Annotated in this window: 47 protein-coding genes, 2 rRNA genes and 1 pseudogene (1 of these 50 only partly in view); 36 read left to right on the top strand and 14 right to left on the bottom strand. The window is 41.2% G+C overall.

The genetic code is table 11. The features are described from left to right. Nucleotides 1-269: 269 nt before the first annotated feature. The 3 genes from rrf (PSH50_RS04940) to glsB all read left to right on the top strand — a co-directional run bounded on the left by rrf (PSH50_RS04940) (nucleotide 270) and on the right by glsB (nucleotide 1873). Nucleotides 270-384: ribosomal RNA gene (gene rrf, locus PSH50_RS04940) — 5S ribosomal RNA — on the top strand. A 63-nt stretch (nucleotides 385-447) separates the two neighbouring features. Further along, nucleotides 448-562: ribosomal RNA gene (rrf, locus tag PSH50_RS04935) — 5S ribosomal RNA — on the top strand. Between the two features lie 387 nt (nucleotides 563-949). Beyond that, entirely contained in the window at nucleotides 950-1873 is a 924-nt protein-coding gene (gene glsB, locus PSH50_RS04930) for a glutaminase B (RefSeq protein WP_004588579.1), read from the top strand. A 34-nt stretch (nucleotides 1874-1907) separates the two neighbouring features. Here the strand turns inward: glsB and PSH50_RS04925 are convergent, their stop codons facing one another. Then, entirely contained in the window at nucleotides 1908-3212 is a 1305-nt protein-coding gene (locus PSH50_RS04925) for an inosine/guanosine kinase (protein ID WP_004588578.1), read from the bottom strand. Between the two features lie 178 nt (nucleotides 3213-3390). On the opposite strand from PSH50_RS04925, the gene tadA reads away from it, so the two are divergent. Further along, entirely contained in the window at nucleotides 3391-3894 is a 504-nt protein-coding gene (gene tadA / locus PSH50_RS04920; protein ID WP_273586268.1) for a tRNA adenosine(34) deaminase TadA, read from the top strand. On the opposite strand, the gene PSH50_RS04915 is transcribed toward tadA, so the two are convergent. Both PSH50_RS04915 and mltF read right to left on the bottom strand, forming a co-directional pair. Then, nucleotides 3891-4055: a hypothetical protein gene (locus tag PSH50_RS04915; protein ID WP_164488074.1), complete on the bottom strand. Its 165-nt coding sequence runs from the start codon at nucleotides 4053-4055 to the stop codon at nucleotides 3891-3893. The two genes, tadA and PSH50_RS04915, sit on opposite strands and share 4 nt — an antisense overlap. Before the next feature lie 245 nt (nucleotides 4056-4300). Then, nucleotides 4301-5815 carry a membrane-bound lytic murein transglycosylase MltF gene (gene mltF, locus PSH50_RS04910; RefSeq protein WP_273586267.1) on the bottom strand — a complete coding sequence of 505 codons (1515 nt, stop codon included), beginning with the start codon at nucleotides 5813-5815 and terminating at the stop codon, nucleotides 4301-4303. A gap of 211 nt (nucleotides 5816-6026) precedes the next feature. Here mltF and purL point away from each other — a divergent pair, with 211 nt between their 5' ends. The 4 genes from purL (at nucleotide 6027) to PSH50_RS04890 (ending at nucleotide 13044) form a co-directional block, all read left to right on the top strand. Beyond that, nucleotides 6027-9917 carry a phosphoribosylformylglycinamidine synthase gene (gene purL, locus PSH50_RS04905; protein ID WP_273586266.1) on the top strand — a complete coding sequence of 1297 codons (3891 nt, stop codon included), beginning with the start codon at nucleotides 6027-6029 and terminating at the stop codon, nucleotides 9915-9917. Between the two features lie 133 nt (nucleotides 9918-10050). Continuing rightward, on the top strand, nucleotides 10051-12504 hold the full coding sequence (locus tag PSH50_RS04900) for a YdbH domain-containing protein (protein ID WP_273586265.1): 2454 nt from the start codon (nucleotides 10051-10053) through the stop codon (nucleotides 12502-12504). Nucleotides 12505-12506: 2 nt separating this feature from the next. Then, complete coding sequence (locus PSH50_RS04895; RefSeq protein WP_004588572.1) at nucleotides 12507-12704, top strand: YnbE family lipoprotein; 198 nt, start codon at nucleotides 12507-12509, stop codon at nucleotides 12702-12704. 10 nt (nucleotides 12705-12714) lie between these two features. Next, a complete protein-coding gene (locus PSH50_RS04890; protein WP_004588571.1) occupies nucleotides 12715-13044 on the top strand; it encodes a YdbL family protein in 330 nt (109 codons plus the stop codon). A 37-nt stretch (nucleotides 13045-13081) separates the two neighbouring features. On the opposite strand, the gene PSH50_RS04885 is transcribed toward PSH50_RS04890, so the two are convergent. Together PSH50_RS04885 and waaA are read right to left on the bottom strand one after the other, a co-directional pair. Further along, the gene (locus PSH50_RS04885; protein WP_273586264.1) at nucleotides 13082-13630 is read right to left on the bottom strand and encodes a DUF1415 domain-containing protein; all 549 of its coding nucleotides are present in this window, start codon (nucleotides 13628-13630) and stop codon (nucleotides 13082-13084) included. Next, nucleotides 13627-14910: a lipid IV(A) 3-deoxy-D-manno-octulosonic acid transferase gene (gene waaA / locus PSH50_RS04880; protein WP_273586263.1), complete on the bottom strand. Its 1284-nt coding sequence runs from the start codon at nucleotides 14908-14910 to the stop codon at nucleotides 13627-13629. Before waaA ends, PSH50_RS04885 begins: the two co-directional genes overlap by 4 nt. A gap of 182 nt (nucleotides 14911-15092) precedes the next feature. Here waaA and PSH50_RS04875 point away from each other — a divergent pair, with 182 nt between their 5' ends. Further along, nucleotides 15093-15683: an SIS domain-containing protein gene (locus PSH50_RS04875; RefSeq protein ID WP_004588568.1), complete on the top strand. Its 591-nt coding sequence runs from the start codon at nucleotides 15093-15095 to the stop codon at nucleotides 15681-15683. Further along, nucleotides 15683-17122 (top strand): bifunctional D-glycero-beta-D-manno-heptose-7-phosphate kinase/D-glycero-beta-D-manno-heptose 1-phosphate adenylyltransferase HldE, encoded by a 1440-nt coding sequence (hldE, locus tag PSH50_RS04870; protein ID WP_029773562.1) that lies wholly within the window; start codon nucleotides 15683-15685, stop codon nucleotides 17120-17122. The genes PSH50_RS04875 and hldE overlap by 1 nt, the downstream gene beginning before the upstream one ends. A gap of 99 nt (nucleotides 17123-17221) precedes the next feature. Here the strand turns inward: hldE and PSH50_RS04865 are convergent, their stop codons facing one another. Continuing rightward, a complete protein-coding gene (locus PSH50_RS04865; RefSeq protein ID WP_273586269.1) occupies nucleotides 17222-18727 on the bottom strand; it encodes a capsule assembly Wzi family protein in 1506 nt (501 codons plus the stop codon). Nucleotides 18728-18938: 211 nt separating this feature from the next. On the opposite strand from PSH50_RS04865, the gene PSH50_RS04860 reads away from it, so the two are divergent. Continuing rightward, entirely contained in the window at nucleotides 18939-20012 is a 1074-nt protein-coding gene (locus tag PSH50_RS04860) for a glycosyltransferase family 1 protein (protein WP_273586262.1), read from the top strand. After that, nucleotides 20009-21091 carry a glycosyltransferase gene (locus PSH50_RS04855; protein ID WP_273586261.1) on the top strand — a complete coding sequence of 361 codons (1083 nt, stop codon included), beginning with the start codon at nucleotides 20009-20011 and terminating at the stop codon, nucleotides 21089-21091. Before PSH50_RS04860 ends, PSH50_RS04855 begins: the two co-directional genes overlap by 4 nt. Here PSH50_RS04855 and PSH50_RS04850 read toward each other — a convergent pair. Beyond that, entirely contained in the window at nucleotides 21074-21802 is a 729-nt protein-coding gene (locus PSH50_RS04850) for a 3-deoxy-D-manno-octulosonic acid kinase (RefSeq protein WP_273586260.1), read from the bottom strand. The two genes, PSH50_RS04855 and PSH50_RS04850, sit on opposite strands and share 18 nt — an antisense overlap. Nucleotides 21803-21926: 124 nt before the next feature. Here PSH50_RS04850 and PSH50_RS04845 point away from each other — a divergent pair, with 124 nt between their 5' ends. From PSH50_RS04845 to glpG, 6 genes are all read left to right on the top strand, one after another. Continuing rightward, nucleotides 21927-22988, top strand: coding sequence for a glycosyltransferase family 9 protein (locus tag PSH50_RS04845; RefSeq protein ID WP_273586259.1), 1062 nt, complete (start codon nucleotides 21927-21929; stop codon nucleotides 22986-22988). After that, nucleotides 22985-23548, top strand: a complete 564-nt coding sequence (gene gmhB / locus PSH50_RS04840; protein WP_273586258.1) for a D-glycero-beta-D-manno-heptose 1,7-bisphosphate 7-phosphatase — start codon at nucleotides 22985-22987, stop codon at nucleotides 23546-23548. Before PSH50_RS04845 ends, gmhB begins: the two co-directional genes overlap by 4 nt. 168 nt (nucleotides 23549-23716) lie before the next feature. Next, entirely contained in the window at nucleotides 23717-24913 is a 1197-nt protein-coding gene (locus tag PSH50_RS04835; protein WP_024034359.1) for a glycine C-acetyltransferase, read from the top strand. 49 nt (nucleotides 24914-24962) lie between these two features. Beyond that, nucleotides 24963-25988, top strand: a complete 1026-nt coding sequence (gene tdh / locus PSH50_RS04830) for an L-threonine 3-dehydrogenase (protein ID WP_004588559.1) — start codon at nucleotides 24963-24965, stop codon at nucleotides 25986-25988. Nucleotides 25989-26052: 64 nt separating this feature from the next. Next, nucleotides 26053-26370 carry a thiosulfate sulfurtransferase GlpE gene (gene glpE, locus PSH50_RS04825; protein WP_004588558.1) on the top strand — a complete coding sequence of 106 codons (318 nt, stop codon included), beginning with the start codon at nucleotides 26053-26055 and terminating at the stop codon, nucleotides 26368-26370. Beyond that, nucleotides 26367-27188 carry a rhomboid family intramembrane serine protease GlpG gene (gene glpG, locus PSH50_RS04820; RefSeq protein ID WP_273586257.1) on the top strand — a complete coding sequence of 274 codons (822 nt, stop codon included), beginning with the start codon at nucleotides 26367-26369 and terminating at the stop codon, nucleotides 27186-27188. Before glpE ends, glpG begins: the two co-directional genes overlap by 4 nt. Nucleotides 27189-27190: 2 nt before the next feature. Here glpG and PSH50_RS04815 read toward each other — a convergent pair whose 3' ends face one another. Next, the gene (locus tag PSH50_RS04815) at nucleotides 27191-27589 is read right to left on the bottom strand and encodes a flagellar basal body-associated protein FliL (RefSeq protein ID WP_024034357.1); all 399 of its coding nucleotides are present in this window, start codon (nucleotides 27587-27589) and stop codon (nucleotides 27191-27193) included. Nucleotides 27590-27743: 154 nt separating this feature from the next. Here PSH50_RS04815 and PSH50_RS04810 point away from each other — a divergent pair, with 154 nt between their 5' ends. Beyond that, nucleotides 27744-28283: a chorismate lyase gene (locus tag PSH50_RS04810; protein WP_029773569.1), complete on the top strand. Its 540-nt coding sequence runs from the start codon at nucleotides 27744-27746 to the stop codon at nucleotides 28281-28283. Next, entirely contained in the window at nucleotides 28280-29158 is an 879-nt protein-coding gene (gene ubiA, locus PSH50_RS04805) for a 4-hydroxybenzoate octaprenyltransferase (protein WP_273586256.1), read from the top strand. Before PSH50_RS04810 ends, ubiA begins: the two co-directional genes overlap by 4 nt. Before the next feature lie 63 nt (nucleotides 29159-29221). On the opposite strand, the gene PSH50_RS04800 is transcribed toward ubiA, so the two are convergent. The 3 genes from PSH50_RS04800 to PSH50_RS04790 all read right to left on the bottom strand — a co-directional run bounded on the left by PSH50_RS04800 (nucleotide 29222) and on the right by PSH50_RS04790 (nucleotide 31856). Then, nucleotides 29222-29842, bottom strand: coding sequence for a 2OG-Fe(II) oxygenase (locus PSH50_RS04800; protein WP_138611054.1), 621 nt, complete (start codon nucleotides 29840-29842; stop codon nucleotides 29222-29224). A 245-nt stretch (nucleotides 29843-30087) separates the two neighbouring features. Beyond that, nucleotides 30088-30972, bottom strand: coding sequence for a LysR family transcriptional regulator (locus tag PSH50_RS04795; RefSeq protein ID WP_004588552.1), 885 nt, complete (start codon nucleotides 30970-30972; stop codon nucleotides 30088-30090). Nucleotides 30973-31418: 446 nt separating this feature from the next. Then, nucleotides 31419-31856, bottom strand: coding sequence for a DUF2721 domain-containing protein (locus PSH50_RS04790; protein WP_096740037.1), 438 nt, complete (start codon nucleotides 31854-31856; stop codon nucleotides 31419-31421). Between the two features lie 83 nt (nucleotides 31857-31939). Between PSH50_RS04790 and PSH50_RS04785 the strand changes: the two genes are divergently transcribed. The 3 genes from PSH50_RS04785 to tsaD all read left to right on the top strand — a co-directional run bounded on the left by PSH50_RS04785 (nucleotide 31940) and on the right by tsaD (nucleotide 34056). Then, nucleotides 31940-32299, top strand: coding sequence for a DUF2007 domain-containing protein (locus PSH50_RS04785; protein WP_024034351.1), 360 nt, complete (start codon nucleotides 31940-31942; stop codon nucleotides 32297-32299). Then, nucleotides 32283-32873, top strand: a complete 591-nt coding sequence (locus PSH50_RS04780) for a YjaG family protein (RefSeq protein ID WP_004588549.1) — start codon at nucleotides 32283-32285, stop codon at nucleotides 32871-32873. The genes PSH50_RS04785 and PSH50_RS04780 overlap by 17 nt, the downstream gene beginning before the upstream one ends. A 169-nt stretch (nucleotides 32874-33042) precedes the next feature. After that, entirely contained in the window at nucleotides 33043-34056 is a 1014-nt protein-coding gene (gene tsaD, locus PSH50_RS04775; protein ID WP_273586255.1) for a tRNA (adenosine(37)-N6)-threonylcarbamoyltransferase complex transferase subunit TsaD, read from the top strand. Nucleotides 34057-34065: 9 nt separating this feature from the next. On the opposite strand, the gene plsY is transcribed toward tsaD, so the two are convergent. Next, on the bottom strand, nucleotides 34066-34674 hold the full coding sequence (plsY, locus tag PSH50_RS04770; RefSeq protein ID WP_273586254.1) for a glycerol-3-phosphate 1-O-acyltransferase PlsY: 609 nt from the start codon (nucleotides 34672-34674) through the stop codon (nucleotides 34066-34068). Between the two features lie 230 nt (nucleotides 34675-34904). Here plsY and folB point away from each other — a divergent pair, with 230 nt between their 5' ends. The 8 genes from folB to PSH50_RS04730 all read left to right on the top strand — a co-directional run bounded on the left by folB (nucleotide 34905) and on the right by PSH50_RS04730 (nucleotide 41065). Then, nucleotides 34905-35264 (top strand): dihydroneopterin aldolase, encoded by a 360-nt coding sequence (gene folB, locus PSH50_RS04765; protein WP_004588546.1) that lies wholly within the window; start codon nucleotides 34905-34907, stop codon nucleotides 35262-35264. Continuing rightward, the gene (folK, locus tag PSH50_RS04760; protein WP_273586253.1) at nucleotides 35265-35753 is read left to right on the top strand and encodes a 2-amino-4-hydroxy-6-hydroxymethyldihydropteridine diphosphokinase; all 489 of its coding nucleotides are present in this window, start codon (nucleotides 35265-35267) and stop codon (nucleotides 35751-35753) included. Continuing rightward, nucleotides 35750-36550 carry an undecaprenyl-diphosphate phosphatase gene (locus tag PSH50_RS04755; RefSeq protein ID WP_004588544.1) on the top strand — a complete coding sequence of 267 codons (801 nt, stop codon included), beginning with the start codon at nucleotides 35750-35752 and terminating at the stop codon, nucleotides 36548-36550. The genes folK and PSH50_RS04755 overlap by 4 nt, the downstream gene beginning before the upstream one ends. Before the next feature lie 175 nt (nucleotides 36551-36725). Further along, complete coding sequence (mpl, locus tag PSH50_RS04750) at nucleotides 36726-38081, top strand: UDP-N-acetylmuramate:L-alanyl-gamma-D-glutamyl-meso-diaminopimelate ligase (protein ID WP_054983168.1); 1356 nt, start codon at nucleotides 36726-36728, stop codon at nucleotides 38079-38081. A gap of 1 nt (nucleotide 38082) precedes the next feature. Then, nucleotides 38083-38703 carry a flavin prenyltransferase UbiX gene (locus tag PSH50_RS04745; RefSeq protein WP_004588542.1) on the top strand — a complete coding sequence of 207 codons (621 nt, stop codon included), beginning with the start codon at nucleotides 38083-38085 and terminating at the stop codon, nucleotides 38701-38703. After that, nucleotides 38703-39632, top strand: coding sequence for an ABC transporter ATP-binding protein (locus PSH50_RS04740; RefSeq protein ID WP_004588541.1), 930 nt, complete (start codon nucleotides 38703-38705; stop codon nucleotides 39630-39632). The genes PSH50_RS04745 and PSH50_RS04740 overlap by 1 nt, the downstream gene beginning before the upstream one ends. After that, nucleotides 39633-40400, top strand: coding sequence for an ABC transporter permease (locus tag PSH50_RS04735; RefSeq protein ID WP_004588540.1), 768 nt, complete (start codon nucleotides 39633-39635; stop codon nucleotides 40398-40400). After that, nucleotides 40400-41065, top strand: a complete 666-nt coding sequence (locus PSH50_RS04730; protein WP_055252926.1) for a tRNA (guanosine(46)-N(7))-methyltransferase TrmB — start codon at nucleotides 40400-40402, stop codon at nucleotides 41063-41065. The genes PSH50_RS04735 and PSH50_RS04730 overlap by 1 nt, the downstream gene beginning before the upstream one ends. Here PSH50_RS04730 and PSH50_RS04725 read toward each other — a convergent pair. Beyond that, a pseudogene (locus PSH50_RS04725) lies at nucleotides 41065-42942 on the bottom strand (EAL domain-containing protein); the annotation flags it as partial. The gene PSH50_RS04730 and the pseudogene PSH50_RS04725 sit on opposite strands and share 1 nt — an antisense overlap. 276 nt (nucleotides 42943-43218) lie before the next feature. On the opposite strand from PSH50_RS04725, the gene panP reads away from it, so the two are divergent. Then, a complete protein-coding gene (panP, locus tag PSH50_RS04720) occupies nucleotides 43219-44847 on the top strand; it encodes a pyridoxal-dependent aspartate 1-decarboxylase PanP (RefSeq protein ID WP_273586252.1) in 1629 nt (542 codons plus the stop codon). 80 nt (nucleotides 44848-44927) lie between these two features. Here the strand turns inward: panP and argE are convergent, their stop codons facing one another. Continuing rightward, nucleotides 44928-46079, bottom strand: coding sequence for an acetylornithine deacetylase (argE, locus tag PSH50_RS04715; protein ID WP_273586251.1), 1152 nt, complete (start codon nucleotides 46077-46079; stop codon nucleotides 44928-44930). Nucleotides 46080-46297: 218 nt separating this feature from the next. Between argE and argC the strand changes: the two genes are divergently transcribed. The 4 genes in view from argC to PSH50_RS04695 are tightly spaced (at most 7 nt apart) and all read left to right on the top strand, a layout consistent with a single transcriptional unit that may run on beyond the window. Beyond that, nucleotides 46298-47308, top strand: coding sequence for an N-acetyl-gamma-glutamyl-phosphate reductase (gene argC, locus PSH50_RS04710; RefSeq protein ID WP_138578349.1), 1011 nt, complete (start codon nucleotides 46298-46300; stop codon nucleotides 47306-47308). After that, complete coding sequence (argB, locus tag PSH50_RS04705) at nucleotides 47308-48075, top strand: acetylglutamate kinase (protein ID WP_096042142.1); 768 nt, start codon at nucleotides 47308-47310, stop codon at nucleotides 48073-48075. Before argC ends, argB begins: the two co-directional genes overlap by 1 nt. 7 nt (nucleotides 48076-48082) lie before the next feature. Next, nucleotides 48083-49015, top strand: a complete 933-nt coding sequence (locus tag PSH50_RS04700; RefSeq protein ID WP_024034341.1) for an ornithine carbamoyltransferase — start codon at nucleotides 48083-48085, stop codon at nucleotides 49013-49015. Next, a protein-coding gene (locus PSH50_RS04695) for an argininosuccinate synthase (RefSeq protein WP_024034340.1) crosses the window boundary here: on the top strand, nucleotides 49012-49736 show its 5' portion. 478 nt of this gene lie beyond the right edge of the window; only the first 725 of its 1203 coding nucleotides appear in the window; the start codon lies at nucleotides 49012-49014; the stop codon falls past the right edge of the window. The genes PSH50_RS04700 and PSH50_RS04695 overlap by 4 nt, the downstream gene beginning before the upstream one ends.

Raw genomic sequence — 49736 nt, 5'->3', positions numbered from 1 at the left:
GCAAGATGTGGAAGTGGTGTGAGCCATTAAGCTAACTTGTACTAATTACCCGTGAGGCTTAACCATACAACGCCAAACGCGTTTTGTGACAGAAACAAGCGACAGAAGTTAATAGCTAAAGTAGATAGATACTTGAGACTTAAAAAATATTATCAGATATTTTCCAAATTTATGAGGTGATTCTTAGCGCGTAGCGTTAAAGTAAGGCACCTTGCGCAAAGAAAAAAGAAGCACTACGTGCTTGTCATTACTCCTTTGCACCTAATTTGCTTGGTAACCATAGCGTTTTGGACCCACCTGACCCCATGCCGAACTCAGTAGTGAAACGAAACAGCGCCGATGATAGTGTAGCATTTGCTATGTGAAAGTAGGACATTGCCAGGCTCCAAATTCAGTCGAAGGACTTAAAGCTTAATAAATAAAAATAAGAAAATTGAACAGAATTTTCTTGGTAACCATAGCGTTTTGGACCCACCTGACCCCATGCCGAACTCAGTAGTGAAACGAAACAGCGCCGATGATAGTGTAGCATTTGCTATGTGAAAGTAGGACATTGCCAGGATTCAAATTAAAGAAACCCGTTACAGCGATGTAACGGGTTTTTTGCTGTCTGGGGTTTAATAAAAAGCCAAGATCTCATGCTAACTCAGTCTTTGTAATGCCCGCCCTTGTAAATCCTTTGAGTCATAACATTAGTATCCTTATAGAAAGCTAAGCCATTATAGGCAAAGTCACGGCGCACATCGTGCTGAGTGTAATCAGTTTATAGCCCCGCAAAATGATTAAGGCTTATTGCGGATTAGTATTACTTTGATATAGAAAATATCACTTTGAAAATAAACATTAAGTTCATGCATATCTGCTATTTTATTCATGTAACATAGCTAGGCGTGCAGAAGTTGTGCGTGTTAAAATCAAATTTTTATAAATGCCAAAATAGAGGTGTCAATTGCCCACTGCTGACTACCAAACTGTACTAGATGAAATAGCACACGAAGTGCGCCCTTTGTTATCACAAGGTAAGGTTGCGGACTATATACCTGCACTTGCTGAGGTTTCTAGCGAGCAGTTTTCTATTGCTATTTATACCACTGATGGCGAAACCATTTGTGCAGGGGATTGCTCAAAACGTTTTACTATTCAGTCAGTTTCTAAAGTAATGACGCTTACAATGGCGCTACAGCGCTATGGCGATGAACTATGGCATCGGGTAGGTAAAGAGCCCTCAGGAACCGCGTTTAATTCTCTTACGCAGTTAGAGTTCGAAAAAGGTGTGCCACGTAACCCTTTCATTAATGCTGGTGCGATTGTGACGTGCGATGCTTTGTACAGTCGATTATCAGCACCTCGCCACTCAATGCTTGAAACGTTTAGGTTACTGGCAGGTAATAGTGCAATAGTGATTGATAAAAAAGTGGCCAATTCTGAGTATGAGTTTAGGCATAGAAATGCGGCAATGGCGCATTTAATGAAGTCGTTTGGTAATTTTGAGAATGACGTCGATGATGTACTTTGGTCTTACTTCAATTTTTGTGCGATTGAGCTTAACTGTATTGAGTTAGCTAGAGCGTATAACTTCTTAGCGAATAAAGGGGTTGATTACAGCTCGGGTAAGCGCGTTTTGAGTAGTCGCCAGAATAAACAATTAAATTCGATTTTATTCACCAGCGGCTTATATGATGCGGCAGGTGACTTTGGCTACAGAGTGGGAATGCCGGGTAAGTCGGGTGTGTCAGGCACTATATTAGCGGTATTACCGGGTAAGTTTACAGTGGCAGTATATTCACCAGGGTTAAATGAATTTGGTAACTCGGTGGCGGGGATAGCAGCATTAGAGCTGCTATCTAAAAAGCTCGATATTTCGATTTTCTAAAATACCGCAATAGGGAGCACGTAAAGCTCCCTATTTATTGATCCCAGTACACTTGCTCTAGGCAGTCTTCGCGCTCTGGCAACCCACGTGATAAACGTGGAGAGTGCTGCACTAATACCTCGTAACTTGCGCGGTTAGCGTACTTACTAATTTGTGCAAGAGAAGAGTAGGTAATGGCCTTTTGTTCGTGTTTTGCTGAGTTAGCGACATTTAACTTATGATAAACGTTTGCTGATAAATCGTGTAACACGGCAGCCAACGCACAATCGCCAGCACCATTGGTGTTTTTGATTGAATCAGGCCCACCCATGAATGGCGCCGTATGGCTATACGCTTTTATCGGGTTTTCGCAATCGGATTTTTTCATTGCACGAGAAAACTCATAGCGATTAAAATCGGCAATGGCACCTGGTAATAGTGGGTACTCGGTTGCACGCTTAAAGCTCTCATCAACGTAACCGGCCATAAATAAGCCTTTTTCGCCAGCGGTACAAATAACTAAGTCTACCCAGTCAAGTGCTTTGTCTGCGGCTAATAATGGGTCTTCAAAGCCAGTAATTGCTAGCCCTTCTTCTTCGTTCATGGCAAGTATATCGACATGCTCGTTTACAAAGTTAGCCCACCAGGTTGGATCTTGCTCAATTAAAAACTTAGTGCCGAGTGTTAAAACTACCGGTACACCTGCATCGTTAGCGTATTTAACTGCTTGCATGGTTGCTTCAGTCATTGTTTCATCACCCTGTGTACGCATTAGGTAGGCGCTGATCACAAGTGCTGATGACTGCTCAATTAAGTGTTTATCGATAGACTCAGGCTTTAAGTGATTCATTAAACCGGCGCTAATTGCGAATGTACGCTCGCCTGTTTCATCAATTAAGGTAAAACAACGGCCAATAGGGCCATCTACAGGTTGTAAATAGTCTAAATCAACGCGGCTTGATGTGTTACATAAAAAGCGGTAGGCATAGCTGCCAATTTTTATGTTTTCACTCATAACACCGAGCAATACTGAACGGTCATCTGCTAGTACAGAGTAGTTATGCATTGTGTTACCAATGGTGCCACCGGCAAATTCGTAATCAACCATGTCGTTTAGTTTTAAACGGTCGTAAAGTGCGTTAGTAATATCGCTATCAATAACTTGCGACATTCCTCGGCGAAGTTGAAACTCGTCTAAAAAAGCCTGATCGACTTTGGCTTCAATATCAACAACGATCTGATCGATACCCGTAATGTAGCTACGTTGTAATCGCTCAGTTGCGTTTAGCTGATTAGTAAGTGGATCTTTAGCTTCCACTGGAAAATAATGTTTATGTCTGCGGCGTCCAGGAAATTTCATTTGCTACCTGTGTTGTGAGCTAAATAAAAAAAGCGTGAGATTATAGCGTAAATCACACTCTATGAGCCACGATAAACCACATTATTTTGTTTTATTTTTGCAATAATTTAATCAATTACGCATTTTAAACAGGCAAGTTGATATAATAGCGAAAGAAAATTTATTTAAAGTAAGCACTATGAACGATCTTAAAAGCGATGAGTATTGGATGGAGCAGGCATTAGTTTATGCCAATAAGGCGCAGCAATTGGGCGAAATTCCGGTAGGAGCTGTCCTTGTGAAAGAGAACACGCTTATTGCAGCGGGTTATAATCGTTCAATTACTGATAACGACCCCTCTGCGCACGCCGAAATGATTGCAGTGCGTGAAGGAGGGAGAGCTTTAAATAATTACCGTTTAATTGATTGCACTTTGTACGTTACGTTAGAGCCATGCTCTATGTGTGCGGGGCTGTTAGTGCATAGCAGAATAAAGCGCCTCGTGTACGGTGCGCCAGATGCTAAAACAGGCTCGGCTGGGTCTATTATGAACTTATTGCAAGAGCCGAGGCTGAACCATCAGGTAGAGGTATTAGGTGGGGTGCTTGGTCAAACCTGTGGTAGTACTATTTCGGCGTTTTTTAAACAACGCCGAGAACAAATTAAAGCGGCTAAAAAAGCAGCTCGCCAAATTAGTGACTAGTTAACCTTATTTGAATCTACTTCTATCATTTGCTGCATAGCAAACATACGACGACGCCAAATAATTTTTTTATGTAAGTTACGTAGCATAATACGACGTCTGGTGGCTGTTGAATGAATAATATTGCGTTTTAGTTTTTGCGTGCGTCTACGTTTTAGCATGTGTTCTCCTAATGCGTGAGAGTGAGAAAGGCACAAGATATATATTAAAAATCAGGTAAATATACTATAAACACACATTAGTGATCATTTCATGACAAGTAAACAGATTTTTAATTTAGTTACTACAGTGGTTAGGCCTGAAGGGGAAATTAGCGCCTGCTAAAACGAGGAAAGAATCGTTTAATGCCCACATTTTAATGTTTCACAGGCCTGAGCAGCCCATTTAAAACGTAAATATAAACGCTTTACTGAGACTGCTGCGTGTTATTTTCACCTTGCTTACTTTTTTCTTCAGGTGAAAGTGAAGGGGTAGGTTCGGTTTTATCGTTGTTTACAGGCTTTTTGCTTGGTTGAGCTGCTTTTTCAACTTTAGGTGCTTCAGGTTCTGATTCAGGTACTGGCTCTGGCGCTAGGGCATTATTTTCATCAAGCCATACAAGTGCATCGTAATACCTGCGAATGTTATCAACATATTTTACCGCAACATCGCCACGTGCATAGCCGTAACGGGTTTTACGGTAATAACGTTTTTTGATTAAAAGTGGTAAGCGCTTTTTAACATCGGCCCATTTATCAGGGCTCGCCCCTTGTTGTTCAGTAATAATGCGCGCGTCGTTAACGTGCCCCCAACCTACATTATAGGCTGCCAGTGCAAGCCAAGTTCTATCAGGCTGCGGGATTCTATCGGGGATGCGTTTAACGAGCTTAGCTAAGTATTTAGCTCCGCCACGGATGTTTTGCTCTGGCTCTAACCTATTTGTTACGCCCACCTGTTTAGCGGTACTGCGTGTCAGCATCATAATGCCTCTCACACCTGTAGGCGATTTAGCGCGAGGGTTCCACATAGATTCCTGGTAGCTAAGCGCAGCAAGTAAGCGCCAGTCAAGGCTACCTGCATATTGCTCAAACCAAGGCCTGTAAGTGGGGAGTGTTTCTTTTATAGCTTCTATGTATGCAAGCGTATTAACGTAGTTAAACTGGCGTACGTGCCCAAAGTACTTTTCTTCGAGCACATACAGCTGGTTACTTTGTTTTACGTCACCAAAAAAGGGCACTAGCAGTGCATAAAGCGAATCATCTTTTGATTTATTAAGGATCCAAGCTATGGGGTCATTCCGGGTAACTGAAAAGCCAATACTTAAATTTGGGTGGTAACGTCTAAACAGCGAAAGCGTGTGTGAGTCGGCGAGGGTGTAATCTATTTCGCCATCGATAACGGCTTGTAAAAGCTCCTCTTCATCGAGCTCTTCAGTTTCTTGCCAGGTTAAATCTGGGTTACTCTTTTTTATTTTTTGTAAGGTTAAAGAGTGGCTACTTTTGGCTATAACTGTAAAGTTTCCATCAAGGTCGTCAAATTCACGTGGGCGAACTCGACCTTGTTTATAAACCAACTTTTGGCTAATTGTTCTGTAAGTGGGACCATAGCGATATTGCTGTGCACGTACTTTGTTGTAGGTAAGTCCTGAGGCTATTAAGTCTAAATCGCCGCTTTCAAGGCGCTCAAACATATCGGATAAATTAAAAAACGGCACTATTTCTAGTTCAACACCTAGGTAGTCGGCAAAAGCTTGAGATAGCTCGTATTCAAAACCTTGCTCGCCTTGCACGGCTTGGTAGTAATTGCTGGCACTGGCAAGGGTACCTACACGTATTTTATTTTGTGCTTTAATTTGGGCAAGTTGAGTTTGTTGCTCCTGCATATTACACGCACACAACAACGTAACTAAAGTGATGATAATTATTAGCTTTTCTTTCAACATTAACCGCCCCATAAAGCTCATACCCCGTTATACCAAAACTTCACTATGGCGTCACTTAGCGTTTAGCTTTTATTGGTAATTTTGCTGCTGTTTATATAAATAAAAAGTTAATTTTCTGAAAAGCGCAATTTGGAGTTAAAACTCGGTGCTACATAGACTATAATGCCCGCCTAAAATATCGTTCAATCCCTAACCCCGGATGAAATTATCTATGTTGATCCTTCGTGGTGCACCAGCACTTTCAGAGTTCAGAGTTAATAAAATTTTAGCGCGTTGCAAACTATCGCAACTTCCAGTCACCAATGTATATGCCGAGTATGCACATTTTGCCGATTTAACCTCGCCTTTGAGTGTTGGTGAGCAAACTAAGCTTGAAAAACTACTTACTTACGGTCCAACTATTGCCGAGCATACCCCAGCTGGCACACTTATTTTAGTTACCCCTCGCCCTGGCACCATTTCACCATGGGCATCTAAAGCAACTGACATAGCGCATAACTGTGGCCTTAAACAGGTTCACCGTGTTGAGCGTGGTATTGCTTATTACGTAGAAGGTGAACTAAGTGCAGAGCAGCTTGCTCAAGTAACGGCGTTATTACACGACCGTATGACTGAGGCAACGCATAGCGAACTTGCTTCTGCAGCGCAGTTATTCCGCAATGACTCACCTCGCGAAATGTCATCAGTTGACATTTTAGGTGGCGGGCGCGAAGCATTGGCTGCGGCAAACGTTGAACAAGGTTTTGCGCTTGCTGATGACGAGATAGACTACTTAGTAGAAAACTTTAAAAAGTTAGGCCGTAACCCTAACGACATAGAGTTATTTATGTTTGCGCAAGCAAACTCAGAGCATTGCCGTCATAAAATATTTAATGCTGATTGGACAATCGATGGTATTGAGCAGCCTAAATCACTGTTTAAAATGATCAAAAATACATTTGAGCACAATCCTGAAAATGTGCTGTCGGCGTACAAAGATAACGCAGCAGTAATGAAGGGCTCAAAAGCGGGTCGTTTCTTCCCGAATGCGCAAGGTGAATATGCGTATCATCAAGAAGACATAGAAATTTTAATGAAGGTAGAAACCCATAACCACCCAACAGCTATAGCACCATTTTCTGGTGCGGCTACAGGCTCAGGTGGTGAAATTCGCGATGAAGGCGCAACAGGCCGCGGCTCTAAGCCAAAAGCGGGTTTAGTTGGTTTTACTGTTTCTAACTTACGTATTCCAGGTTACGAGCAACCGTGGGAAAGCGACTTTGGTAAACCTAATCGTATCGTAAATGCGCTTGATATTATGATGGACGGCCCTTTAGGCGGCGCGGCATTTAATAATGAGTTTGGACGTCCTAACTTATTAGGCTACTTCCGTACCTACGAAGAAAAAGTAACAAGTCACAATGGTGAAGAGGTGCGTGGTTACCACAAGCCTATTATGCTTGCTGGTGGTTTAGGTAATATTCGTGCTGATCATGTTCAAAAAGGGGATATTCCAGTAGGTGCAAAACTTATTGCACTAGGTGGCCCTGCAATGAACATTGGTTTAGGCGGCGGTGCAGCATCAAGCATGGCATCGGGCCAATCAAACGAAGATTTAGATTTTGCTTCTGTACAGCGTGAAAACCCAGAAATGGAACGCCGTTGCCAAGAAGTGATCGATAAGTGTTGGCAACTAGGGGATGAAAACCCAATTGCGTTTATACACGATGTAGGCGCCGGTGGTTTATCTAATGCGTTTCCTGAGCTTGTAGATGATGGTGGCCGTGGTGGTAAATTCCAACTACGTGATATTCCTAACGATGAGCCGGGCATGGCCCCACACGAAATTTGGTGTAACGAATCGCAAGAACGTTATGTACTGGCTGTTGCTGTTGAAGATTTTGATCGCTTTGAAGCAATTTGTAAGCGCGAACGTGCGCAGTACGCAGTAATAGGTGAAGCCACAGAAGAGCGCCACTTAACTGTTGCCGACAGCCACTTTGATAACAGCCCTGTTGATTTGCCGCTTGATGTATTATTAGGTAAAGCACCTAAAATGCATCGCGATGTAACTTCAAAGCAAGTTACCGGTAAGGCAATTGATGCAGAGTCGATTGATATAGCTGAGGCTGCTCAGCGTTTACTGCGCTTACCTACTATTGCAGAAAAAACATTCTTAATTACCATTGGCGATCGCTCGGTTACCGGTTTAGTAGCACGAGATCAAATGGTGGGCCCTTGGCAAGTACCTGTGGCTAACTGTGCAGTTACCGCAGCAACGTACGACACTTACCACGGTGAAGCTATGTCACTGGGTGAGCGCACGCCGGCAGCACTATTAAATTACGGTGCATCGGCGCGTTTAGCCGTGGCAGAGTCACTAACCAATATTGCCTGTGCCAACATTGGTAGCCTAGAGAACATTAAGCTATCGGCTAATTGGATGGCTGCAGCAGGTCACCCTGGTGAAGACGCCGGCCTTTACGAAGCTGTAAAAGCGGTAGGCGAAGAGCTTTGTCCTGCGCTTGGTTTAACTATCCCTGTAGGTAAGGATTCTATGTCGATGAAAACGACATGGAAAAACGAGGATGATACTGCTGAGCAATCAGTTACTTCTCCGTTATCACTTATTATTACTGCCTTTGGCCGTGTTGACGACGTGCGTAAAACAGTGACTCCGCAGTTACGTACTGATAAAGGCGATACATCACTTATTTTAGTTGACTTAGGTGCGGGTAAAAACCGACTGGGCGCATCAAGCCTTGCACAGGTTTACAAGCAGCTTGGTGATGTTACTCCAGATGTTGACAGCCCTGAGTTACTGAAAGGCTTTTACAATGCCATGCAAGCACTTGTCGCGGATAGCAAGCTACTTGCTTATCATGACCGCTCAGACGGTGGTTTATTTACTACTGTAACTGAAATGGCATTTGCTGGGCACACCGGTGTGACTGTTGATTTAGCTGGTTTAACCGGGACAGATCTAGAAGCGCTTTATAACGAAGAGCTTGGCGCGGTAATTCAAGTTGCTAACAGCGATTTAGATGCCGTAAATGCTGTATTTGAGCAACATGGTGTTGGTGCAATTAGCCACGTGATTGGCTCACTTAATAGCGACGATAGCATTGTATTTAACCGCGGTGAGCAAACAGTACTTAATCATACTCGTACTGAATTACGTACTATTTGGGCCGAAACAACGTACCAAATGCAAGCACGTCGTGATAACCCTGATTGTGCTAAGCAAGAGTTTGATGCCAAGTTTGATGCAAAAGATCCAGGCTTAAACGTAAAACTTAACTTTGACTTAAACGAAGATATAGCCGCACCGTACATTGCAACGGGCGCTAAGCCGCAAATGGCTATTTTACGTGAGCAAGGCGTTAACTCGCATTTAGAAATGGCTGCTGCGTTTAACCGTGCTGGTTTTGCCGCTGTTGATGTACACATGAGCGATATCCTCGAAGGGCGTTTAACCCTTGAGCAATTTAAAGGCTTAGTGGCATGTGGTGGTTTCTCTTATGGTGACGTATTAGGCGCCGGTGAAGGCTGGGCTAAGTCTATATTGTTTAACGATATGGCACGCGATCAGTTCCAAAACTTCTTCCATCGTGAAGACACCTTTAGCTTAGGTGTGTGTAATGGTTGTCAAATGTTATCAACATTGAAAGAGTTAATTCCGGGTACTGAGCATTGGCCACGTTTTGTAACAAATAAGTCAGAGCGTTTTGAAGCACGCTTTAGCTTAGTTGAAATACAAGAAAACCCGTCTGTATTCTTTAATGGAATGGCTGGGTCGCGTATGCCAATTGCTGTATCTCATGGTGAAGGCCATGCTGAGTTTGCAAACGATGCTGCCACTAAAGCTGCGCTTGAAAGCGGCACTGTTGCGGTTAAATTTGTAGATAACTACGGTAATCCGACAACGCAATACCCGGCTAACCCGAATGGTTCACCAGAGGGTATTACCGGTATTACCTCTACTGATGGCCGTGCCACTGTAATGATGCCGCACCCTGAGCGTGTGTTCCGCGCTGTTGCTAACTCGTGGCACCCAGATGAGTGGAAAGAGGATAGCCCATGGATGCGTATGTTCCGCAACGCACGTAAAAATGTAGGTTAAAAACGACATATACAAGTTAGATTCATAATCTAGCTGTAAAATAAAAAAGGCTGCACTGTGCAGCCTTTTTTGATTGCGTAGATTTAAAATTACGATAGTTTGTAAAGTATAAATAAAAGCTTATAAGGACAGTATGTTAAAGCGCGTTGGTTTAATTATGGGTGCTGTATTGCTAAGTATAGTTTTGCTTGGCTATGTATTTCGTTTGCCACTATTACAATGGGCTGTAGCGCCTGAGCTTGAAAAAGCGGGTGTTACCTTAAGCTGCTTAGATTTTTCGCTTACGAGTAAGTTAAATGTGCACGTACAAAAAGCCTGTTTAAGTTACCAAAATCAAGAGCTTGCTCTTACGGGAATTACTGCTAATACCAAGCATGTTAAAGTTAAACACGCAGTACTTAATGTAAATCCATTCCCTCAAACTAGTAAAACAAGCACTGCTGCCACAATTTTAGATTTAGCGCTTCCTGAAAAAAGGCCAACAATTACAGTTGAGCATTTAACTATACACAGTGCGCTTTTAAAGCGCCCGCTAATGCTAAATATCACCGAGCCCACGCTTAACCAGTTTGTAGTCAATGGTGATTTAAACGCTAGCGCAACGCTTTACAATAATAAGGTACAAGGGCAGCTTAAAGTTAATGATGGATTATTGAAGCAACTACTTAAAACAGATAATGAGTTATTAAGTGGACTTAGCTTTAATGCAGCGCAGGCATTTAGCTTTAACGGGGTAGAGGCAAGCCTTACTGGTGATTTACAAGCCCAGTATGACTATAAAATACAAAGCTGCGATATAACAAACAGCTCCAAAGGTGTGCTAAGTGCTACCTATAATTTAAATAGCCAAAACCTTGAGCTTGACCCAAGCAAGCTTAAAAACAATGTAAAACTTAGTAATAACTGCCAATCTCTTATTCCTGAAAGTGCCTACAAGTCATTTGCTGTAAAGCAGCTTCCACTTAATTGGCAATGGACTTTAGCTAAACCAATTAACTTTGCACATAACAACCTAACCTTACCGTTAATAACGCTCAAAAGCGCAGAGCAAGCCAAGCAAAATATAGATATAACGGTTACAGATACGTTTTTAAATACTGCAGCACCGTTACAAAGTGCACGCACACAGCTAAAAGTACAACTACATACAGATGAAATAGACGCTATAACGCTAAATACGCAGCTTAAAAACGCTCAATTAAGCGGTAATTACGATATTGCGCTTACCGCTTTGCCTGAATTTTTACCGGCTGAGGCTAATAATATTAAAGCCAAGGGGGACTTTACAGTCACTCAACTTATTGACTTTAAGCCCGAAGGTAGCGCACGTATTGAGTTTAGCGTTGATAGCGCAGCTGCTTATGGCAGCACTCTTAACGGCTACACAGGTAACCTTGAAGCAAGTATGAATGAAAAGCTCGATGCAAAAGTAACGCTTAAAAGTAAGCTTAAAAGCGTGCAATACAACGAATATAAACTCACCGGTATTAATAACACCCTTAGTGCAAGGGCAAGCTTAGGTGTGGGAGAATTATTTGCTCACTTAAATGCAAGCACCCAAATAAATACACTCACTAGTCCAAATGTCGATTTAAATACTATAAACGTAGCGTCAACTGGGCTGCAAAGTCGCGCGCTTGAAGCGTCTCATCATGTATTTGTAAATGGTGTTGAGCTGGTGGCCAATCACCATGTTTCAAAGGTAGCGCATCCGTTTGAAGTGATTATACCGCAGCAAAGTGTGCTTTCGTTAAATTCAATCGTTAGCCAATTTGAACCGTTAGCTCAGCTAACCCAAGGAAAATTGGGTGGGCGTATAAGTGGTGATGTGAATTTACAAAAAGCAAATTTTACTTTAACGATGACTGATACCAGTGCACTGTATAACGACTACTTAGCTAATCAATTTAGTATGCAGCTAGGTGGGCAGTACGATTCAGGGCAGCTTAATGTTGCCCCTACTACCTTTAATCTTAATGAATTACGTGCAGGCGCTGTAGTTAAAAGTATCACTGGTAATATTAAAGTGGTTAATAATAGCGCGCAGGCCTTTGATATTGAAGGCGATATTTTTGGTGGTAAATTTTCTTTAGATAAATACACGCTTTTAAAGCAGCAAACAGCTAATGTTACGTTTGAAAATGTTGATGCCAGTAAATTAATAACGCTTGACGATAAGTCGGGTATTACCCTAACAGGTAGGCTAAAAGGGTCGTTGCCATTTTATTTTGATGAAACAGGGGTTGAGGTAAAAAATGGCAGCCTAGCCAATCAAGGCCAAGGTAAGCTTATTATTAGTAATAACGAAGCGTTTGACGCTGTTATGCGCCAGCAACAAGAGTTACAACCTGTGCTTGGGTTGCTCAAAAACCTTGATATACAAAAACTTAATAGTACAGTAGCGCTTAAAAGTGATGGCTGGTTAAACTTAGGTGTTAACTTACAAGGCTTTAATGAGCCAGAGCAGCAACAAGTTAACTTTAATTATAATCACGAAGAAAACGTGTTTACGTTGCTAAGAGCGCTTAGACTGAGCGACGAAATAACGCAAAAAGTTGAGCAGCAATACTCTAAAAAAGGAAACTAATGATGAAAAATTTGTTGAGCATTAAGGCCGTTATTGCACTTGCTGCTATTAGCGCTTTAAGCGCATGTACCCACAGAGTAGAGGTGGCAGCGAAAGAGCCGATAACGATCAATCTAAATGTAAAAGTAGATCACGAAATTCGAGTAAAAGTAGATAAAGAACTCGATAACTTATTCAGTGACGACAGTGAATTATTTTAGGAGCTAAATGATGACTATAAAAAATAAATTAAGTATTGCTACTCTAGTAAGTGCGGTATGTTTGTCGTTTTCGGCGTGGGCTATTAGTTTAGATGATGCTAAAAACCAAGGCTTAGTGGGTGAAGATAGCTCAGGTTACTTAGGGCTTGTTGTACAAAACAGCGAGGCAAAAGCCGTGGTTGAGGAAATTAACGCTAAACGTAAAGCACAGTATTTAAAGTTGGCTAAAAAGAACGATTTATCGCTGGCACAAGTAGAAGCACTTGCAGCAGCTAAAACAATCGAAAAGACCAAAAGTGGCCACTATATTGAAGTGAATGGTAACTGGGTTAAAAAGTAATACAAGCAGCTAAACATATTACTTAAAAACCGAGCATTTAGGCGCTCGGTTTTTTTATATTTGCTAAAAGTTGCTGCCAAAAGTCAAATCCTTTGCGCCTTGCAAGCTTTATATTGTGCTCTGGTATAGATTCAGGCTCGTTATAGTGATCAAGCGCTTCGCTCATACTCAGTTCGCGAATTAAATGCAGTGTAGGGTAGGGTGCTCGGTTGGTGTAATTTGCGGCATCATCTTCATCGCTGCCGGCAAACACGTAATCGGGGTGAAAATTAGCAATTTGGTATTTACCTTCAAAGCCTTGTGCTACCAGTAAGGCATTGGCTAAATCGACTAAATCTAAAAAGTCTTCAAAATCGCTAAAGCCGTTATCAAACAGTATTAATGTGGTTTCGCGCTCTGGATTTTGATCAAGCTGCACACACTGCTCTAGCATGTCCATTACAGCGTCATCAATTTTTGTTGCAGGGCTAAGCACATAATGAATACAGTTATTTTCTACTTCTTTACGGGCAAATGGGCAAAAGTTATATTTTACAATAACGGATGATACCCACTCGCGGGTTTGGGCAATTGCTTGATGAGTCATGCTTTTGGCTCTAAATACTGATTTATAATGGTTAATGTTTTTTCAATGGCGCCTTGGTTTTTTACTACACATTGCTGCGCTTTAATACCCAAGCTTTGGCACGCTTTGGTGTTTTGGCTTAAATTAATTAATTGTTTAGCAAGCTCATCGGTATTTTCAACAACGACAGCCCCTTTAAGTTTAATTAGCTCAGGGTAGATATGATCAAAATTATACGTATGTGGGCCTGTAATAACACCAACCGAAAAAGCAGCAGCTTCTAGTGGGTTGTGCCCACCTCGGCGAATTAAACTGCCGCCTATGTAACTTACATTCGCTGCGCCATATAAACACTGTAGTTCGCCCAGTGTATCAGCTAATAGTACTTGCTCGTTTTGATAGTTATTGTTGCTGCGACGACTAAAGCTAAGTGGGCTTTGAGTTAGCGTATCGGCTACTTTATCAAATTGCTCTGGGTGGCGCGGTGCAATAACTAAAAGTGCATTAGGGTATTTTTTTAATAGCTGCTGATGGGCGTTTAATATCATTTCGTGTTCAAGCGGGTGAGTGGAGCCTGCCACCCATACAAAACGTTCTTTGGTTTTATATTCGGCTTTAAGATTTGCAACTTTAGTTAGTTGCTCATTGCTTGGCGTAATGTCGAACTTTATTGAGCCTGTAACATGGCTTTTTGAAGGGGGTAAACCAAGTTCAATAAAGCGCTTAGCATCATTTTTATTATGACTTGCAAGCACTGAAATTGAACGCATAATTATATGCGTTAACCCTGCCACCTTTTGATACCCCTGTTGCGATTTTTCGCTTAGGCGAGCATTAAGCACTAATACCGGAATATTCTTTTTATGGCTTATTGCCATTAAATTAGGCCACAGCTCAGTTTCTAAAATACACAGTGCCTGTGGATTTACGCGCTTTAAAAATCGAGCGCTCGAACCTGCAAAGTCTATAGGTAAATAACAACACGCCACGGTATTTTTAAATTGTTCACTAATTTGCGCACGCCCGGTAGGAGTATTGCAGGTAATAAGTATATTAAGCTGCGGGTGTTGTTTTTGCAGTGCTTTAATCAGTGGCGTTGCAGCAAGGACCTCACCTACAGAAGCGCAGTGGAACACAACCGGTTTAGCGCTATTATTAAATAAGTGTTTGCTAATAAAACCAAAGCGCTCTTTAAAGTGCGCGCGGTAGCCTTTATTTTTTTTACCTCTTAGTACATACAAGTAAAATACAATCAGTGGGCTAATTAAAATTAAAGCGAGTGAGTAAAAAATGCGTGCCATACTGAACTTTTATTAAGGTAAGTGGAGCTAGTTTAACGCGAAAGTGATAATTTCTGAACATGTGAAGCACTAAATTATAATTCAGTTCAGCTATATTCCCATAAAATACACACAACTAAATAAAACTATGGAATAATGGATTTAATTTTTTCCTGCCATTTCAGTTCCTAGAGGAATTTTTCATGTCAATTATCGATTCTGTGGCAACAAGCTACGTTGAAAGTTTAAACCGTCATCAAGCCTTATTTGAAACGATGGAGGCTTATCATCAAGAGTCTATGCAATTATTAGAAGCGTGCCACAGTGCATTGCAAGCTGGTGGTAAGGTTATTTGGTTTGGCAACGGCGGCAGTGCTGCCGATGCACAGCATTTAGCTGCCGAATTTGTTGTGCGTTATAAGTTAGAGCGTGGCCCGCTTGCCTCTATGGCGCTGACCACAGATACCTCAATATTAACTGCACACAGTAACGACTACCACTTTGATACGGTATTTGAACGCCAAGTTCAGGCTTTATGTAAACCAGAAGATTTAGTGATTGGTTTAACAACCTCAGGTACCAGCGCCAATATTAATTTAGCACTGGAAGCAGCTAACAAAATTGGCGCGTTTACGGTTGCCTTAACCGGTCGCGAGGGCGGTAAAGTAAAAGACATTGCTAAATTGCCCATTATTATAAAAAATGATGAAACAGCCCGTATCCAAGAGGCACATATGTTTATTGGCCATTGGTTATGTGAAGCTATCGATATGGTTGTTGCGGAGCAGCAGTAATGGATTTATCGCTATTAAAAAACTTATCTAAAGCGCGTATTTTAGTTGTCGGCGATGTCATGCTAGACCGATACTGGTATGGCGATACAGGGCGTATTTCGCCAGAGGCTCCAGTACCCGTTGTTAAAGTAAGCAAGTTTGAAGATAAAGCGGGTGGCGCTGCAAATGTTGCAAAAAACATTGCTAGGCTTGATGCCAAAGTGGGCTTACTTGGTTTAATTGGTGAAGATGAAAGCGGGCAAATTTTAGAAACTATTTTAAAGGGTGAAAAAATACATTCACAGCTTGTTAGTGTATGCGATTTACCCACTATTTCTAAAATGCGTGTAATTAGCCGTCATCAACAACTTGTGCGCCTAGATTTAGAAGAAACCTTTAGCGAGCAGCATAGCCAGTTGTTATTAAACCGTTTAGAGCTGGTGCTTGATGATTACGACTTTGTGGTATTTTCTGATTACAGCAAAGGCTCGCTGAGCTTAATTAAAGAAATGGTTAGCGTTGCTAAAGCGGCGGGTAAAACCGTGCTTATAGATCCTAAATCGCCCGACTTACACTTATACGAAGGCGCAGACTATATTACCCCTAATTTACATGAATTTAATTTGGCTGGGGGTAAAACAGGCTCTGAAGAAATATTAGCACAAAGCGCGCGTGAGCTAATTAGTAAAAATGGTATTAAAGCCATGCTACTTACACGCTCTGAGCAAGGTATGTCATTAATTAATGCCGATGAAAAACACGACTTTGCAGCGCAGCAGCTAGAAGTAAGTGATGTAACTGGCGCAGGCGATACTGTTATAGCCACGCTTGCGGTGATGCTCGGGGCAGGTATGGAGCCTAAAGATGCGGTAGAAATTGCTAATTTAGCCGCAGGCATTGTAGTAAGTAAATTGGGTGCGGCAACGGTTTCACCAGAAGAGCTTAGCCAAAAGCTTGGCCAATACTTACACACCAATGGCGAGCACTACCAAACTCCATTTGACGATGTATTGCAACACATTGAGTTTGCTAAGCAAAATGGCGAAACGATAGTGTTTACCAATGGCTGTTTTGATATTTTACACGCAGGCCACGTACGCTATTTAGCCCAAGCCAAAGCGCGTGGAGATAGACTCGTTGTTGGTTTAAATAATGATGATTCAATTACGCGTTTAAAAGGCCCTGAGCGCCCTATAAATCCACTTGATGAGCGCGCAATGGTATTAAGTGCACTTGCCTCTGTAGATTGGGTAATCCCCTTTGGCAGTGCAGACGAAAACGACACTCCCGCTAAATTAATCGAGCAAATAAGCCCCGATATTTTAGTTAAAGGTGGTGATTACACTGTAGAGCAAATAGCTGGCGCCGATCATGTGCTACGCCATGGTGGCAAAGTAGAAGTGCTGACATTTTTAGATGGTTGTTCAACCTCTAAGGTGATTAGCAAAATAAAGCAGTAATATTTGCTGATTAAATAAAAAAGGGTTGAAAACTGCGTTTTCAACCCTTTTTTTGTTATAAATAGCTGGCATTTAAAATGCTATTTTTAAATATACGGTTTAAAAATTATATTCGTACTTAGCAAACGCTGATGTGTCGTTTTCTGCGCCATCGTTGTTTGATGCAAAAGCGCCGAGCGTTAAGCGCCCACCCATAGCCAGCTGCCTGTAGCGTAGCTCAACTTGTTTTGAGTTATAACCGGTTTTGGTAATTGTATTACCTAAATCGGGGTTACTAGGGTAACGGTCGAGATTATCGCTGTTGTAATCCACACTACGTAGTTTTACTTGCCAGTCATCGCCATTTGAAAGCTGACCTAAAAGTGTTAATACCACTGACTGCGAATCATTATCAAAGGTTGAGCCAATAGTGCGACCGTGGTAACGATAGCCCGATTTATAATCGGAGTGTTCGTAGTAGCAGTTTTCATTGGTTGATTCGGCCGAGCACGATACGCCTGTGTCTATGTATTCAACGTTAACGAGCACATTTTGATTGTAAATGCGCTGCGTAGTTTGTACGCCAAATAAATACGCTCTGTCGGCTGGTTTGAATTGCGAGCTGGCATCTTCGCCAATTGTACTTGCGTAGATTGCATACGGGTGACTAAATAAAGTGTCAGACCAACGCACATCTATGCCTGCAAGCTGATTACCAATTTTAGACTCTAGTGAGCTACCACAATTTTCATTGCCATCAATACAATTAGTTTGCCCAGTAATAACATCAATAAAATCACCTGCTGAGCTTGGTTGGCCTTCACCGGCCCACTGCGCAGACCAGCTTAAAGCAATTTCAAGCTGTTGCATCGGGCGAAAGTTAACACGGCTACTCCAAAGCAGCGCATCAGGAATAACACGGGTCGATTCTAACTTTGCCATTTGCGCGGTAAAGCTCCATTGGCCTAGCCAACTTAACCAAGGCGTTTCAAACGCTGTGCTTTGCTCACGGGTTACACTTAGTGCCGGCAGTGGCTTTGCATTACCCGACATAATTAAACTGTTATCAACACCTGGGCCCCAAAACTGCTCTACGGCACCGGCTCTAAAAATCCAATTGCCCAAGCGGTAGGCTAAATAGCTATCGTCAAATGAGGTATCGTTACAATCTTCAAGTGCTTGTTCGTTAGTGGCTATATCATCGGTTGTTTTGCCATCAACTAAGCATTGTTTACCATCGTTACGGTAATTAATGGCTACCTTCGCCGCAAAGTTATCGCCAAGGTAGGCGTAGGCCGCAGAAAGCTCAGATTCTTGTGTGTTGGTTGCCCCAAAGCTGGTGGCTATAATTGGGTCTGATGCGGCAAACGCTGAGAGTTGTACACTGTGCGAGCTGCTGTTTTCTGACTTATAACGATGTTTTACACGAAGCAGTGCATCTTGCAGGCTGGGAGATAAAAGTTCAAGCTTGCTCGATTCTAGCTCGCCAATAAAGCTTTTCCACATTAGCGGGTAGGTGGTTACAGGCGCTAAAATAACACCGGCATCGGCCAGTTGTTGAATGTCGGCACGTAGACCGTAATCGTCTGGCTTTACCCAGGGCTCTGCAGTTACTGATGCGCTCATAGCGCAAAAAAGAGAAGAAAGTAGAAAGATTCTGTTTCGCAAAGTTCAGATCCTTGTGATTAAGATTGCGGCTAAGTTTACCAATCTAACATGGCTATTGCAGTAAATAATCTATTTTAGGGCGTTAAATTTGTGTATAAAAATGTAACCTAGCTATCGTAAAAACAATGGGATTGATATACTGCTGCGCAAATAGGAAATAGAGAATGCAATGAGCAACAAACGACTTTTATTTATACCCGTATCATCGCCACAAGGAATAGGTGAATACATGCGCTCGTTGTTGCTAGCCCAAAGCCTTGAGAGTGAATGTCTAGGTTCACTTACCATCCATTTTGTTTTAAATAAACACACGAACTACGCTAAAAACTGCCCATATGATACCACCTTGCTTGAGCGCTCTGCGACTAAAGAGCGCGATAAAGTGTGTGAAGTTATAGCCGATTTTAAACCTGACATTGTAATATTTGATTGTGCAGGGCGCGCTGCTCACATGAAAGCTGCAAAAAAAGTGGGTGCCAAAGTGGTGTTTATTTCTCAGCATGCGAAAAAGCGAGCGAAGGGCTTAAAACTTAACCGTATCAACTTAATTGATAGCCATTGGGTGGTACAGCCCGATTACTGCATTGAACCTCTGAGCTGGGCTGAAAAAGCTAAAATAGATGTGTTTTCTTTGGCTATGCCTAAAAATGTGGGCCCTTACATAGCATTTTCATCAGCGAACGATACCAAACAGGTGTTAAAAAAATATCAGCTTGATGAACAAGGCTACTTTATTGTGAGTGCAGGCTCTGGCGGTCATGTACTAGATAATCAAAACTGTGCAGATGTATTTTTTGCCGCCGCAGAGCAAATTTCATTGCAAACAGGGTTAAAGGCGGTGGTGGTATTTGGCCCTAATTATGATAAAGCGTTGCCAGCATCAAATACTGTTATAAATTTGGATACGTTAGAAAATAGTGAGTTTTTGTCGCTTATGGAGCAAGCTAAATTTGCGTTGTTAAGTGCTGGCGACACCCTATTGCAGGCGATTGCTGTTAAAACGCCTGCTGTGGCATGCGCTATATCAAAAGATCAAACACAGCGCCTAGCAAGTTGCGCCACAACTGGCGTGGTAATTAAAGCAAACTTTGAGATTGAAGACATAGTAAATAAAGTCAGTGCTTTACTAATAGAGCCGCATTTTAACCAGCTACTAGAAAAATATTCTTTGCTTGAAAGCGCCCATAGCTATGAAGAAATAACGCAAGGGGTTAAAAGCATGCTGATGGTTGCCCATAGATGAATATAGTGATTGTAATAGACTCGTTAGCGGGTGGCGGCGCCGAAAAAGTGATGCTAACCCTTGCTCAGCAGCTAGTAAAAACGCATAGCGTTACTATTTTATCGTTGGCTAATAAATATGAATACACGATCCCTGCGAATATAAAGGTTGAAAGTCTATTCAGTGATAAAGCCACTAAAGTGGATCGTTTTTGGAAAATAAACAAAAGTGTAGCAAAGCTAGAGGCGTGGTTTAATAACAAACAAAAACAAATTGGCCCCATAGATTTAGTGCTTAGCAATTTAGATAGAAGCAATAACCTATTGGCTAAAAGCCAGATTAAAAATGTTCACTTTGTTATGCATAACTCTGTTAATGCAGAGCTAGCGAGGCAAAAAAAGTTAGGCCCGTTTTCTTATTACTATCTTAAAAAGTCAAAGCAAAACTTAAACGGAAAATCCTTGGTGTGCGTGTCTAAAGGGGTAGAGCAAGAAATTACCCAAGGGCATTTAATTAGCCCAAGCGCTATCACAACTATTTATAATCCCTTTAATTTAGTGGATATAAAACGGCTCTCAGATGAGGTTAATACGCAAATTCCGCAATCGCCGTATGTTATTCATGTAGGGCGGTTAGCTAAACAAAAGCGCCACGATATTTTATTTTCGGCATTTGCAAAGCTTGATAAAAAATACAAATTAGTCCTTTTATGTAATAAGCCTAGCAAAGCATTTAAGCTTGCAAAAACGTATGGTATTGAGGGACAACTTATAGTGCCAGGGTTTGAACAAAATCCGTATAACTGGATTAAGCAGGCTGAGGCATTAGTATTAAGCTCTGATTTTGAAGGGCTCCCTACAGTGTTAATTGAAGCATTAGCTGTTGGCACGCCTGTAGTAAGTACTAACTGTACGTTTGGACCGAGCGAAATTTTAACAAACGACTTGGCTAAATATTTAGCGCCTGTAGGGCATAGCGATGAGCTAGCGGCTAAAATTGAGCTGGTTTTAAACGCTAAGCCTAATGTAGATAATGCCGACATTTTACTAAAGGTAACGGCCGAACAAGTTGCTAAGCAATACCTAGCTTTGTGTGGTTAATTGCTCTTTATAAATAGCCAATAAAGTTTGCCAGTCATTACTTTGCCAATAAAAAGCGTTGTTACGTCCTTGCTCTTTTAAAAATGAGCGCTCTAAACGTGCCATATTACTTTGTTGCCATTGCTTGTTAGGTGGTTTTATTTCGCCGCGATCAAAGTCGATAATATAAACCTCGCCCGTTTCATTAAATAAAATATTATTTATATTCAAATCAGCGTGGTACACACCTTTTGAGTGAAATAGCGCAACAGTATTGGCAGTGCGCTTGAGCTCATTTTCTGTTAGTGGGCGTTCAATTAAAATATCCAGCAGGCTTTTAGCCCCTTTTACAGCCTCTGTAATTATATCGCCACGATAAATTAAGCCAGAGGTTGTTACCTTGGCGGCAATGGGTTTGGGTACATTTAAGCCAAGCTCAATAAGCTTTATCATTAAGCTGAACTCATTAAACACACGGGTGTTTTTAAGCCCAGGGTAGAGGTACTGATCGCTTAACAACTTGCCAACTAAACCGCCGCGCCAATAGTGCCTAAGTACAGCGGTTAAATCATCGTGTTTAAAAAACCAGGCTGTGGCGCGGCCTTTTTTAGCACCGACTATTTTATTTTGCTGTTGCCAATAATCTGCATCAAACCAGTTTAAATCAACCTCGTTAAAATAATCTGGGTGGCTTAAAATAGTGTGCTTACCTTGCGTTAGTGTTTTAAACATAGCTCGTTAAAATAATTCAATAATGCGTGTATATTAACGTGTTTTATAGCGCAGCATAAGTGCTTGCATTAGTGCGAGTATAATTTAAGATCGCAGTCTATTATTTAAAGCCAAAGTGGAACGCGTGACTCAAGTGCCTAATTACTCCTCAATTTGTATTTTAAGACTCTCTGCCATTGGTGATGTGTGTCATGCCGTTAGTGCTGTACAAGCCATTCAAAAAGCACACCCCAATGCAAAAATAACGTGGGTAATGGGTAAAATAGAAGCCATGTTACTTGCCGATTTACCTGGGGTTGAGCTGGTAGTTTTTGATAAAAAACAAGGTAAGGATGCACTTAAAAAGTTAGCACATTCTTTTAAAGGGCAGCAGTTTGATGTGCTGCTTAATATGCAAGTCGCATTAAGAGCTGGCTTTGTTGCGCGCTGTATTCCGGCTAAAGTAAAAATAGGCTTTGATTGGGCACGTTCAAAAGAATTACATAGCTTGTTTATAAATAAACGAATAGCCCCACAAAAAGAAGCGCATGTGCTAGAGGGATTTAAAGGCTTTGCGGGCGCCATTGGAGTTAAAGACTATTCACCTACCTGGGATATGCCTTATACCTTAGCGGATGAGAACAAAGCAGATGGGCTATTAGGGCCTGCATATTTGACAAATAAGTTATTGGTAATATCTCCTGCGGCCAGTAAAGCACAGCGAAACTGGTTGCCTGAGCGCTATGCTGCCCTTGCTGATTACGCGCATGAGCAGGGCTTCAACGTGGTACTAACGGGCGGCCCAACTGAGCTTGAGATTAATTTAGCTAATCAAATTATAAAACATAGTCACTGCACTATTTTAAACTTAGTCGGTAAAACAAAACTTAAAGAGCTGCTATGTGTACTTAAGCGCGCTGATTTAGTTTTAGCCCCCGATACCGGCCCAGCACATATGGCGGTAACGGTAGGTACGCCGGTTATTGGTTTATATGCGCATTCTAATCCTGCACGTACAGGCCCTTATTCATATCAAGACTACGTAGTTGAGGTGTATCATCAAAACCTGCTAAAGCAAACGGGTAAAACAGCTCAACAATTGCCTTGGGGTACGCGCGTTAAGGGAGATGACCTTATGAGCCAAATAAGCGTAGACAGTGTTAAAACTATGTTTGATCATGTGGTACAAAAAGAGTCTATAAAATGAGTGTAACAGAAAAAAACAAAGCACTTTTTTTAGACCGAGATGGCGTGGTAAATATTGATCATGGCTATGTGTATCAAAGTGAAAAATTTGAATTTATAGACGGTGTGTTTAGTACCTGTAAAGCATTTTATGATGCAGGTTATAAAATTATCATAGTGACTAATCAATCGGGAATAGGGCGAGGTTACTACACTGAAGATGACTTTTTAGCTTTAACTCAGTGGATGAAAACACAATTTAGTAAGCACAATACTAAAATTACAGATGTGTATTTTTGCCCGCACCATCCCAAAAAAGCGATGGCGCAATATTTAAAACAGTGCCAGTGCAGAAAGCCAGCTCCAGGTATGCTGTTACAAGCTATGCAAGAGCATAATATTGACCCTTCGAGCAGTGTTATGGTGGGTGATAAGCTTAGCGATATGCAAGCGGCACAAAAAGCGGCTATTAGCACGCGAGTGCTAGTTCGCTCTGGCCAACAATTTGACGAAACCGCAAAACAATACGCCGATTTAGTGATTGACTCTATTAACGATTTACCAGCACACTACTTGGTATAAAGTGCGTTTATATTTTCGCAACTAAAGTGTTAAGTATTGCTGCCATTACCTGTATTAGCGACGAGCTGCAAACAGTGCATTTTACTTGTTAAACTTTTACAATACACCTCAACATAAACAGTGGCTTTAATGTTGTTGTTTACCCGTTCATTTAATTGGAGACTACAGATGAGAGCATCTGCTTTTTTTAGCCAACTACAAGAGCAAATTGAAGACGTTAAAGCGCAAGGTTTGTATAAAAGTGAGCGTATTATTACCTCGCAGCAACAAGCTCAAATAGAAGTTGCATCTGGCGATAAAGTTATTAATTTTTGTGCTAACAATTACTTAGGCTTAGCAAATAGCCCTGAGCTAATTAAAGCAGCGCAAGGTGGTTTAGATGACCATGGCTTTGGTGTTGCTTCAGTACGTTTTATTTGTGGCACGCAAGATATTCATAAAACACTAGAGCAAAAAATTAGCGCGTTTTTAGAAACCGAAGATACAATTTTATACTCGTCTTGTTTTGATGCTAACACGGGCCTATTTGAAACTATTTTAGGCGCTGAAGATGCTATTATTTCTGATTCTCTAAATCACGCATCAATTATTGATGGCGTACGCTTATGTAAAGCTAAGCGTTTTCGTTATGCTAATAACGATATGGAGGATCTTGAAAAGCAACTTATTGCAGCTGATGAAGCGGGTGCTAAAACAAAATTAATTGCCACCGATGGCGTGTTTTCTATGGATGGCGTAATTTGTAACCTTGAAGCTGTGTGTGACCTTGCTGATAAGTATGATGCATTAGTGATGGTTGATGACTCACATGCGGTAGGCTTTGTTGGCGAAAACGGTAAAGGTACGCCTGAGTACTGTAATGTGCTTGATCGTGTAGATATTATTACCGGCACGCTAGGTAAAGCGCTGGGCGGTGCATCAGGCGGTTATACATCAGGTAAAAAAGAAATTGTTGAATGGCTACGTCAGCGTTCACGCCCTTACTTATTCTCAAATTCATTAGCGCCTTCAATTGTAACTGCATCAATTAAAGTACTCGAAATGCTTGAAAATGGTGGCGAGTTACGCGCTAAACTTTGGTCAAATGCTAAATATTTCCGTGAGCAAATGGAAGCCGCTGGCTTTACGTGTGCGGGTAAAGATCATGCCATTATCCCTGTAATGCTTGGCGATGCTAAAGTTGCTTCATTAATGGCAGACAAACTACTCGCTGAAGGCATTTATGTAACCGGTTTTTCGTTCCCTGTTGTGCCAAAAGGCCAAGCGCGTATTCGTACACAAATTTCTGCTGCGCACAGTATTGAACAACTAGACACCGCAATTGCTGCCTTTACCCGTATTGGTAAAGAAATGGGCGTTATTTAATTTTTTATAAACCGAAGTATTGCTTCGGTTTTTTAGTTGAGTGTTAACTATGAAAGCTTTATCAAAATTAAAAGCCGAAACCGGCATCTGGATGACCGACGTACCCAAGCCTGAAGTAGGGCATAACGATCTACTCATTAAAATTCGTAAAACCGCGATTTGTGGCACCGACGTTCATATTTATAAATGGGATGAGTGGTCACAAAAAACCATTCCGACCCCTATGGTTGTAGGTCATGAGTACGTGGGTGAAGTGGTTGATATGGGCCAAGAAGTACGTGGCTTTGCAGTAGGTGACCGCGTATCTGGCGAGGGACATATTACGTGTGGGCATTGTCGTAACTGTCGTGCTGGTCGTGTGCATTTGTGCCGAAATACAACCGGTGTGGGCGTTAACCGCGAAGGCGCATTTGCTGAATATTTAGTTATTCCGGCCTTTAATGCGTTTAAAATTCCTGACAATATTTCTGACGAGCTTGCGTCTATTTTTGACCCGTTTGGTAATGCTGTGCACACCGCTTTATCGTTTGATTTAGTGGGCGAAGATGTGCTTATTACAGGGGCAGGACCAATTGGTATTATGGCGGCGGCCGTTGCTAAGCATGTGGGTGCTCGCCATGTTGTGATTACCGATGTTAACGAATACCGTTTAGAGCTTGCGCGTAAAATGGGCGCTACACGTGCCGTAAACGTTGCGAATGATAAGCTTGAAGATGTAATGAATGAGCTAGGTATGACTGAAGGTTTTGATATTGGCCTTGAAATGTCAGGTGTGCCAAGCGCCTTTAATTCTATGTTAAATAACATGAACCATGGTGGCAAAATTGCCATGTTGGGTATTCCGCCATCAGATATGGCCGTAGATTGGAATAAAGTTATATTTAAAGGCTTAGTGATCAAAGGTATATATGGTCGCGAGATGTTCGAAACGTGGTACAAAATGGCAAGCTTGATTCAATCGGGCCTTAATTTAGACCCTATTATTACGCATCAATATTCGGTAGATGACTTCCAAGCTGGCTTTGATATGATGATTTCAGGTCAATCTGGTAAAGTAATTTTAAACTGGGAATAGTTTAAAGTTTGCATACAGAGGCGGCTTAAGCCGCCTTTTTATTATATTTTTAAAAGAGATTTCAATGGCATTTAAACATATATCTATAGCACAAACGCACGAACTGCTTGATAAAGAAGATGTAGTGATTGCAGATATACGCGATCCTAACTCGTACCAAGCAGGGCATATTCCTGGCTCCGAAGCGCTTTCAAATGCCAATATAGCTCAGTTTATGATGGAAAAAGAGTTCGATCAGCCCATTATTATTGTTTGCTACCACGGCATGAGCTCACAAGGGGCGGCTAGTTATTTAGTAGAGCAGGGCTTTGAAGATGTATATAGCATGGATGGTGGCTTTACCGCCTGGGAAGCGGCTTACAGCGAGAAAGTGGAACGATGATTGAGCTAGGTAGTTTAAATAATCCTCGTGCCGCACAGGGCTTTATAGATTATTTAAAAAGCCAAGGCTTTGAAGGGCAACTGCGCAGTGCTGATGGCAGTAATGTTATTATTTGTGTTGCGGGCGAGCACTTTCATCAAGTGCAACCTTTGTGGGCTGAATTTGTACAAAACCCCAATCATGAGCGTTATCAACAAGCCTCTTGGGATGTGGGCGGTACACAATCTGGCTTAACGTATCAAGGACAATCGCTTAATTTAGTGGCGCGTTTTAAAGCTCTAAGCTGGCTAAATAAAACCGTAAGTATTGTAAGCGTAGCTATTTACTTTGCATTTTTATTGGGTGGCTTTGAGCAAATTTATACTGCTTTGCAGTTTAGCCCGAGCCAACCACTGAACTGGTTAACGCCGGTACTTGTTCATTTTAGCGCAATGCACATTGTATTTAACCTAATTTGGTGGATGTCGTTAGGTGATAATATTGAAAAGCAATGCGGCAAGCTGAGTTTAGTTGGGCTATTTGTGGTTACTGCACTTATTAGTAACTGGGCTCAGTTTTTAATTGTGGGGCCTAACTTTGGCGGCTTAAGTGGCGTTGTGTATGGTTTATTGGGTTTTTGTTGGATCCACAGCTATTTAAACCCTAAGCAACCTGCGCTAGTTAGCACTGCCATTATTGGCTTTATGTTAATTTGGCTGGTACTTGGTTTTGCTGATGTGTTGTTTATTGGTATGGCTAATTGGGCGCATTTAGGTGGGCTTTTAAGCGGCATGGCTTATGCCGTAACCGCTAATTTATTTAATGCTAAAAAAGCGTAAGCTTAGTGGTATAAATACTTAGTAAATAATACTTCACGAATAATCTCTTGGCCTGTTTCTTCTTTTAACAGGCTTTTTAATTTTTCGGCACACTTTGCTCTAATTTCTTCACGCCCAGTAAGCGACTTTATTTTTTCTTCAGGTTCTTTAGATAGTATTTCTACTAACGCATCGCGTAAAAGCGGGGTATGATGCTCTACAATAGCAATATCTGCATTATTGCTAAGCATTAAATCTATAGTCACGCGTACATAGCCCATTTTTTTACTTGAAGCGCCTATGTAATTGGTAATTATGTCTGGCTCAAAACCAAAATAGCCCACTGTCGATTCCGCTTTTGCCGAAAAGCTAAAACAGTTTAGGATCAGTGCTAAAAAACCTGCGTATACTATTTTTTTCATCTTTAGTGTGTTTCCATTTTCTTAATACAAATAGTTTATACTTAATAGCGCCTAATAAACAGCTCCTGCAATTATTTATCGGCAGTAAAACATCACTTTTTCAAATGCTTTGGCAATGTTATCATCGTCTCGGTTTTTATTTTATTGAGCTATTGTGATTACATTTCCGCTTTCTATATCTGCCAATTGGCAATGTGCTTCTTTGGTAAATAACTTATCTGCGTTAGAGCAAGAGTGGCTATTTGAGCCACATTCATTAACCGCTAAATTAAAAAGTAATGCACAAAGTTTTAGTGTAAAAGTGCTTAATGAGCAAACTTTTACCCTAAGCGATGCACAGCAACAACTACTTGGCTCAAATACAAATAAAGCACTTAATCGCGAGGTGCTTTTATTGTGTGACAATACACCCATGGTGTATGCCCAAAGTTGGCTGCCCAGTACACAAACGCAAACAACACTGCATAATATGGGCGCGCGCCCTTTAGGTGATGTTATTTTTCAGCACCCTGAACTTACCCGAAGTAATATTGAGGTAGGGCGCTTTGACTCAGAGCATGCGCTGCAGTCACTTGTTAAAGAGTTGAATTTAACTACGCACCCTTTATTAGGTCGTCGTAGTGTGTTTTCTATTAATGATTATCACTTTTTAGTGTGCGAAGTATTTTTACCCGGAGCCTATTTGTACTCATGAAATTAGCCCCTTTGCAATTACAGCATAGCCCTTTTTATATTCAGCTCATGCGCATTGACAAACCTATCGGTACATTACTATTACTGTGGCCTACTTATTGGGCTCTATGGCTTGCAAACGCTGGTATGCCAAGCCTAGTTAACTTTATTGTATTTACCTTAGGCGTAATTGTTATGCGCAGTGCTGGCTGCGTTATTAACGATTTTGCAGATAGAAAAATAGACGGCTCAGTTAAGCGTACAGCAGGGCGGCCTTTGGCCACCGGACAAGTAAGTGCAGGTGAAGCACTGAGTTTATTTATATTACTGATAGCCATTGCTTTTGTATTGGTATTACTACTTAGCATCAACACTATTTTATTGTCATTTGGGGCGTTGGCACTGGCATTTTGCTACCCCTTTATGAAACGCTATACACATCTTCCGCAGGTAGTCTTAGGCGCTGCATTTGGTTGGGCAATACCTATGGCATATATGGCATCAGTTGACTCATTACCGCTGCAGGCGTGGCTGTTATTTGTTGCAAATATTTGTTGGACGGTAGCGTACGACACTATGTATGCCATGGTCGACAGAGATGATGATTTAAAAATAGGGGTTAAATCTACTGCTATTTTATTTGGTAAATACGACCGCCATATTATATTTTTATTAAACGCTAATTTTATAGCGTTGTTGGCGCTTATTGGCTTAATTAACCAGCTAGGCTTGGCGTTTGTTGCAGGTTTATGTACTGCCGCTGGGTTACTTATTTATCAGCAAGTGCTTATTCATAAACGTGCGCGTGATTCATGTTTTAAAGCGTTTTTAAATAATCACTATGTTGGATTAGTTATTTTTGTTGGCTTGTTCTTGTCATTTGTATTTGCGCGTTAATTTCATCTCAACGCTATTAATTTAACCTCAGCATAGCCACTAGTTGTTGTGGCTATGTTGGTTTTATCGTGGCGGGTCAATTACTCCACTTATTGAGGCGTTCTTTCTAAACCAGCCAGCAATAGAGTAGCGCTCATTAATGGCAGGTAATACCTCGTGCGCAAAACGCTCGCTTTCAAACATAACGAGTGTCCCCGCGGTGGGTTTAATTATTATCTCTATTTGCTTACTTTTTGGTTTGTATATAACAAGCTCGCCACCTTGCTCGGGCGTATTTAAATAAAGGATTGTTGTAAATACGCGGTTAGATCGCCCTTTAAATGCATCAAAATGCTTTTTATAAAAGTCGCCTTGGGTGTATTTAGCGTAGTGGCACTCATAATCAAATAAGCCCATAAAAAACTGTCGATTAAGTGTGGTTTTTATACTTTCCATTATTGCTTGATAAGTTAGCTGTGCTTGTGAGCTGCCATCAAACCAATAGGTTTTATCTTTACGAATGGTTTTATCTATTTGTAAGTCATTTAAACGGCCAATACCTGCAGCGCTAAAATGCGGGTTAATACGGTGGCAATCGGTGATTAAACTCTCTACTAGCTCGCTAATAAGTGCGTTAGGTATAACAACATAACCATGGGTTTCTATTGCATCTAAATAAACATCAGAACTAAAAAGTGTGTTCATTTATGTCTGTTGATTAAAAAAGGTGCGACAGTGTAGCCTAAAAAAATTTAATAGCTAGTGGTTTGTGCTCCGCTACTTAAGCAAATAAAAACCTAACGCGTAAGTATAAAAACTAAAAGGGCTTTTTAGGTTAAGCAGCTGTGCTGCAGGTTTTGGTAACAAGAAGAGTAAATCAGTAAGGGCTATCTAAATTGGTTGCCCTTAAAAGGTTTAAGGGCAATGCGGTATGCTATTTTTATCTTGGCTTAAGTAATAGTCGTAGATGCTTTTTTGATAAGAGATAATAAATGGTCAATGTGTTCGCCAACTGCTGCTTGTTGGCTTGTTTGTATAACAAGTTGTTCGTGACTTAAGTCTTTATTTGTTTTTAGCTGTACAAGCTCTGTGTGCTCTGCAAGAGTGCTCGCGTGTTCAATACTTGCAATAGCAAAGTGATCTGATTTAACCAGCCCTGACATTACTTGCTCAATGCTGCCTACCTTAATGCTAGCCGATTTGTTGAGCATATCGATGGCTTCGTTAAGCATGCTTTGTACTTGTTTAGACTGAGAAAAACAGCCGTACATAGGGTAGCTATCTAAATCGTGTTTGCTGATATCGCTTTTATTTGCTAACGGATGATGTTTAGAAACAAACAATACCAGTTGGTCTGGCAGGTGTATGTCGCTGCCGATGCTGTTAATTGCCTGCGAATAAACACTGATATCAATCTCGCCCTCTTGCAGTTTGCGTGCAAGTTCGTGCTGCTCTTGCAATTGCATTTCTATTTTAACATGGGGGTATTGTGCTAAAAATTGCCCGCATGAGATAGGTACTACACTGCTGGCTTTGTTGGTATAGCCAATGACTAACTTTTCGTCAGTATTGCCGTTAACCGATTGAGAAATTCGTTTTTTTGTATGCTCAAGTTCGGCAAGGGTGTTTTTGGCGTAATCAAGGAATAGCTCGCCTTCGGGTGTTAACTTTACTGAACGTGTTGAGCGTTTCACCAGTTCGTACCCCATTTCGTCTTCTAGGGTTTGAATGCTGCGCGTTAGCGCTGATGTGCTAATTTGAGTTTGTTCGGCTGCTTGTCTGAAGTGGCGTAACACACCAAGCGCTACAAATTGTTCTAACTGTTCAAATCTCACTTTATAGTCCCTTTTTATAAGTAAGTCGCGTGTGCCGCGAACATCAATAATATTAGATTCGAGCTTTCAAAAAGCGAAGCCTAATATGTAACTGTGTTTGCAAATTTATGACATATTTGCCTCAGCATATCCCTCTTTTAGTATTATTTAAAGAGAAGACGCATTTAAAAGTATTACCAATTAGGCTTATTTATAGTGATTTATTACTCTATTTAAAACTAAGCTATGTTAGCAAGTAAGATTAAATACAATGACTTAGGTGCTTTGATGCTTTTAAAAGTAATACTTTAGACATAATTTAGCATTAATTAATAAAAAAGTATGCCAGAAAAAAGGCTATAGGAAAATCCTACGTAGTGATTTGTAATGAAGTGAGGCATAAACGTTTATAGTTTTAGGGTATGCCATCGCTTTATTATTGTTTAAGATTTTAGAAAAATAAGCCGCTAAGGCTTATTACTTTTGTTAGTAAAGTTTTTAGTAATGCGGTTACTTAGGGGTTTGTCTTCAATACTTTGTAGCTCTATTTCTATGGCGTCGCACGAAATATGAATTTCAAATAACGATGTTAATAACGAAAGGCTTAAGCACGCTAAGCTCACCCCAAACAAAATAATGCCTGTGGTATTAAATTCTATAAATAAGGCAAACATTGATAGCGTACACAATAAAAAAGACGCCACACCATACACTTGCATGGTACGTATTAGCTTAATGCGCTTTCTTAAGTTTGTTATTTGAGCCACAACAACGGGGCGAATAGATTCACCTTCTCGAGAATTTAATTCTCGGATTAATTGCGCTAGTACTAAAAAGCGGTTTGTGTAAGCAAGCAGCAACAGTGAGATTGCTGGAAAAAGTAAACCTGGGGTAGTAAGTGTCATTGTTTTATCCTAAAAAGTTACCTGCTATACACTTTAGTAGAGTATCGTAGGATATTGTAAACACAAAATAATTGAGGTGATAATTGCAAAATATTAATACTCATAGTACTCAGCAAGCTTTTCAGTGGGTAACGCTCTACAAAGCAGATAACACATTAGAGGCAAATATAATCAAAGGGCTGTTATTAAGCGCGGGAATTGAGTGCCAAATTCAAGGTGAAATGCTTCAAGGCGCCTTAGGCGAAATTCCCTTTGAACAAACCCAAGTAAGTGTGCAGGTTTATTCGATAAAAGAGCGCCACGCGCGCGAAATATTGGTAAACTACCAACAAGTAAAACAATCCGCTCCAGATTGGGTATGCCCTAACTGTAATGAGCATAATGGATCAACATTTGATTTTTGTTGGTCATGTGAGACGTTAAGAAATGACAAAAGCGAATAACTTTCAACGTATTAGAGAGCTAAACTACTTACAAAAAGCGGTGTTAGCAAGTGCTTTAATTGAGCGTATGTTACCTAATTATGGTTTATTTAGTGAAGCCACCGGTTTTGGTGATGAAGCCTTATTACGCAGTGCGTTAAATGTTTGCTGGGAAAAAATATTACTACCAAAAAGTAAAATAGATCTCGAAAAACAAGTAGAAAAAATTGAGCCAAATGTACCTGAACTTGCCGACTTTGATATGTTTGGCACTTACCCCGCAATAGATGCTGCAACGTCGCTTTTGAGCCTAATGCACGGTTTGATGGGGCAAGACGAGCAAGAATTTATAAGTGTTAGTAAAATATCGCAAGCAACAGTGGCGCGTTTTATTGAATACCAAATGACGGTTGAAGGTGAAGTGGCTGACAATAAAGCCGTACGAGAACACCCATTAATGCAATACGAAATTGAAGTTTTAAGTGAGCTAATCGATTTTGTAGAAAATATGGGCCGCGTGACTTCTGAAAACGTTAAGGCACTTAAAAAGCAGGCCGTTGCAGATGGACAAACCAATATTGGTTTAGCGTTATAGTTGTAATTATTAACTGTGGTTAATTAATCGCTCTCTAGCAATTTTAGCGTTTATTACGTTGAACTTAGTAAAAACCTTAGCTAGAGAATGATAAAATAGTTTTAAATATGTGTGTAAATCTCTTAACCACAATGCAGGTTAAGCAGTAAATAAAGGCAGGAGAAGTAAAGTGCGAATTTTAGGCATTGAGTCATCGTGTGATGAAACCGGTATTGCAATTTACGATGATGAAAAAGGCTTATTGGCTCACCAGTTATACAGCCAAGTAAAAGTACATGCAGATTATGGCGGTGTTGTACCTGAGCTTGCATCGCGCGATCATGTTCGTAAAACCCTGCCACTTATTGACGCTGCGTTTGCTCAAGCCGGTTGTGGCCCTGAAGATTTAGATGGCATTGCATACACCGCAGGCCCTGGTTTAGTCGGGGCGTTACTGGTAGGTACCTCTATTGGCCGCTCTTTAGCCTATGGTTGGGATATTCCAGCTGTTGCCGTGCATCATATGGAAGGGCATTTACTTGCTCCTATGCTTGAAGAAAACATGCCTGAGTTTCCCTTTATTGCTTTGCTCGTGTCGGGCGGCCATACCATGATGGTAAAAGTAGCCGGTATAGGCCAGTACGAAGTATTGGGTGAATCTGTTGATGATGCCGCAGGTGAAGCATTTGATAAAACAGCTAAACTGCTAGGGCTTGATTACCCTGGCGGCCCTCGACTAGCTAAAATGGCTGAGCAAGGTGTTGCAAAACGGTTTGTTTTTCCACGCCCTATGACGGATAAGCCAGGCCTTGATTTTAGCTTTAGTGGCTTAAAAACAGCAGCTTCTATAGCGATTCGCGAAAATGATGATGACGCACAAACCAAAGCAGATATCGCCCATGCGTTTCAAACAGCAGTGATTGATACATTGGTTATTAAGTGTAAGCGTGCTCTAAAACAAACCGGGATAAAACGTTTAGTGATTGCCGGCGGAGTAAGTGCAAATACACAGCTGCGCTTACAGCTTGAGCGTGTTATGCAAGGTATGAAAGGACAGGTTTACTATCCACGTACTGAGTTTTGTACTGATAATGGCGCAATGATTGCCTACGCTGGTATGCAGCGCTTAAAAGCAGGCCAATTTGCCACACTCGACATGAAAACCAAACCGCGTTGGCCAATAGACAGCTTAGAAGCGATTTAGCATCAATAATTATTGATTTTTTTCATTAGTGGGTGCTTTTTTGGCGCCCACTTTTGGTTCTTCACCTTTAAAAAGGCGCATAATATTAGTGCGATGACGAAATATAATTAGCACGGTAATAAAGGTTACCGGTAGGGTGTAAAGCGGTTTAATCAACCACGTATACAGTGGAGCAAGCGACACCGTGACCAAAGCGCCTAATGAAGAAAAGCGCGTAATAGCAACCACAATAATCCAGGTACTTATTAATAGCCCCGCCAACAATAAACCAATCGGCAATAAAGAGCCAAACGCAGTGGCTACCGCCTTTCCGCCTTTAAAACTAAAAAATAGTGGGTACATATGCCCTAAGCACGCGGCAACGGCGACCAAACCAAGTGCTAAAGGCGTTAGGTCTAAAAAATACGCCCCCCATACGGGGATGGTGCCTTTTAAAATATCAAACACTAATACTAAGCACGCAGGAAATGCTCCACCTAAACGATACACATTGGTGGCACCTGGGTTATTTGAACCGCTGCTGCGAGGGTCTGGCAGTTTGAATAGCCGAGACACTAATATAGCCGATGAAATCGACCCTAATAAGTAGGCTAAAACAAACAGTAAAATGGCTAACACAAAGTCCCTTATTTTTTAATTGCTATACCCATCGATAGCACTTTTACGCTATTATTGGCGGCACAATTTATCGTGAAAATTATTAACTGCTGTATTTTGCAGTTAATGTAGCTATTTGGCTATTGTAGAAGTAATTTTTACATATTTAAACACTGCTTAAAGCATATACAGTATTAATTTAATCAATGCATTGTATGCTTTGAGAGTGCTTATAGTTATTTGGAGTATCAATGGATAAGGTTTTTATATCTCAACTACACGTCGACACAATTATTGGAGTGTACGACTTTGAAAAAGAAAGTAAACAAAGCCTTTATTTTGATATTGAAATGCTCAGCGATATAAAGCCTGCAGCAGCAAATGATGACATTAATTTAGCACTCGATTATGCAAAAGTAAGCGAGCGAGTGATTGAGCACACTACGGCTAAGCCGGTTGAGTTACTTGAAACCTTAGTAGAGCAACTAGCAACTATTATATTAACCGAATTTAATACACCACAAGTAACAATTAGAGTGAGCAAACCGGCCGCTGTAGCGCAAGCAAACACCGTAGGTGTAGAAATAACACGCACAAAGGCTATGAGCTAAATGGCGCAAATTTATATCAGCTTAGGCTCAAATATAAATAAAGCGCATTATATTCGCTGTGCGCTTGATGCACTTGAGCAACACTTTACAGATATTGTGCATTCATCTGTTTTTGAAAGCGAAGCCGTAGGGTTTAAAGGTAATAACTTTTATAACTCGGTGGTGGCTGCTACCACACCAATGCCGCTTGAGCGTGTATGTAAGTTATTAAAACAAATAGAGCGAGATAACGGGCGTAAAGCGGATGATAAAAAATTTAGCCCCCGTACATTAGATTTAGATCTGCTCTTTTACGATGACGTTATTTGCGACTCGCCAGCACAATTACCTCGCGATGAAATTACCAAAAACGCTTTTGTACTTCAGCCTCTTTGTGAAGTCGCCCCCAATTTTTATCACCCCGTTGCTAAGCAAACCATTGCTGCGCTATGGAGTGCGTATAACAACCCTCAACAAAAACTATGGAAGGTGGAGTTTTCTAACCCATGAGTATTTTAGAAATAATTATTTTAGCCCTGATACAAGGATTTACTGAGTTTTTACCTATTTCGAGCTCAGCTCACTTAATTTTACCTTCGCAAATTTTGGGATGGGAAGACCAAGGCCTTGCTTTTGATGTGGCTGTGCATGTTGGTACGTTAATAGCGGTTGTTATATATTTTCGTAAAGAAGTGGCTGATATTCTCAGCGCCTGGTTTAAATCGTTTGGCGCTCAAGGCACCACCGACGACAGCAAACTTGGCTGGTGGATTATACTGGGCACTGTACCTGCTGCGTTATTAGGCTTATTGCTAAAAGACGTTGTTGAGCTGTACCTACGCAGTGCCTGGGTTATAGCAGCTACGACTATTATTTTTGGTTTATTACTTTGGTACGCCGACGCCAAAGGTAAGCAAATGAAAACAATTTATCAGCTTAACTGGAAAACAGCGCTGCTTATTGGCTTTGCTCAAGCGGTGGCTATGATCCCAGGTACCTCTCGCTCAGGCATTACTATGACAGCGGGTTTATTGCTGGGCATGAACAAACAAAGCGCAGCGCGTTTTTCGTTTTTACTCGCTATACCTATTATTTCTATGATGGGCCTTTACTACACGATAGAGCTGGCTTTAGGCGATCATGTGGTTGATTGGAGCACATTAATTTTAGGTGTAGTCCTTTCGTTTTTATCGGCGTACGCCTGTATTTTCATGTTTTTAAAAGTGATAGAACGAATGGGCATGCTGCCGTTTGTAATTTACAGACTTTTACTTGGCGTTGGCTTAATTGTATTTTTAACGCTGTAATTTAGCTTATTACCAGCAAGCCCTCTTACTTAGGTAAGAGGGCTTTTTTATTTTATTAACGCTGTTTTAGCATCAGTGAATTGACGATACGCGCATAGTCACGAAGCCTAAAATTTGGCATTATAGCGCCATTAAACTTCACAGACGTGCGAAGTACGAAAGGATTTAAAAAGTTATGCATATTCATATATTAGGCATTTGCGGCACCTTTATGGGCGGTATAGCGGCCATTGCTAAATCGCTTGGCCATAAAGTGACGGGCTCTGATCAAAATGTTTACCCGCCGATGAGCACTCAACTTGAGCAGCTGGGCATTGAGCTAACCCAAGGTTACGACGTAAAACAGTTAGAGCCAAAGCCAGATATGGTGGTTATTGGTAATGCCATGAGCCGAGGTAACCCCTGTGTAGAGTATGTTTTAGATAAGGGCTTGCCGTATACATCGGGGCCAGAGTGGCTTAAACATAACCTATTGCAAAATGCTTGGGTGCTTGCGGTGGCAGGCACACATGGCAAAACCACCACAGCAAGTATGCTGGCGTGGATTTTAGAGTATGCAGGTTTAAAACCCGGGTTTTTAATTGGTGGCATAGTTCAAAACTTTGGTGTGTCAGCCAAAGTGGGTGAAACCCCATTTTTTGTAATAGAAGCGGATGAATACGATACCGCTTTTTTTGATAAGCGCAGTAAATTTGTGCATTACTTACCACGTACGCTCATTTTAAATAACCTTGAGTTTGACCACGCCGATATTTTTGACGATTTAAACGCAATAAAAAAACAATTTCATCATTTAATGCGTACATTACCTCATACTGGCAAGGTAATTTGGCCAAAAGACGATATCGCACTTGATGATGTTATTAAGCAAGGGCTCTGGAGCGAAAGTGAAACCCTAAATGGTGATTGGCATTATGACTTGTTAAGCGCTGATGGCAGCCAATTTAATGTGCTTTTAAACAATGAACTTCAAGGCACAGTTAATTGGCAGGCTATAGGCGAGCATAATGTTAAAAATGCCATTATGGCTATCGCGGCAGCGCGCCATGTAGGTATAGCCGTTGAGCATAGCATTGCAGCGCTTGAAGAGTTTATTAGCCCTAAACGGCGTATGGAGCTTAAAGCCGATATAAATAACATTAAAGTGTACGACGATTTTGCGCACCACCCAACAGCCATAAAAACCACGCTTGCGGGGTTACGTGCAAAAGTGGGTGATGAAAAAATTATTGCTATTTTAGAGCCACGCTCAAACACCATGAAGATGGGTGTACACCAACATACGCTACTTGCTTCGTTAAGTGATGCCGATGACGTGCTGTTATTTGAGCCCGATAACCTAAATTGGTCTCTTAAAGCGCAAGCCGATAATGCCGGTATGCAGTGTTTTAATAGTACGCAAATGATTATTGACACTGTGCTTGAAAATATCATGCCAAATCAGCACATATTAATTATGAGCAATGGCGGTTTTAATGGCTTACATCAACACTTAGTTGATGGTTTAGCTAAAAAATACAGCGGAGAATAATGTGCAGTTTAAAGATAAAATTACGCTGGCGTTTAGTGGTGCTTCAGGCGCGCCTTACGGTTTAAGATTGCTTGAAGTATTACTCGCGCAGCAATTTCAAGTGTATGTACTTATATCAAGTGCTGCGCGCGTGGTGCTTGATACAGAGTCAAACATTAAACTCTCAGCTAATGAAGATAAAGCAACCGAGCAGTTAAGTGCTTTATTTAATGCCAAGCCAGAGCAGTTAAAAGTATTTGGTAAAGATAACTGGTTTAGTCCTGTAGCTTCAGGCTCTGCGGCCCCTAAAAAAATGGTAGTATGCCCGTGCAGTGCAGGGTCTGTGTCTGCTATTGCGCTCGGAGCATCAGATAACCTACTCGAGCGTGCAGCCGATGTGGTTATTAAAGAGCGAGGGCAGTTAATTTTAGTGCCACGCGAAACTCCCTTTAGCGAAATTCACCTTGAGAATATGTTAAAGCTTGCGCGTTTAGGGGTCACTATTATGCCCGCTGCGCCTGGTTTTTATCATAAGCCACAACGTATTGAAGACTTAGTTGATTTTATGGTGGCGCGAATTTTAGATCATTTAAACATTGAACATAACCTAACTAAACGTTGGGGTTATGGTGAGGGTAAATAATGAATAAGCAAAATGTTGCTTTAAATATAGAAGGCCTGACCAAGGTTTATAAAAACGGTGTAGAGGCCGTGAAAGGTGTTGATTTGCAAGTTTTTGAAGGCGACTTTTTTGCCTTACTTGGCCCAAATGGTGCCGGTAAGTCGACCACTATTGGTGTTATATCGTCCTTGGTAAATAAAACGCAAGGTAAGGTGGAAGTGTTTGGACACAACATCGATACCGACCTTGAAGCTGCTAAAGCGCATTTAGGCCTTGTGCCACAAGAGTTTAACTTTAGTCAGTTTGAAACGCTTGGCCAAATATTGGTAAATCAAGCAGGCTACTACGGTGTTACCCGCGCAGAAGCGCATAAGCGTGCCGATAAATATTTAACTCAGCTTGGCTTATTAGAAAAAAAAGACAAGCAAGCACGTACGCTTTCTGGGGGCATGAAACGCCGTTTAATGATTGCCCGTGCATTAATGCATGAGCCAAAGCTACTAATATTAGATGAACCCACTGCAGGGGTTGATATAGAGCTGCGCCGCTCAATGTGGGATTTTTTACGCCAAATTAATGAGCAAGGCGTAACGATTATTTTAACCACGCATTACCTTGAAGAAGCCGAGCTGTTATGTAAAAACATCGCCATTATTGATACTGGCCGTATTGTTGAAAACACCACTATAAAAGCGTTACTAGCTAAGCTTGATAAAGAAACCTTTGTGCTCGATTTAAAACAGCCAGCACAGCCAGTTACCCTTGAGGGGTACTCGTTTAGCATGCCTGATGAGCACACCATAGAAGTTGAAGTAGCTAAATCTCAAGGGTTAAATGCAGTTTTCAGCGCGCTAACCGAGCAAGGTAACACTGTTTTGAGTATGCGTAATAAAGCAAACAGATTAGAAGAGTTATTTGTAGGATTACTAGAGCAAGGGCGGGGCGAATAAATGTTTAAATATGGCGTAGCCTTAAAGAGTTTATGGATTAAAGAGTGTATTCGTTTTTTACGTATTTGGGTGCAAACCTTAGTACCGCCGGCGATTACGATGAGTTTATACTTTGTTATTTTTGGTAATTTAATTGGCTCACGTATTGGTGAAATGGGTGGTTTTAGCTACATGGAATTTATTGTTCCGGGGCTAATAATGATGTCGGTTATTACCAACTCATATTCTAATGTTGCTTCTAGTTTTTATTCAACCAAGTTTCAAAAAAGCATTGAAGAGCTATTGGTTGCGCCTGTGCCTAATTACATAATTGTACTTGGTTATATGGGCGGCGGTATGACCCGCGGCATGATGGTGGGCTTTATTGTTACCTGTGTATCGCTGTTGTTTGTGGATATTCAAATACACAATATATTTGTAATTATGGCAACGGTAATTTTAACCTCAGCGGTGTTTGCACTCGGTGGTTTAATTAACGCTATTTACGCCAATAGTTTTGACGATATTAGTATTATCCCAACCTTTATTTTAACGCCACTAACATACTTAGGCGGCGTATTTTATTCAATTACGCTACTGCCAGAGTTTTGGCAAAATGTATCGCAAATAAACCCAATTATTTATATGGTTAATGCGTTTCGTTATGGCTTTTTAGGCGTGTCGGATGTTGATTTAAGTGTCGCGCTTGGCGTTATATTAGTATTTATTACGGTGCTATTTACTTTAGCGCTAACGTTAATTAAAAAAGGTGTGGGGCTTAGACATTAATGAGCGATGCAAATTCACGCAGTATTGTATCTAATCAGGCGGGTATACACGAAAAGCTTGATGAAATCGTTAACAAGCATTTAAACGCAGAGTTTAAAAAGCCTATTGCTGAACACACTCAACAAGCGTTCGATGAAGTCAATGAGCAGGTTCAAGCTTTTAATGGACCGCTTATTATAGACTCATGTTGTGGAGTAGGGGAGAGCTCGGCTAATTTAGCTAAGCGCCACCCAGATGCATTAATTATTGGTATTGATAAATCGTCACATCGCTTAGATAAGCACGATGTTGAATATAAACAAACAGACAGCGGCCAGTACATTTTGGTCCAAGCTGACTTAAATGACTTTTGGCGTTTAGCTGTGGCTGCTAATTGGCAGCCTACTCATCATTATTTGCTTTATCCTAACCCATGGCCTAAATCTAAGCATATCCAGCGTAGGTGGCACGGCGCGGCTATTTTTCCGTTTATTGTTAAGCTAGGCGGTCGCTTAGAGGTGCGCAGTAACTGGGATATTTATGTAAAAGAGTTTGCCAGAGCGCTTGAGCTATCGGGACACCCTTGTGAGGTGACGCTGTATGAATCAAACGAAGCAATTACTCCGTTTGAGCGTAAATACTGGGCCAGCGGCCAACAAAGCCATCGTTTAGTGATAGACCTTTAAACGGCCACTTCCTCTTGGCTTGATGAGTTAACATGTGGCGCTGGGTAAGCAAAGTAATTGCCTTGCATCAGCGCCACATCTACATTTTTAAGCGCATTTTCAATACTTACATTTTCTACCGACTCTGCCATGAGCGTTAAACTAAGTTGCTTTGCAGCATGAACTGTATGCTCAATAAATAAGGCTATATTTTCATCACTTACTGCTTGTTTTACTAATGCGCCGTCGAGTTTTATACCGTTTACTTCAAGCTTTAGCGCATTCGAAATATTTGAATAACCACTACCAAAACCAGTAATAATGACATTCACCCCTTTGGTTTTTACCATAGAAATAAACGTTTTAACTTCTAAAAAATTAGTAATAGCATGTGACTCTAAAAGGCCAAGCGTGATGTTTTCTGGGTGCGGGTAGCGCTTAAGCTCGCTAGCAATGTATTCACTCAAACTAGGGTCGAGTATATCTTTATCGCTGATATTTAAGCTCCAGCATATATCTGTTTTTCTAAACCGCTCTATACATTGGCTAAATAGCGTGCGCGTTAGTAGTCCGCTCATTCTTGAGCGGCTCACTACATTTAAAAATGAGTCGGGTTTTAAAATTTCGCCATTTTTAGTCACCATTCTGGCTAAGCATTCGTAATGTACAACTTCATTATTGGTGGTGTTAAACATAGCTTGAAAATAAGGCACTATGCGGTTGTTATCAAATGCTTCTTGAACCTCTTTGGCAAGGCTTACATTGTATTGATACTGGTTTTTTACATCGCTCATTACTTTTGAGTAGCTAACAACTTTACCGCGGCCATGTTTAGCCTGAAGCGTTGCAATGTGCGCGTTTTCAATCAGTAGTGATTTATTACCACTGGCGATACCTGCGCAGTAAGTTATATAAATAAATGGGTTTGTTAATACCGGGCTGTTTGCGTTATACGACTCAACTAAATCGCTCAGTTCGCTGCTTTTAAAGCTTTTAGGGGTAAGCACGGCAATTTTATTGGTAGCAAGGCGATATACCTTACAGCTTTGCGGGCTGCGACTTTGATAATGACTGAGCAAGTTTTTCATTACGTTGTCGCCAACTTGAGTGCCATAAAAGCTATTAATATCTTCAATTTCGTTCACCCAAATAATGGCAAGCTGCATGTGGTGTGAATTACTCTTTTTGATAAAGTACTCAAGCGCAATATGATTGGCAAAGCCCGTACTGGCATCTGTTGCTAGGGTACGCTTTAACAAATATATATAAATAGCTGCAACCAGTACCGCAATAAAAAAGAAAAAACACGCCGTTATTATGGCTTTAGTGACGCTGTATTGAAGCTTTTTATTTAAATCATCTAAGGTTATGTCGGCACCCGTAATGTAGGTAGTACCATATTTATCTACAAAGGGAATAAAAACAGTTTTAAAATCACCCCATTGGTCGCTAGATTGCTCAAAAACAGGCTCGGTAGAATAAAACGCGCCCCTGTTAATGTCGGTGGCCTCTGGGTATAAATCAAGAAATTGCGTAACCCGCGCGTTTTCTTGATCGTCTTTGGTGTAGCTGGATGAGGTAAAGTAAACTTTGTTATCGCGCATGATCATCGAATACACGTAAGCTATATCAAGCGCTTGTGCAAGCTCTGAAAGTTGTTTGCTTTTAGTTTGGTAAACCGAAAAACCAATATCGTAACCTTGGCTAATTCTATCGTGGTAACTTTGCCCTAAAATATGTTTTACGCTGGTGGCGGCATTTAGAAGGCGCTCATCGACAGCGTGCATTATTTCGCTACGCGCTGAGCTATAGGTGTAATAAACATAGACTAATAAACTGACCAAAAACAATGTAAAGCCAGCTATAAACCACTTCCCTTTTAATTTCCCTGTGAGCATACTTGTCCCTTATTGTTACACACATTAAGTATACGCATAAATGCAATTTGCCCAAAACTAAAATGTGACTTTTTAATAAAATCCTATTATTGAAATTTTTTTACAATATTTGTCATCCGTTTAGTCGCTTTTATGGCTTAAAGGGAGACATTTTACTTATATTGCAGTAAAGTTAGCGCAATTTTTAAAAGAAGCACGCTGCTTATAATAGCGCCATAGTTTGGCATTTTTAACTGTTAAACGCGTGTTTTAGCTACACACACACTAGGTATAAAGATGGATCAAAAGCGTTGTGCCGTCGCCTCTAAAGAAAGCCTTAAGCGTATATTTACTGTACCTGAAGCGCCAGACTCAACTTTAAGCAAAATTGAGCTTGAAATTTCGAGTAATTTAGCAGGGTTTTTAAACGAAAATATAGCGGCAATTGAAAAACCATTACACGAAATTGAAAAAGATTTTCAGGCTGCGGTGATCCCAGAAAACCCAACGTTTGTATCTGCTTACGCCCAAGATATTATGGAGCAGCTAGTTGCCCATTCTGTACACACGGCTGCGCCTAGCTTTATTGGGCATATGACATCGGCTCTTCCGCATTTTTTACTACCGCTTTCAAAGTTGATGGTGGGGCTTAATCAAAACCTAGTAAAAATAGAAACCTCAAAAGCATTTACGCCCCTAGAGCGCCAAGTACTAGGTATGATGCATCATTTAGCTTACTCGCAAGATGAGTCGTTTTATTCTAAATGGATGCACAGTGCTAAAACATCACTCGGTGCTTTTTGTTCCGGTGGTACAGTTGCAAACATAACGGCATTGTGGATTGCGCGTAACCGCTTATTAAAACCCGACGGCAGCTTTAAAGGCATTGCCGCTCAAGGGCTCGTAGCCGGTATGCTGCATTATGGCTACAAAGGGCTGGCCGTTTTAGTGTCGGAGCGAGGGCATTACTCTTTAGGTAAATCAATTGACTTACTAGGCATCGGCCGTGAAAATTTAATTGGTGTAAAAACCTGCGAAAATAACAAGGTTGATGTGAATGCCATGCGCGAAAAAGCCTTAGAGCTTGAATCGCAAGGCATAAAAGTTATGGCAATTGTAGGGGTTGCTGGTACAACCGAGACCGGTAATATCGACCCTCTTGATGATATGGCCGATTTAGCTCAGCAAATAAACTGCCATTTTCACGTTGATGCAGCGTGGGGTGGGGCAACGCTTTTATCACAAACGCATCGCCCATTATTAAAAGGAATTGAGCGCGCAGATTCAATTACTATTGATGCACACAAACAAATGTATGTGCCAATGGGCGCAGGCTTGGTGTTATTTAAAGACCCAACTGCTACGGATGCAATAGAGCACCATGCAGAGTACATATTACGTAAAGGTTCAAAAGATTTAGGAAGCCATACACTTGAAGGCAGCCGCCCAGGTATGGCTATGTTAGTACATGCTTGCTTACGCGTTATTGGCCGCAAAGGCTATGAAATGCTTATTGATCGTAGTATCAAAAAAGCACATTACTTTGCTGATTTAATTAAAGCTGATGAAGACTTTGAGCTGATTTCAGAGCCTGAGCTGTGTTTGCTTACATACCGCTATGTGCCTAGACAAATTAAACAAGCCATAGCCCAAGCAGATGCCGCAACACGGTTAGAAATTTTCGCGTCGCTCAATCGCTTTACTGCCAGTATGCAAAAACGCCAACGTGAATCAGGGCGCTCGTTTGTATCGCGTACTCGCTTAACACCCTCAAAGTACGATAATCAGCCAACAGTGGTATTTAGAGTGGTATTGGCTAATCCGCTAACATCGGGTGTTATATTAAAAGAGATTTTAGCTGAGCAAAAAGAGCTTGCTAAAACAGACCCTGTATTTAAAAAGTACTTAAGTAAGTATATGCAGTAACGCCTAGGTATAAGCTAAAACAAAGGCGCCAATGGGCGCCTTTGTTATTTTTGCTGTGAGTTTTTAATACAGTCTTCTTTTTAAGCGTTAAAGCAGTTTGCCCTAATAATGTCAGTTATAATTTTTTGCGATGGGTTTATTTTCTCCATTGCTAAAAATTCATCAGGTTGGTGGGCTTGATTAATTGAGCCTGGCCCCATGACTATTGTTTCACAGCCAAGTTGCTGAATAAACGGAGCCTCTGTGCAATAATTTACTGCAACGGCTTTTTCTCCTGCGATTTTTTCTGCCATTTTAACGAGTGCGCTATCAGTGCTGCCACTAAAAGCTGGAATGGGCTCGTGTAAATCAATTACGCTCACTGCGCTTGGGTATTGCGCGTTTATATCACTGGTGGCATCAATAAGTAAGGCTTGTAAGTCTTTAATGCTTAACCCTGGGAGCGGGCGCATGTCTATGTGCATTTCGCAGCAGCCACAAATTCGATTTGCGTTGTCGCCACCATGAATATTACCTAAATTTAAGGTAGGGTAAGGTATTTCAAAATGTTCAACTGAATATTTATTCTTTAACTGCTCTTTTAAGATCAGCAACTTTGTAATCACTTTATGCATGACTTCGATGGCGTTAAGACCACGTTCGGGATCGGAACTATGACCTGAACGGCCAAGCACTCTTATAGCCGTGCTCATATGTCCTTTGTGAGTAAATACAGGAGTCATATCAGTAGGTTCACCAATAATACAACGCGCAGGTTTTAAATTAGGGTGCTTACAAATTTGCTGCGCTCCCGCCATGGTGGTTTCTTCATCGGCAGTGGCGAGTATTAAAATAGGTTGTGTTTGCTGTTTTATATCAAGCTCACTAATAGCTTGTAATACAAAAGCAAAAAAGCCTTTCATATCAATACTACCTAACCCATATAAGTTATTATTATGTTCAGTGAGTTTAAATGGGTCGTGGTTCCAGCGGCTATCGTCAAACGGTACGGTGTCTGTATGGCCAGCAAGCATTAAGCCGCCATCGCCTTGCCCCCGCTTAGCAAGTAGGTTGTATCGGCCTTTCCCACCTTCTAACTCTATAATTTCGCAAGTAAAACCTAAACTTTCGCACCAACGTGCTAGCAACTCTATTACCCCTTTATTACTCATACAAAGCTCATCTTCTATTGCACTAATAGAGGGGACTGCAATGAGTTGTTGGTACATAGAGATAAATGACGGCAAAGACATAAAAAAATCCAAAATAATTATTCAATTTAATTGCATAACAATATAAAAGTATTTATGATGAATATCAATTCACTTTTTAAGCATAAATATATTAAGTATAGCCATGAAGATAATGCGACGATAATCAACAATTCATTGAGAAAAGTATTAGCTAGCATCTAAGCTAGTGTAAGCGAACACCACACCTATTTAGTAGTAAATTTATAAACGAGTAAAAAATGAATGTAGCGATTATTGGCGCAAGCGGTTATAGCGGCGCAGAATTAGCAAGCTTAGTTGCTAAGCACCCTAATTTAACGTTATCGGGCTGTTATGTCTCTGAGGGAAGTTTAGATAAACATAAATTATTAAGTGATTTATACCCAGAACATAGAAACCTTCTTGATATTCCTCTACTACCACTAAGCGAATCAGCGTTTGATGACATAAATTCGAGTGCCGATTACATCTGCTTATGTACTGATCACAAAGTAAGTGTTGATTTAGCCCCGCAGTTTTTAGCTATGGGTAAAAAAGTATTCGACCTATCAGGTGGTTACCGCCTTGCTAGCAACGACGACTATGTTACTTACTATGGTTTTGAGCACCAACATCCTGAGTTGTTAAACGAAGCAGCCTACGGGTTAGCAGAGTGGAATAGCAGTGCAATTGCCAATGCAAATCTTGTGGCAGTAGCCGGCTGTTACCCAACCGCTGCGCTTAATGCGTTAAAGCCGTTGCAACAGGCAGGCTTGTTGAGTGATGAAAAAGTGATTATTAATGCTGTTTCAGGTGTTACTGGCGCAGGGCGTAAAGCCAGCGTAGGTACTCACTTTTGTGAAGTATCGCTTGCCCCGTATGGTTTATTTAACCATCGTCATGGGCCTGAAATTGAACAACACCTTGGCCACAAGGTGTTATTTACACCGCACTTAGGTAACTTTCCGCGTGGAATTTTAGAAACTATTTATGTACAGCTTAAGCCAGGCGTTACCAAGGAAAACGTATCTGATGCTTATCAAGTACTTAATAACGAGCCGTTGATTCGTTTGTTAGCTGATAAAGTGCCATCTATTAAAAGCGTGGTAAAACAACCCTATGTTGATATTGGTTGGCAGCAGCAAGGCTCTCAACTGATTGTTATGGCAGCGATAGATAATCTATTAAAAGGCGCTGCGGGCCAAGCCTTGCAATGTATTAACTTATCAATGAATTTAGATCACACCACTGGCTTAAAAGGAGCCTTTTAATGAGCACTAAAACGTGGGTAATTAAATTAGGTGGTGCTGTACTTAATACTGAAAACGCGGCAAAAGCTTTGTTTAATGTATTAAACGCTGATCAAAATAATCAGTTTGTTATTGTTCATGGTGGTGGCTCGTTAGTTGACACTTGGCTAAAACAAGCAGGCTTTGCTAGTGCAAAGCACCAAGGACTGCGTATTAGCCCAAGTGAGCAAATGCCTTACATAGTGGGGGCGCTGGCTGGCTGTGCAAATAAGCAGCTGGTAAGCCAAGCTATTAATGCAGGCCATAAACCTGTTGGCCTTTGTTTGTATGAAGCCGGAGTTATGGCGTCTCAAAAGCTAAAAGCGCTTGGGCAAGTAGGTAAGTGCGAAAGTAATGATGATTCAATTGTTAACGATTTACTTAAGCTTGGTAGGTTACCTATCGTGAGCTCTATTGGGTTTGATGAGCAAGGTAACTGGTATAACGTTAATGCTGATGAAGCTGCCGCAGCGATTGCTAGCAACTTAAATGCAGAACTTATTTTTATGACAGATGTAGAAGCAGTACTTGATGCAAACAAGCAGCCGTTACATCAACTTGACACAAAACACATTGATACTTTAATTGATGAAGGGGTAATTTTGGGCGGAATGGAGGTCAAAGTTAAGACCAGCCTGCACGCTGCCCAACATTTACGACGCGGTGTGTATATTTCCAGCTGGCAAAAGCCAGACAATTTAACTGCTTTGCTACAGGGCGAGCATGTCGGAACAAAAATTACACCATAGGGTTATCATGTTAGAGAATTTTTTAACGGGTCTAGAATTAGACCAGCAAGGCGCACTAAATTTACTAAAACTAGCGCGTGATTTAAAAGCAAAGCCAGAAAAGTACAGCCAAGTATTAGCGGGTAAGTCAATTGTTACCTTATTTGAAAAGCAAAGTTTACGTACGCGTTTATCGTTTGATATTGGAATTAACCGTTTAGGCGGCCACGCTGTGTATTTAGATCAGCAAAACGGCGCTATGGGTGCACGTGAATCTGTAAAAGACTTTGCACTTAATATTTCTACGTGGGCTGATGGTATTGTAGCGCGCGTAAACCAGCACAGCACGTTAACCACCTTAGGTGAATACTCTAGTGTACCTGTAGTGAATAGCTTGTGTGATTTATATCACCCGTGCCAGGCATTGGCTGACTTTTTAACGCTACAAGAAGTACACGGCGATGTAAGCGAGCTAAAAGTGGCTTACTTAGGTGAAGGTAACAACGTTACTCATTCACTTATGTTATTAGCGGCAACGCTAGGTACAGATTTTGTTGCTGTTACACCAAAAGGCAGCTCGCCTGATTCGCAAATTCTTAAAAAGGCTGAGCAAATTGCTGCAATGAACGGCGCATCAGTAATGGTAAGCGACCGTGTAGAAGCCGCTGTAGGCGCTAATGTTGTATATGCAGATACGTGGGTGTCTATGGGCGATGATACACCTCTTGAGCAAGTTAAAGAAAAATACATGCCATATCAGCTAAACCAAGCACTGCTAGAACAAACAGGTGCGACTACGGTATTACATTGCCAGCCGGCACACCGTGAGTTTGAAATTACCTCTGAGGTAATGGATGGCCCAGCATCAAAAATTATTCAACAAGCAGAAAATCGCATGCATGCGCAAAATGCTCTGCTAGTTACATTACTAAATCCAAATTTTGTTAAGGAACACCTATGAGTTCAATTAAAAAAGTCGTTTTAGCCTATTCAGGTGGTCTTGATACTTCAGCTATCGTGCCATGGTTAAAAGAAAACTACGGTTGTGAAGTAATTGCCTTTGTTGCCGATGTAGGCCAAGGCGCTGAAGAACTTGAAGGCGTTGAAGAAAAAGCCATCGCATCAGGCGCATCTGAGTGTTACGTAGTTGACTTAAAAGATGAAATGGTAGGTGAGTACATTTACCCAACGCTTAAAACGGGTTCTATTTACGAAGGTACTTATTTATTAGGTACGTCTATGGCGCGTCCTATTATTGCTAAAGCGCAAGTTGAAATTGCACGTAAAGTAGGTGCCGATGCACTTTCGCATGGTTGTACTGGTAAAGGTAATGACCAAGTACGTTTTGAATCATGTTTTGCAGCGCTTGCACCCGATTTAAAAGTAATTGCACCATGGCGTGAGTGGGACTTATCGAGTCGTGAATCATTATTAGATTACTTGGCTGAGCGTGATATTCCGTGTTCTGCTTCAGCAACAAAAATATACAGCCGTGATGCTAACGCATGGCATATTTCGCACGAAGGCGGCGAGCTTGAAGACCCATGGTGTGAGCCTAGTGATCAAGTTTGGACCTGGACTAATTCACCAGAGCAAGCACCCGATAAAGCTGAGCATGTAACGCTTACGGTTATTGAGGGTGAAGTGGTTGCCGTAAATGGCGAGCAGCTTAAGCCTTACGA

Origin of the sequence: Pseudoalteromonas sp. Angola-7 (assembly GCF_028599255.1) — a bacterium.
In the GTDB taxonomy this organism is placed as follows: domain Bacteria; phylum Pseudomonadota; class Gammaproteobacteria; order Enterobacterales; family Alteromonadaceae; genus Pseudoalteromonas; species Pseudoalteromonas atlantica.
The sequence above is the reverse complement of the archived record's forward strand: the minus strand, read 5'-3'. Positions and strand labels throughout refer to the sequence as shown.

What these genes read in the sequence shown, in the direction of transcription:
- PSH50_RS04925 (WP_004588578.1), bottom strand. Translation starts at nt 3,212, where the DNA reads ATGAAATTTCCTGGACGCCGCAGACATAAACATTATTTTCCAGTGGAA.
- tadA (WP_273586268.1), top strand. Translation starts at nt 3,391, where the DNA reads ATGAACGATCTTAAAAGCGATGAGTATTGGATGGAGCAGGCATTAGTT.
- PSH50_RS04915 (WP_164488074.1), bottom strand. Translation starts at nt 4,055, where the DNA reads ATGCTAAAACGTAGACGCACGCAAAAACTAAAACGCAATATTATTCAT.
- mltF (WP_273586267.1), bottom strand. Translation starts at nt 5,815, where the DNA reads ATGTTGAAAGAAAAGCTAATAATTATCATCACTTTAGTTACGTTGTTG.
- purL (WP_273586266.1), top strand. Translation starts at nt 6,027, where the DNA reads ATGTTGATCCTTCGTGGTGCACCAGCACTTTCAGAGTTCAGAGTTAAT.
- PSH50_RS04900 (WP_273586265.1), top strand. Translation starts at nt 10,051, where the DNA reads ATGTTAAAGCGCGTTGGTTTAATTATGGGTGCTGTATTGCTAAGTATA.
- PSH50_RS04895 (WP_004588572.1), top strand. Translation starts at nt 12,507, where the DNA reads ATGAAAAATTTGTTGAGCATTAAGGCCGTTATTGCACTTGCTGCTATT.
- PSH50_RS04890 (WP_004588571.1), top strand. Translation starts at nt 12,715, where the DNA reads ATGACTATAAAAAATAAATTAAGTATTGCTACTCTAGTAAGTGCGGTA.
- PSH50_RS04885 (WP_273586264.1), bottom strand. Translation starts at nt 13,630, where the DNA reads ATGACTCATCAAGCAATTGCCCAAACCCGCGAGTGGGTATCATCCGTT.
- waaA (WP_273586263.1), bottom strand. Translation starts at nt 14,910, where the DNA reads ATGGCACGCATTTTTTACTCACTCGCTTTAATTTTAATTAGCCCACTG.
- PSH50_RS04875 (WP_004588568.1), top strand. Translation starts at nt 15,093, where the DNA reads ATGTCAATTATCGATTCTGTGGCAACAAGCTACGTTGAAAGTTTAAAC.
- hldE (WP_029773562.1), top strand. Translation starts at nt 15,683, where the DNA reads ATGGATTTATCGCTATTAAAAAACTTATCTAAAGCGCGTATTTTAGTT.
- PSH50_RS04865 (WP_273586269.1), bottom strand. Translation starts at nt 18,727, where the DNA reads ATGAGCGCATCAGTAACTGCAGAGCCCTGGGTAAAGCCAGACGATTAC.
- PSH50_RS04860 (WP_273586262.1), top strand. Translation starts at nt 18,939, where the DNA reads ATGAGCAACAAACGACTTTTATTTATACCCGTATCATCGCCACAAGGA.
- PSH50_RS04855 (WP_273586261.1), top strand. Translation starts at nt 20,009, where the DNA reads ATGAATATAGTGATTGTAATAGACTCGTTAGCGGGTGGCGGCGCCGAA.
- PSH50_RS04850 (WP_273586260.1), bottom strand. Translation starts at nt 21,802, where the DNA reads ATGTTTAAAACACTAACGCAAGGTAAGCACACTATTTTAAGCCACCCA.
- gmhB (WP_273586258.1), top strand. Translation starts at nt 22,985, where the DNA reads ATGAGTGTAACAGAAAAAAACAAAGCACTTTTTTTAGACCGAGATGGC.
- PSH50_RS04835 (WP_024034359.1), top strand. Translation starts at nt 23,717, where the DNA reads ATGAGAGCATCTGCTTTTTTTAGCCAACTACAAGAGCAAATTGAAGAC.
- tdh (WP_004588559.1), top strand. Translation starts at nt 24,963, where the DNA reads ATGAAAGCTTTATCAAAATTAAAAGCCGAAACCGGCATCTGGATGACC.
- glpE (WP_004588558.1), top strand. Translation starts at nt 26,053, where the DNA reads ATGGCATTTAAACATATATCTATAGCACAAACGCACGAACTGCTTGAT.
- glpG (WP_273586257.1), top strand. Translation starts at nt 26,367, where the DNA reads ATGATTGAGCTAGGTAGTTTAAATAATCCTCGTGCCGCACAGGGCTTT.
- PSH50_RS04815 (WP_024034357.1), bottom strand. Translation starts at nt 27,589, where the DNA reads ATGAAAAAAATAGTATACGCAGGTTTTTTAGCACTGATCCTAAACTGT.
- ubiA (WP_273586256.1), top strand. Translation starts at nt 28,280, where the DNA reads ATGAAATTAGCCCCTTTGCAATTACAGCATAGCCCTTTTTATATTCAG.
- PSH50_RS04800 (WP_138611054.1), bottom strand. Translation starts at nt 29,842, where the DNA reads ATGAACACACTTTTTAGTTCTGATGTTTATTTAGATGCAATAGAAACC.
- PSH50_RS04790 (WP_096740037.1), bottom strand. Translation starts at nt 31,856, where the DNA reads ATGACACTTACTACCCCAGGTTTACTTTTTCCAGCAATCTCACTGTTG.
- PSH50_RS04780 (WP_004588549.1), top strand. Translation starts at nt 32,283, where the DNA reads ATGACAAAAGCGAATAACTTTCAACGTATTAGAGAGCTAAACTACTTA.
- folB (WP_004588546.1), top strand. Translation starts at nt 34,905, where the DNA reads ATGGATAAGGTTTTTATATCTCAACTACACGTCGACACAATTATTGGA.
- folK (WP_273586253.1), top strand. Translation starts at nt 35,265, where the DNA reads ATGGCGCAAATTTATATCAGCTTAGGCTCAAATATAAATAAAGCGCAT.
- PSH50_RS04755 (WP_004588544.1), top strand. Translation starts at nt 35,750, where the DNA reads ATGAGTATTTTAGAAATAATTATTTTAGCCCTGATACAAGGATTTACT.
- mpl (WP_054983168.1), top strand. Translation starts at nt 36,726, where the DNA reads ATGCATATTCATATATTAGGCATTTGCGGCACCTTTATGGGCGGTATA.
- PSH50_RS04740 (WP_004588541.1), top strand. Translation starts at nt 38,703, where the DNA reads ATGAATAAGCAAAATGTTGCTTTAAATATAGAAGGCCTGACCAAGGTT.
- PSH50_RS04735 (WP_004588540.1), top strand. Translation starts at nt 39,633, where the DNA reads ATGTTTAAATATGGCGTAGCCTTAAAGAGTTTATGGATTAAAGAGTGT.
- PSH50_RS04730 (WP_055252926.1), top strand. Translation starts at nt 40,400, where the DNA reads ATGAGCGATGCAAATTCACGCAGTATTGTATCTAATCAGGCGGGTATA.
- panP (WP_273586252.1), top strand. Translation starts at nt 43,219, where the DNA reads ATGGATCAAAAGCGTTGTGCCGTCGCCTCTAAAGAAAGCCTTAAGCGT.
- argE (WP_273586251.1), bottom strand. Translation starts at nt 46,079, where the DNA reads ATGTCTTTGCCGTCATTTATCTCTATGTACCAACAACTCATTGCAGTC.
- argC (WP_138578349.1), top strand. Translation starts at nt 46,298, where the DNA reads ATGAATGTAGCGATTATTGGCGCAAGCGGTTATAGCGGCGCAGAATTA.
- argB (WP_096042142.1), top strand. Translation starts at nt 47,308, where the DNA reads ATGAGCACTAAAACGTGGGTAATTAAATTAGGTGGTGCTGTACTTAAT.
- PSH50_RS04700 (WP_024034341.1), top strand. Translation starts at nt 48,083, where the DNA reads ATGTTAGAGAATTTTTTAACGGGTCTAGAATTAGACCAGCAAGGCGCA.